The organism is Pseudobacter sp., from assembly GCF_051955275.1.
In the GTDB taxonomy this organism is placed as follows: Bacteria; Bacteroidota; Bacteroidia; order Chitinophagales; family Chitinophagaceae; genus Pseudobacter.
Map to the genome: position 1 here is coordinate 1 of NZ_JBQCGW010000322.1, position 57,671 is coordinate 57,671.

General features: G+C 45.7%; 53 protein-coding genes and 2 pseudogenes (1 of these 55 running past the window's edge). 19 read left to right on the top strand and 36 right to left on the bottom strand.

Features of this window, described 5'->3' with window-relative positions; all coding sequences use genetic code 11:
- Positions 1-143: 143 nt before the first annotated feature.
- The gene (locus ACTHMC_RS28855; RefSeq protein WP_440418548.1) at positions 144-383 is read left to right on the top strand and encodes a transposase; all 240 of its coding nucleotides are present in this window, start codon (positions 144-146) and stop codon (positions 381-383) included.
- A 20-nt stretch (positions 384-403) separates the two neighbouring features.
- Here the strand turns inward: ACTHMC_RS28855 and ACTHMC_RS28860 are convergent, their stop codons facing one another.
- From ACTHMC_RS28860 to tnpA, 7 genes and pseudogenes are all read right to left on the bottom strand, one after another.
- Positions 404-682 carry a transposase domain-containing protein gene (locus tag ACTHMC_RS28860; RefSeq protein WP_440418609.1) on the bottom strand — a complete coding sequence of 93 codons (279 nt, stop codon included), beginning with the start codon at positions 680-682 and terminating at the stop codon, positions 404-406.
- Positions 683-783: 101 nt separating this feature from the next.
- Positions 784-1,056 (bottom strand): annotated as a pseudogene (locus ACTHMC_RS28865) (IS66 family transposase); the annotation flags it as partial.
- A gap of 131 nt (positions 1,057-1,187) precedes the next feature.
- Positions 1,188-1,775, bottom strand: coding sequence for a group II intron maturase-specific domain-containing protein (locus ACTHMC_RS28870; RefSeq protein ID WP_440418549.1), 588 nt, complete (start codon positions 1,773-1,775; stop codon positions 1,188-1,190).
- Positions 1,772-2,830, bottom strand: a complete 1,059-nt coding sequence (locus ACTHMC_RS28875) for a reverse transcriptase domain-containing protein (RefSeq protein ID WP_440418550.1) — start codon at positions 2,828-2,830, stop codon at positions 1,772-1,774. Before ACTHMC_RS28875 ends, ACTHMC_RS28870 begins: the two co-directional genes overlap by 4 nt.
- A 595-nt stretch (positions 2,831-3,425) precedes the next feature.
- A complete protein-coding gene (locus ACTHMC_RS28880; RefSeq protein ID WP_440418551.1) occupies positions 3,426-4,193 on the bottom strand; it encodes a transposase in 768 nt (255 codons plus the stop codon).
- A 45-nt stretch (positions 4,194-4,238) separates the two neighbouring features.
- Positions 4,239-4,502: an IS66 family insertion sequence element accessory protein TnpB gene (gene tnpB, locus ACTHMC_RS28885; RefSeq protein ID WP_440418610.1), complete on the bottom strand. Its 264-nt coding sequence runs from the start codon at positions 4,500-4,502 to the stop codon at positions 4,239-4,241.
- On the bottom strand, positions 4,423-4,773 hold the full coding sequence (tnpA, locus tag ACTHMC_RS28890) for an IS66 family insertion sequence element accessory protein TnpA (RefSeq protein WP_440418552.1): 351 nt from the start codon (positions 4,771-4,773) through the stop codon (positions 4,423-4,425). Before tnpA ends, tnpB begins: the two co-directional genes overlap by 80 nt.
- 78 nt (positions 4,774-4,851) lie before the next feature.
- Between tnpA and ACTHMC_RS28895 the strand changes: the two are divergent.
- The 4 genes and pseudogenes from ACTHMC_RS28895 to ACTHMC_RS28910 all read left to right on the top strand — a co-directional run.
- A pseudogene (locus tag ACTHMC_RS28895) lies at positions 4,852-4,977 on the top strand (transposase); the annotation flags it as partial.
- Positions 4,978-5,362: 385 nt separating this feature from the next.
- Positions 5,363-5,743 carry a hypothetical protein gene (locus ACTHMC_RS28900; RefSeq protein WP_440418553.1) on the top strand — a complete coding sequence of 127 codons (381 nt, stop codon included), beginning with the start codon at positions 5,363-5,365 and terminating at the stop codon, positions 5,741-5,743.
- A 186-nt stretch (positions 5,744-5,929) separates the two neighbouring features.
- Positions 5,930-6,415: a MauE/DoxX family redox-associated membrane protein gene (locus ACTHMC_RS28905; protein ID WP_440418554.1), complete on the top strand. Its 486-nt coding sequence runs from the start codon at positions 5,930-5,932 to the stop codon at positions 6,413-6,415.
- A 390-nt stretch (positions 6,416-6,805) separates the two neighbouring features.
- Positions 6,806-7,195 (top strand): hypothetical protein, encoded by a 390-nt coding sequence (locus tag ACTHMC_RS28910; RefSeq protein ID WP_440418555.1) that lies wholly within the window; start codon positions 6,806-6,808, stop codon positions 7,193-7,195.
- An 84-nt stretch (positions 7,196-7,279) separates the two neighbouring features.
- Here the strand turns inward: ACTHMC_RS28910 and ACTHMC_RS28915 are convergent, their stop codons facing one another.
- The 10 genes from ACTHMC_RS28915 to ACTHMC_RS28960 form a co-directional block, all read right to left on the bottom strand.
- A complete protein-coding gene (locus ACTHMC_RS28915) occupies positions 7,280-8,641 on the bottom strand; it encodes a TlpA family protein disulfide reductase (protein WP_440418556.1) in 1,362 nt (453 codons plus the stop codon).
- A 36-nt stretch (positions 8,642-8,677) separates the two neighbouring features.
- Positions 8,678-10,060: a RagB/SusD family nutrient uptake outer membrane protein gene (locus ACTHMC_RS28920; RefSeq protein ID WP_440418557.1), complete on the bottom strand. Its 1,383-nt coding sequence runs from the start codon at positions 10,058-10,060 to the stop codon at positions 8,678-8,680.
- Positions 10,061-10,127: 67 nt separating this feature from the next.
- The gene (locus ACTHMC_RS28925; RefSeq protein ID WP_440418558.1) at positions 10,128-10,412 is read right to left on the bottom strand and encodes a hypothetical protein; all 285 of its coding nucleotides are present in this window, start codon (positions 10,410-10,412) and stop codon (positions 10,128-10,130) included.
- A gap of 189 nt (positions 10,413-10,601) precedes the next feature.
- Positions 10,602-14,087 (bottom strand): SusC/RagA family TonB-linked outer membrane protein, encoded by a 3,486-nt coding sequence (locus ACTHMC_RS28930; RefSeq protein WP_440418559.1) that lies wholly within the window; start codon positions 14,085-14,087, stop codon positions 10,602-10,604.
- A gap of 714 nt (positions 14,088-14,801) precedes the next feature.
- On the bottom strand, positions 14,802-16,001 hold the full coding sequence (locus tag ACTHMC_RS28935) for a FecR family protein (protein WP_440418560.1): 1,200 nt from the start codon (positions 15,999-16,001) through the stop codon (positions 14,802-14,804).
- A 163-nt stretch (positions 16,002-16,164) separates the two neighbouring features.
- The gene (locus ACTHMC_RS28940; protein WP_440418561.1) at positions 16,165-16,803 is read right to left on the bottom strand and encodes an RNA polymerase sigma factor; all 639 of its coding nucleotides are present in this window, start codon (positions 16,801-16,803) and stop codon (positions 16,165-16,167) included.
- A gap of 493 nt (positions 16,804-17,296) precedes the next feature.
- Positions 17,297-18,115, bottom strand: coding sequence for an arylamine N-acetyltransferase family protein (locus tag ACTHMC_RS28945; RefSeq protein WP_440418562.1), 819 nt, complete (start codon positions 18,113-18,115; stop codon positions 17,297-17,299).
- A gap of 91 nt (positions 18,116-18,206) precedes the next feature.
- Positions 18,207-18,722, bottom strand: coding sequence for a hypothetical protein (locus ACTHMC_RS28950; protein WP_440418563.1), 516 nt, complete (start codon positions 18,720-18,722; stop codon positions 18,207-18,209).
- The gene (locus tag ACTHMC_RS28955; protein ID WP_440418564.1) at positions 18,719-19,063 is read right to left on the bottom strand and encodes a hypothetical protein; all 345 of its coding nucleotides are present in this window, start codon (positions 19,061-19,063) and stop codon (positions 18,719-18,721) included. The genes ACTHMC_RS28950 and ACTHMC_RS28955 overlap by 4 nt, the downstream gene beginning before the upstream one ends.
- 57 nt (positions 19,064-19,120) lie before the next feature.
- Complete coding sequence (locus tag ACTHMC_RS28960) at positions 19,121-19,696, bottom strand: RNA polymerase sigma factor (RefSeq protein ID WP_440418565.1); 576 nt, start codon at positions 19,694-19,696, stop codon at positions 19,121-19,123.
- A 219-nt stretch (positions 19,697-19,915) separates the two neighbouring features.
- Here ACTHMC_RS28960 and ACTHMC_RS28965 point away from each other — a divergent pair, with 219 nt between their 5' ends.
- A complete protein-coding gene (locus ACTHMC_RS28965) occupies positions 19,916-20,302 on the top strand; it encodes a LytR/AlgR family response regulator transcription factor (RefSeq protein ID WP_440418566.1) in 387 nt (128 codons plus the stop codon).
- A 1-nt stretch (position 20,303) separates the two neighbouring features.
- On the opposite strand, the gene ACTHMC_RS28970 is transcribed toward ACTHMC_RS28965, so the two are convergent.
- From ACTHMC_RS28970 to ACTHMC_RS29020, 11 genes are all read right to left on the bottom strand, one after another.
- Entirely contained in the window at positions 20,304-21,656 is a 1,353-nt protein-coding gene (locus ACTHMC_RS28970; RefSeq protein WP_440418567.1) for a hypothetical protein, read from the bottom strand.
- A gap of 231 nt (positions 21,657-21,887) precedes the next feature.
- Positions 21,888-23,261: a hypothetical protein gene (locus ACTHMC_RS28975; protein WP_440418568.1), complete on the bottom strand. Its 1,374-nt coding sequence runs from the start codon at positions 23,259-23,261 to the stop codon at positions 21,888-21,890.
- A 199-nt stretch (positions 23,262-23,460) separates the two neighbouring features.
- Positions 23,461-23,886, bottom strand: coding sequence for a VOC family protein (locus tag ACTHMC_RS28980; protein WP_440418569.1), 426 nt, complete (start codon positions 23,884-23,886; stop codon positions 23,461-23,463).
- A 641-nt stretch (positions 23,887-24,527) separates the two neighbouring features.
- Entirely contained in the window at positions 24,528-25,745 is a 1,218-nt protein-coding gene (locus tag ACTHMC_RS28985; protein ID WP_440418570.1) for a glycosyltransferase, read from the bottom strand.
- A gap of 1 nt (position 25,746) precedes the next feature.
- Entirely contained in the window at positions 25,747-26,613 is an 867-nt protein-coding gene (gene rfbD / locus ACTHMC_RS28990) for a dTDP-4-dehydrorhamnose reductase (protein WP_440418571.1), read from the bottom strand.
- Positions 26,614-26,619: 6 nt separating this feature from the next.
- Positions 26,620-27,177, bottom strand: coding sequence for a dTDP-4-dehydrorhamnose 3,5-epimerase (gene rfbC, locus ACTHMC_RS28995; RefSeq protein WP_440418572.1), 558 nt, complete (start codon positions 27,175-27,177; stop codon positions 26,620-26,622).
- 26 nt (positions 27,178-27,203) lie between these two features.
- Entirely contained in the window at positions 27,204-28,268 is a 1,065-nt protein-coding gene (gene rfbB, locus ACTHMC_RS29000; RefSeq protein WP_440418573.1) for a dTDP-glucose 4,6-dehydratase, read from the bottom strand.
- Entirely contained in the window at positions 28,268-29,548 is a 1,281-nt protein-coding gene (locus ACTHMC_RS29005) for a nucleotide sugar dehydrogenase (RefSeq protein ID WP_440418574.1), read from the bottom strand. The genes rfbB and ACTHMC_RS29005 overlap by 1 nt, the downstream gene beginning before the upstream one ends.
- A 121-nt stretch (positions 29,549-29,669) precedes the next feature.
- Positions 29,670-30,653: a UDP-glucuronic acid decarboxylase family protein gene (locus ACTHMC_RS29010; protein WP_440418575.1), complete on the bottom strand. Its 984-nt coding sequence runs from the start codon at positions 30,651-30,653 to the stop codon at positions 29,670-29,672.
- A 6-nt stretch (positions 30,654-30,659) separates the two neighbouring features.
- The gene (locus ACTHMC_RS29015) at positions 30,660-31,994 is read right to left on the bottom strand and encodes a UDP-glucose dehydrogenase family protein (protein ID WP_440418576.1); all 1,335 of its coding nucleotides are present in this window, start codon (positions 31,992-31,994) and stop codon (positions 30,660-30,662) included.
- Between the two features lie 150 nt (positions 31,995-32,144).
- Positions 32,145-33,278 carry a DegT/DnrJ/EryC1/StrS family aminotransferase gene (locus ACTHMC_RS29020; protein ID WP_440418577.1) on the bottom strand — a complete coding sequence of 378 codons (1,134 nt, stop codon included), beginning with the start codon at positions 33,276-33,278 and terminating at the stop codon, positions 32,145-32,147.
- A gap of 97 nt (positions 33,279-33,375) precedes the next feature.
- On the opposite strand from ACTHMC_RS29020, the gene ACTHMC_RS29025 reads away from it, so the two are divergent.
- Positions 33,376-34,632, top strand: coding sequence for a 3-deoxy-D-manno-octulosonic acid transferase (locus tag ACTHMC_RS29025; RefSeq protein WP_440418578.1), 1,257 nt, complete (start codon positions 33,376-33,378; stop codon positions 34,630-34,632).
- Here ACTHMC_RS29025 and ACTHMC_RS29030 read toward each other — a convergent pair.
- Entirely contained in the window at positions 34,605-35,330 is a 726-nt protein-coding gene (locus ACTHMC_RS29030) for a hypothetical protein (protein WP_440418579.1), read from the bottom strand. The genes ACTHMC_RS29025 and ACTHMC_RS29030 overlap by 28 nt on opposite strands.
- Before the next feature lie 73 nt (positions 35,331-35,403).
- Between ACTHMC_RS29030 and ACTHMC_RS29035 the strand changes: the two genes are divergently transcribed.
- Positions 35,404-35,970, top strand: a complete 567-nt coding sequence (locus tag ACTHMC_RS29035) for a thymidine kinase (protein WP_440418580.1) — start codon at positions 35,404-35,406, stop codon at positions 35,968-35,970.
- A 56-nt stretch (positions 35,971-36,026) separates the two neighbouring features.
- On the opposite strand, the gene ACTHMC_RS29040 is transcribed toward ACTHMC_RS29035, so the two are convergent.
- Positions 36,027-36,890, bottom strand: coding sequence for a DUF6263 family protein (locus tag ACTHMC_RS29040; protein ID WP_440418581.1), 864 nt, complete (start codon positions 36,888-36,890; stop codon positions 36,027-36,029).
- 89 nt (positions 36,891-36,979) lie between these two features.
- On the opposite strand from ACTHMC_RS29040, the gene ACTHMC_RS29045 reads away from it, so the two are divergent.
- The 6 genes from ACTHMC_RS29045 to ACTHMC_RS29070 all read left to right on the top strand — a co-directional run bounded on the left by ACTHMC_RS29045 (position 36,980) and on the right by ACTHMC_RS29070 (position 41,379).
- Positions 36,980-37,672 carry a heme exporter protein CcmB gene (locus ACTHMC_RS29045; protein ID WP_440418582.1) on the top strand — a complete coding sequence of 231 codons (693 nt, stop codon included), beginning with the start codon at positions 36,980-36,982 and terminating at the stop codon, positions 37,670-37,672.
- A gap of 253 nt (positions 37,673-37,925) precedes the next feature.
- Positions 37,926-38,597 (top strand): cytochrome c biogenesis protein CcsA, encoded by a 672-nt coding sequence (gene ccsA / locus ACTHMC_RS29050; RefSeq protein ID WP_440418583.1) that lies wholly within the window; start codon positions 37,926-37,928, stop codon positions 38,595-38,597.
- A 7-nt stretch (positions 38,598-38,604) separates the two neighbouring features.
- Positions 38,605-38,823, top strand: coding sequence for a CcmD family protein (locus ACTHMC_RS29055; protein ID WP_440418584.1), 219 nt, complete (start codon positions 38,605-38,607; stop codon positions 38,821-38,823).
- 47 nt (positions 38,824-38,870) lie between these two features.
- Positions 38,871-40,280 (top strand): Glu/Leu/Phe/Val family dehydrogenase, encoded by a 1,410-nt coding sequence (locus ACTHMC_RS29060; protein ID WP_440418585.1) that lies wholly within the window; start codon positions 38,871-38,873, stop codon positions 40,278-40,280.
- A 182-nt stretch (positions 40,281-40,462) separates the two neighbouring features.
- Complete coding sequence (locus tag ACTHMC_RS29065) at positions 40,463-40,885, top strand: GNAT family N-acetyltransferase (RefSeq protein ID WP_440418586.1); 423 nt, start codon at positions 40,463-40,465, stop codon at positions 40,883-40,885.
- A gap of 2 nt (positions 40,886-40,887) precedes the next feature.
- Positions 40,888-41,379: an N-acetyltransferase family protein gene (locus ACTHMC_RS29070; RefSeq protein ID WP_440418587.1), complete on the top strand. Its 492-nt coding sequence runs from the start codon at positions 40,888-40,890 to the stop codon at positions 41,377-41,379.
- On the opposite strand, the gene ACTHMC_RS29075 is transcribed toward ACTHMC_RS29070, so the two are convergent.
- Both ACTHMC_RS29075 and ACTHMC_RS29080 read right to left on the bottom strand, forming a co-directional pair.
- Positions 41,376-43,793, bottom strand: coding sequence for a DUF2339 domain-containing protein (locus tag ACTHMC_RS29075; RefSeq protein ID WP_440418588.1), 2,418 nt, complete (start codon positions 43,791-43,793; stop codon positions 41,376-41,378). The genes ACTHMC_RS29070 and ACTHMC_RS29075 overlap by 4 nt on opposite strands.
- Positions 43,794-43,853: 60 nt before the next feature.
- Positions 43,854-44,291 (bottom strand): type I restriction enzyme HsdR N-terminal domain-containing protein, encoded by a 438-nt coding sequence (locus ACTHMC_RS29080; protein WP_440418589.1) that lies wholly within the window; start codon positions 44,289-44,291, stop codon positions 43,854-43,856.
- Positions 44,292-44,477: 186 nt separating this feature from the next.
- On the opposite strand from ACTHMC_RS29080, the gene ACTHMC_RS29085 reads away from it, so the two are divergent.
- Positions 44,478-45,248 carry an AMP nucleosidase gene (locus ACTHMC_RS29085; protein ID WP_440418590.1) on the top strand — a complete coding sequence of 257 codons (771 nt, stop codon included), beginning with the start codon at positions 44,478-44,480 and terminating at the stop codon, positions 45,246-45,248.
- Positions 45,249-45,256: 8 nt separating this feature from the next.
- Positions 45,257-46,957: an ABC transporter ATP-binding protein gene (locus ACTHMC_RS29090; RefSeq protein WP_440418591.1), complete on the top strand. Its 1,701-nt coding sequence runs from the start codon at positions 45,257-45,259 to the stop codon at positions 46,955-46,957.
- A gap of 42 nt (positions 46,958-46,999) precedes the next feature.
- On the opposite strand, the gene ACTHMC_RS29095 is transcribed toward ACTHMC_RS29090, so the two are convergent.
- Complete coding sequence (locus ACTHMC_RS29095; protein ID WP_440418592.1) at positions 47,000-50,887, bottom strand: TraB/GumN family protein; 3,888 nt, start codon at positions 50,885-50,887, stop codon at positions 47,000-47,002.
- Positions 50,888-51,173: 286 nt separating this feature from the next.
- Here ACTHMC_RS29095 and queA point away from each other — a divergent pair, with 286 nt between their 5' ends.
- Both queA and ACTHMC_RS29105 read left to right on the top strand, forming a co-directional pair.
- Positions 51,174-52,223, top strand: coding sequence for a tRNA preQ1(34) S-adenosylmethionine ribosyltransferase-isomerase QueA (queA, locus tag ACTHMC_RS29100; RefSeq protein WP_440418593.1), 1,050 nt, complete (start codon positions 51,174-51,176; stop codon positions 52,221-52,223).
- Positions 52,224-52,316: 93 nt separating this feature from the next.
- On the top strand, positions 52,317-53,462 hold the full coding sequence (locus ACTHMC_RS29105) for a glycosyltransferase family 4 protein (RefSeq protein WP_440418594.1): 1,146 nt from the start codon (positions 52,317-52,319) through the stop codon (positions 53,460-53,462).
- A gap of 835 nt (positions 53,463-54,297) precedes the next feature.
- On the opposite strand, the gene ACTHMC_RS29110 is transcribed toward ACTHMC_RS29105, so the two are convergent.
- Positions 54,298-54,723 carry a hypothetical protein gene (locus ACTHMC_RS29110; protein ID WP_440418595.1) on the bottom strand — a complete coding sequence of 142 codons (426 nt, stop codon included), beginning with the start codon at positions 54,721-54,723 and terminating at the stop codon, positions 54,298-54,300.
- 182 nt (positions 54,724-54,905) lie between these two features.
- On the opposite strand from ACTHMC_RS29110, the gene ACTHMC_RS29115 reads away from it, so the two are divergent.
- Positions 54,906-55,817 (top strand): alpha/beta hydrolase, encoded by a 912-nt coding sequence (locus tag ACTHMC_RS29115; RefSeq protein ID WP_440418596.1) that lies wholly within the window; start codon positions 54,906-54,908, stop codon positions 55,815-55,817.
- Positions 55,818-55,830: 13 nt separating this feature from the next.
- On the opposite strand, the gene ACTHMC_RS29120 is transcribed toward ACTHMC_RS29115, so the two are convergent.
- The gene (locus ACTHMC_RS29120; protein ID WP_440418597.1) at positions 55,831-56,613 is read right to left on the bottom strand and encodes a hypothetical protein; all 783 of its coding nucleotides are present in this window, start codon (positions 56,611-56,613) and stop codon (positions 55,831-55,833) included.
- A gap of 42 nt (positions 56,614-56,655) precedes the next feature.
- Positions 56,656-57,671 carry the 3' portion of a carboxypeptidase-like regulatory domain-containing protein gene (locus tag ACTHMC_RS29125; RefSeq protein ID WP_440418598.1) on the bottom strand. 220 nt of this gene lie beyond the right edge of the window, so only the last 1,016 of its 1,236 coding nucleotides appear in the window; its start codon lies off the right edge, out of view; the stop codon is at positions 56,656-56,658.

Genomic DNA, 57,671 nt, shown 5'->3' on the forward strand with positions numbered 1-57,671 from the left:
AAATTTCATTCAATAAGAGAGTATTGAAAAAGTGTGTCAGTAAAAAGTTTAAATGACTCCGCGCATGTAGGAAAGCCGCCTACACATATAGCTTAATTGATATATTCTTCATAAATTAGCTACGTCAGCAGAAATAGCTAATTGTGAACATTTTAGAAATCAACAAACAGTTTCCAAGCGAAGAAGCTTGTGTTATATATTTAAAAGATTTACGTCTCCAGAAAGGTATTCTTTGTAAGAATTGTAATCAACAAACCAAACACTGGTGGTTAGACAAAGTAGAGAAATTTCAGTGTTCTCAATGTGATCCCAGAACGAATTTAAAGTCTGGAACTATGATGTATAAAAGTAAAGTCCCTTTACATACGTATGCCTACGGCTAAGTACACCTTTGTCTGGAAGATTATTTTCCGTATAAGTGCGGGAGAAGTTCATGAACTTTATTGACCGGATGGTCAGCGATTTTATGCAGCACTTCTTTGAGCCAGGTGTAAGGTTCAATGCCATGCATTTTACAAGTACCGAGTAAAGAATAGAGCATGCCGCTACGTTCGGCAGCTTCATGGCTTCCGGCAAACAAATAATTCCTTCTATCGAGTGCCACTGGTCGGATACTGTTCTCCACCGCGTTATTGTCTATGTTTAACCTGCTATCCATTACGTATATCGATAGCCGTTCCAGCGTTGCAGGCTATAGGCGATGGCTTTGCCAATCTCACTTTTCGGTGATACCTGCAGATATTTTTGCTGTAGCCATAAGCCTAGGTCCCGCAGGGCCGGAACTTATTTTTGCTGGCGCATTTCTTTAAGCTCTGCAAAGTTCAGCTGATTCTCTTTGCAGATCCGTTCAATGATATAGAGTTTCTTGATCTCTTCCAACGCATAATTGGCGCGCTGTTCATCATTGTCCAGTGCTTCATGGAACTTACGGCGGGCATAGGCCATGCAATGTAACAGGGTGATGCCTTCTGCCACAGCAAAATCTTCATACGCTGCATACCCATCGGTCTGAAGGTAGCCCTTAAAGTTATTGAGCATTTCTTTCGGCCCCTGCCACGGCCTTCCCGGTAATCAAACAAGACCAGTTTACTTAAACTGTCCTGGTAGTTATGGTAAGTGGGATAATCGCTCATCCCACTTCCACTTCAGAACCGGGCATAAAAGTTTCCCTTTACCCGGCTCCTCAGTTAATTAGCTTCTTTCATAAGCACCTCTTTGCGTCGGTATATTTCATCGTGGCAATAGTTGTGAACAGCCTTTACATTTTCGCTTGTTTCAGTTCCCCTCTTTTGAAGAGATACAGGATGGTATATTTCTATAATATCATTTGGCATGAACATATGCATACAGTGGTCAGATTTTCCGTTTTGCCTTTTTAACGCTCTCGATTTGCTACGGGGAAGTGATGGGCTTTTTCCCTGTCTCGTACTCCAATAGGTAATATCACCATCGAAGGGAGATCGGTTGCCTTTCACTTTTATGTGCCTTATTATCTTTTTGTCTGTATGCCAGTTAAGCCGGTAACCTCCCTTTGTACAGAACTTCCAGTTCTTCCAGTATTTAGCAACCACTCTTCTTCTTGACGTTTTTGGATGTTTCTTTATTGCCCAACGGTATAGTTTCCAAAACATGAGTTGATCCATTTTTGAATACGTTTCCTTTGAGCAAACACTGCTAAAGTAATTTGACCAGCCACTGATTTTGGGATTCAGTTCTTTGATCAACGTTTCCTGATCGCAGTGTTTTCTTGATCGAGTAACTTCTTTTAATGTCAATTTGTGCTTATCGATGGATTCCGGCTTGGGGAGATAATAGTCTTAATGCCGTTTGCATTCTTGATCGTTTTATGCTGCCTTACGGTAAAGCCTAAGAAGTCAAAACCTGGTTTGTATCCTTCATGTTTATTAAAGGAGTGTTTAATACTGGTTTTTGCATCGTTGATCTCCTGACCAATTTCACTAAGCCAGTCGCGGGCAATAGATTCCGCTTGCTGTAGCGCCACCAAATCTGGATGGAATATTAGAAAGTCGTCAGCATATCTTACCACAATCGGCTTCCATTTCATCTTCTTACCATTTGGCATTGTCTTTCTATCCACGAAGGAATTTGTGATAGCAGTTTCCATACCATGTAGAGCGATTTTAGCTAAGAGTGGGGATATAATTGAGCCTTGTGGCGCTCCCTCTTTACTTGGAAAGAGCGTATCGCCATCTAATACTCCTGCCCTTAACCAGTCTTTGATTGCCCGTTTGATGCGGCAATCAGTTTTGATCTTGTTAAGTAAGGCTGCGTGGTCGATTTTATCAAAACATGCTTTAATGTCTGCATTGAAAACAAATTTGGGCATTCTTCCAACACCTGTAAATATTGCTTCGACTGCATCATGTGCTGATCTTCCGGATCTGAAGCCATAGCTGTTTCCTTCAAAACGTGCTTCCCATTCAGGTTCAAGCTTTACAAGGGCTTGTCTCGCTCTATCCCGGAGGCTAGGGATACCAAGCGGTCGCTTTTCCTGTTTCCCGGATTTAGGTATCCAGATTCGGCGTACTGCTTTTGCTTCTTCATTTACCCGGAAATCATTAACCATTATCATCCTGCGTTCTACAGTGAGATTTTTTACACCATCAATTCCAGCTGTTCTTTTACCACGATTGTCTTGGGTTACCTTTCTAACTGCAATTGCTTTTGCTTGCCATGACGACACCATTAGCTTTTGCAGTCTTCTTACCTTAACGGTATCGTTTTGCAAAGAGGCTTGATAAATACGCTTTTGAAGCTTAAACACATTCTTTTGGATTTGCTTCCATGGGATTGGGTTCCATTCATACATCGGTTGATCCGTGTTCCTAACATGTTTACTTCTACTGGTGTCCTTATCTTCTAATTAACCGCGGGCAAGTCTGCATATCCCTTGGCTTTCCCAAAGGCTTTGGCTTTTTGCCCGATCCTTCTTTTATCAGCATACGGTTGACTAACCTGCTTCTTGGAAGAGCATGATAAAAGTTACCTCGTTCCCAATTTCCGTTTTACGTAGCCTTAGGATTGTGCTTACCGCCGGAACCATTAAGAGTGATTGATAATGGCTGGATCAACCATTATCCTTTAGTTCAACTTGATCCACTTAGTTCGTATAAGATCTCCATTCTTGACGACAGTTCAGATACACATTCACTTTAGTTATCCATAGCTACCCGCTTGCAGGAGTTTGTTCTTCCGAACTTGAACATTACCCGCTTTATATCCTCGTTTCTACCTGCAGGGAAGTCATGCCTGCAAATACAGGATATTGCATTCTATTCAATCACCGGAATGACAGGAGTTGTTACAAGTAACGCACCTGTTCGAAAATTGAGTTATAACTCTTTTAAAAAGAGTTACCGTCTTTCCCGTTTTTATTAAAAAAAACGGTTCCAAGAACGAACGAGTCACACGACCCAGTAAAACCTGCGATGGGGCTCACCTTTTTTGTCTTTGTCCATCACTTTGATCGGGGGCTCATCGGCGTGAAGGTAACCGCTTTGTAGGACAACTGTCTTCAGCGCTTCAACCAACGGCGTTATCAGTTGACAGGTACCACTTACCCAATCTGTAATGGTAGAATAGGGAAGCATCAGCCCGGTTCTTTCAAAGCGTTGCATCTGGCGACACAGCGGCAAGTGGTCGACATACTTGTCGATGACGATCTGTGCCAGCAGTCCTTCACCAGCCATCGCTTTCGGTAAAGGACGGGAAGACAACTGACCGATCACCACACCTTCGCCACCGGGCTTTGCATATTTGGGGCGACGATATTGCTTTACATACAGTTCTCCGGGTTCATACTCCAACACCTCCGTGACCTCTTCCTGGATCTTTTTACAACCACTGGTATCCTCTGCAGGCTCGATTAGGAACACTTCCCGACGCAGACTTTCCGGCAACTTCATACGACCAGGGTGGATCAGTGGTTCCGGGGTGATCACCACTGTTTGACGTTTGTAGGTGATCTGTTGGGTATTGACCACTGTAGAAGCCGCTACAGGAGCAGCGTTCAGGTCAAAGGCTAATTGCGGATGCGAAGGATCAGCGGGAACAAAACGTTCCTGCCTGGAGCCGAAGATCATTTTCTGCAACTGCAACAGTTGTTGTTCCAGGGCAATGATGCGTACCTGGCTTTGTTCGTAGAGTGTTTTATAATCTGTTGCAGTGGACATCACGATTAAGATGCCCAATAATCAGCCATGCCAATAATTTTCTTTTCAACGGCTAACAGACTTTTGTTGATATCTTTTGCGATAGCGGACTGTTTGCAAAGAAATGTCCTGCAAGATGAAGTGAAGTTGATCGCTGGTGAGGACCTGGCTTTTGGCATCCAGGTCAAAGGCCGGCACTTCAAAAGCGCCCTGCTCCAATCGGCGGTAGAAGATCGTGAAGCCGCCGTGTTCATAGACCAGCAGCTTCAGACGGGTGCGGGTGCGATTGATGAAGATAAACGCATCCCCTTGCGTTACCTGACGGCCCAGTTCGTTGCTTGATGCCTTTCACTTCTGCAAACAAGGCGGTTGCAGTCGGCTGTTCAATTTGCAGATTACTGAAGCCTGCAACAACCGATTGACCTGCGATATCCTCCTGGCTATACCGCTTCTTCCAGCGGCGAAAATTGCCGGTTGCAATATTTTGCTCAACACAGAACGCTTGTATGCTCAGGCCACTTTCCTCATGAGCTTTTAGCAAATCGAGGATGGTTGTTTTGCTGCGAAAAAGGCGGGGATCAGAAGAGCGATTTCTTTCCATGGCTTTTGCTTTCGAAAGTAATCAGCGTATGCGTATTGGAAAAGACGTACTTGGCCGTTTGCTTACGACTTACTTAAGTATGGCTTTAAAGAAGTACTGGGTATGTGGCTGGGCCAGAATGAGTCTGCTGCCTATTGGATGACTGTATTGATTGATATGAACGCTCGGGGCATGGAGGGATATCCTAATCACCGCTACCGATAACCTCAATAGCTTCACGCAAACGATCTGGATTGTATTCCCTCAATTAGCTATCCAAATTTGTGTTGTCCATCATTATTATTAATTGCACAATTAAGTATGTTTTTTATCCCGATTTCGAAAAGCAATAACTAAATATTAAACGAGCTTTACAATGATAATTGAAAAATGAAAAATCTCTCATCGAAAATTTTCAGAAACTATTTTTAATCCCTATCAAAGTACAGAAATAATTGTACGCACAACAACAAAAAGTATTCGGTACTTAGGAATAAAAACGTTTAAAGGAAAATAAAACATTTAAGAATTTACTTCTTTTTTTTATTATCTAAATGCCTATCTATAAATAATTGATGCTGATTGATAAAAATGCTTAAATATTATCAGAATGAAGCGTTTCACAATACAAACTGTGGCAATCATAATTGCAATTTCTTTATCATCATTTTCGCATACAAAGTCTCTTTCAAAACATAAAAAGAAGTATTTTGAAGGAACATGGTTTAAATATGTTGGCCCTTGTTTTCCTGGAACAGCAAGTTTAACAGATATTAGAAACCCAATAAACTATGTTAAAGCCACGATTCCAGATGTCTTGCTATGCGATGATCTAAATTATTTATGTGCTATTCATGCAATAGAGAACAGTAACACAAATAGACCATTTATAAGAATAATTGATCAGATTTATACAGACTTGGCTAGCTATTATTCAAGTCCAAGCACCAATTTCGCCGGAATAATCGAAAAGACAGAATGTTCAGATTGAACATAGTAGCTGAATTTAAAATCTCATGTTCTAAAGTGGCACTTCAAATAATTGTAAACTTTCAGAATTAAGATGAGAGTTCAATATCCACTATAAAATCTATACCGATCTCACAAATTTCTGGAACCTTACACAAAAAGAAGTCTATCAATTCTTGAATTATTCTTTTATATTAAAAACAGCAATATGTCAGCCCAAATTGTTATGTCTAAGCAACACTCAAAAATATATGCCAGGGCTTTAGTAATAGAAATTATTTCAGGACTGCTTATCATACTTTTTATGTACACAGGAATCATGAAACTTCGAGATCATTTTAATTTTACAGCTGCCCTTAACGCATCTCCGCTTTTAAAAAACTTTGCATCCCTTTTATCTTATGGAATCCCGATTTCTGAAATTATTATCTCAGTGATGTTATTTATACCAAAGGCAAGAAAGTTTGGTTTATATAGTGCAACAGTTTTTATGATAATGTTTACTCTATACGTTGCATATATGATAGTCTTTATTCCCAATAAACCTTGTAGTTGTGGAGGTGTCTTAAAATATTTAAGTTGGCCTCAACACCTTCTTTTCAATATCTGTTTTACATTTTTGGCAGCAACTGGAATTCTTCTAAATAGAAAATCTACCTTCAAAAGAGCTCTATCAAAATCATCAATTAGTTAAGTTAGAGATTAAGTAGCCATTAATTCTTAGGATTAGGTACAATTAGATAACGAAAACTATCGAACGGATTTTAAGATAGAACAGTATTATTTTCGGACGAAATTATAAAGTATTTGCAAATAAATATCACAAGACTATGTGGCTAATTCAATATATCAAATCCCTGTTAAGTCTTTTGTCATTAAGAGGGCTGTAAGATTCACATCTATAATTAAACAATTGTAGGTCTCCAATTTATATTTTGTAAACTAAGAAATATCAAATTTTCTAATTCGGTCTGCGCAATATCGATAGAAATGGGTGTTCATTCCCAAACAAATGAACAAAGGGGATGCTGAAAACCTTAACCCAAAAGAGTAAGCAAAATCTTATCATTAAACTTTAAATTTTATGAAAAAGCATTTGTTCGGCCTTCTGGCTATTGTATGTGCAATTACAAGTGTTGCCTTTACAACTGTAACTTTGCCTAACTGTGAGGCACCCAAAAAATGGTTTAAATATGTTGGTACACCATTTATTAGTCAAGCATCAACTCCTAGCGTTACTTTAGCGCATCTCCGTACTCCTTCTAATTATGTTGAATTGGATGCTACTGAGCTTGATCAAATAGCAAATTGCGAAAGCACTGTTTACCTTTGTGCAATATGTGCAGTTCCAGATGGATCTGGATTGCCAATTATTGATCAAACCACAAATGGGTTAGCAATTTACAATGGACTGGCTACATATTTTAACAATGCTGTGAACACAACAAGCATTATTGAAAAGCCTTCACTTTAATGTGGTGAATAAGAATTGGAGAGCCCGATAATGGCCCTCCAATTCCTTTTGGTTAAAATCCTGCTTTTGTAAACAATCTTTGACTTACTTTCCAACTACGGAGTAAAATAGCAGTTCTTTACTTGCAACTTTTAACCTATAGTTGTTTTGATATAAAACTTGTTTAATCTCCTCAAGATTTTTCTTTTCTACTAAATACAAAGGCAATTGAAGAATCATTTTATCATTGGTCTCATCAAAAATTATTGGTGTATTCCCAAAAATATTATTAAACATTGTAATAAAGCTACTGCTTTCAGTTATTTTAATATTACTAGAGTTTATTTTTTTACTTTCTACATTTTCTCTTACTTCATTTGCTCTCTTTTCATTTTCAGACAAAAGTTGCAAAGTAAACCCAATCACATTTTTTTTATTCAGACTACCTGTTAAATTGAATTGCTTATTAAGCTCATTAAGAACATCAAAGTAAAATTCAAGCTTCTCAATTTCTTTAGGCTTAGAATATTCAAATGTATAAGAATGTTTGCTTCTCCATTCGTTTTCATATTCATCTTCGGGCTTATAATATAGTGTAGAATCAGGCGCAAAAATTTGAAAATTGATAGGCACAAATTTAGATGGCGAAATCATACCCGAAAGCTCCGATAGAATGCTATTATAAATCTCAGGAATCGAGCAATTCACTGCATAAAACCTTAAAGAGTTTCCGCTACTATCAATACCTAAAGCAGTCTGCACATTCGCTAAATACCTTGTCATTGTAGAATACCCTGAACCAAGAGCAGATGCTTTAGGCTGCGCGGGATTAATAGTAAAAATAGCTTCTTCGGTATCAAGAAATATTTTTCTTTTATCTTGCCAATTAGGCAAGTTTCCTTCCAATATTTTATCAATTTCTTTCTTATTCACATACTCAGAACTTGTAATGGCAAGTATCTTGCTCTTATTACTGATCCAAACTTCTGTTGGAACACCTGAAATGCCTAACCGTTTGTACCATAACGTATCGATAGCAGTCGGTAATTTAACATTGCGTAAATGAGGATTAGTATTCCAAAAAGCCCGAATATCATCCTTGGTTTTATTGGTCAAAGATTTAACGGGTACAACAGGGATTATTCTAACTCTACCTTTATATTGATTTTGAAGGGAGTCCAAGCTTGACATGTTTGTTATACAAGCACTGCATGTTTTTGACCAAAAGCTTAAGATAATAAGTTCACTATTTTCTAAAGGTTCACTTATTTTTTCTCCGTTTACATTGATAACATCACCAAGCCTAAAATTGTCAATTACATCACCAGGATTTAAATTTGCATATTGGGATTGGGCAATTTTGCTACTGAGCAATAATAAAAACAGTAATTTTCGCTTACTACTTTTTTTAATTCTTAAGAACATTAATAATGCTCTCTGAAAATAAATTATTTGAAAGTTGCTCATTATGTATTTTTTAGAATAGATATTATGGTAGCACAATTAAGGGTTCTGCGTTATTCCTGTTTTTGCAATTACATAGTATGGAATCTGGAATGCATATTTTGTACTATTGGGATGCAAAACAATTTCTTGGTCATTAATTAACCTTTTAGGAGAAATAGCCCTCTGTGGATCTCCTCTCAATCTTCTTAAATCACTCCATCTTGTACCCCTAAACAACAACTCCTTCCTTCTTTCATTTAATACTATTGTCAACAATTCTTCTTCGTCTGTAGTAGCAACTGGAATAAATTGGTTTGGCAGCCACCTGGTTTCCAATAAACTATTCAAGGCAGCTAGAGATTCGGCAAGTTGGCCTTTTCTAGCATGACACTCAGCTTTGATAAGAAAAATTTCGTCCGCTGCAATACCAGTGAATAAATTTCCTCCCCCAAATAAGCCTCCGCCACTATAATCACCTTTAAAAGCCATTGTCCCATCCCAGTTTGTTTGAAATAAAACTTTTTTTCTTAAATCCTTTTCATCATATAACAAAATTAAGGTAGAGTCAACTTTTGCATAAGTACTACTTAGAATTTCAGTCTGAGGGGACTTGGCATAAAAGATAACCTCTTTATTAAAAATGGGTAAGGGATTGTCCGAATTTGCATCAAGAGAATTGTAGGAGATTAAGCTATCATGAAGAAGCAACGTCTTATCAGCATAAAAAAGTGAACTATCATATTCTCCCATTACCAGATATGTTCGAGCAAGCAACGCATAGGAACTAGCTTTACTTGGCCGGGTAAATACTCTTGATTTAAGTGGAAGTAAATTACTTGCTACATGTAAATCCTGTATAATTTGTTCAAATGTTTCTTTTACACTTGAACGAGAGGTTGTTCCACTAAAATCCGATGATAACCTTAGAGGGATTCCTAAATCTTTAGCAGAAGAACTTTTATTAAAGGGTTGTGAAAATATTTCAGCAATCGATGCAAAATAAAAAGCACGAAAAAAATGAGCACTACCCTTTACATTATTAAATTGTGATTGTTCCTCAGAAGTAAACTTAATATTCTCTATTTCATCTAAAACGGTGTTACAATAAAGAATAGGTTTATATGGCCACTCAGTAACTTCAACACCCAAATCAGCCTTTTCCCATAAATAAACTTTCCTTTCTAAATCAAACGATAAACCATTAAAATCTGTCGTAGTTATATAGTAATCATCACTTGCTATGCCTGGAATTTTGGGGCAAAATTGGTTCATCACTCTATTATCATCAAGAAAAGATTGCATATCAGCAATTTTCTCCAAAGTTGATAGTGTTTCATCAGGCTTTTGGTCCAAATATTTTTTACAAGATCCTAAAAGAGTAATCGCTAATACTGCCCACACCCACACAGATCGCCAGTTGTTATTTCCTTCGTATTTCATTTTGCAGTGTTTATAATTAAGTGGATAAATTTTCCCTTCTTTATTCAATGATGAAATCAAAATGCATTTAAACAACCGATCCTTCGCATAATTTCTTTAGAAGATTCCAGTAATAAAAATTTAAATCTATTTTAAGATCATGAACTTGTGATAAACTATTTAAACTTTCTAATTGACCACTTTTTGTATTATGCGTACTGTCATTCTGATTTCTTTCTTTGGTTTTTATAATAACCTCCTCGGTTTCACCATCGACTTTAACTCTTATTTCATTAAACTGTTTTAGCGTTTCTTTACTGATAATACAGTAAGGATCGCATATATAAGATTTGTTTGCTTTAAATTTGATCATGGCTATACTGCATTACATTTTATAATTTTCTATAGGCAACATTAAAGATTCTCATTTTATTACTAAGAGACTCACTTTTCAGGCCCGGTAACAAAATTCGTTTAGAAGACAATAATTTAATTGGCACTTTCAATAATCTTCTCAATTCCTCCATTAAGTAATTGAAATCTTTACCAAACACTTGCACATTTAAAATGTAGCAGAAATTCCGAACGAAAAAGCCTTAGGAGGCTTGAAGCCGTTGGGAAATTCTGGGTCTGTACCTTCCGAATTAGCCTTCCATAACAATGCGTTAAGATTACTCATATAAGAATAAATTTGTAAACTTTGAAATGGAAGTTTCGAGTATACGCTCTTATTAAAAACATATCCTATTCGTATATCTTCTAGCCTAACATGATCCCCCATGTTAACAACGACACTTGACTGATTATATATTGCATCACGTGAAAAGTTTGCTGGATAAACGAGAGACGGAACATTGGTTTTAAGTTCATCACCTGGTTTTTGCCAACGCTTTACATACTCATTATGAACTTCATATCGACTAAAAAGAGAAGAGTAATTAAGCGCTGGCCGCATAAAATAATAACCTAAGCGGTAAGTTAGATTGGCAGAAATCGTGAAGCCTTTAAAATGAAAAGTGTTAAGTAAGTTCCCGAAAAATTTAGGCAGATTGGGGCCATGATAATCTAGGTCTGTTGTCGTAGTGTATCTTAAGACACTGTCATAATCTTTGACAAGTTTACCTCCCACCACTCCCATTGGATTACCATTCTCTGGATCCAATCCACCCCATTTTCTAGTAATTAAAACATATGGATTGTATCCTTCGATTGCAGTTAATGTACCATCGGTTATAATGACGTTTGTTGGCAGCTCAAGTAAATATTTTGTTACTTTATAATTGACGAAGCTAAAAGAAAATGAAGATTGCCATTGAAATAGACGGCTCGATACATTTGTAGAATTTATTGATAAATCAAGCCCATTACCTTTCATATCTGCCGAGTTTGCAGGCATACTTACAACACCTGTTGTTGGATCGAGACTAGTTTGGTAAATGACATCAGTTGATTTTTTTAAATAATATTCAATACTACCATTAACTTTGTTGCCTTTTAACGAAAAATCAAGACCCATATTTAATGTCCCGACCCTTTCCCATTTCAAATTGGGATTAGGTGGAGTTTGAAGTGAAGCACTTGGTAAGTTTGTAAGAGGGTTGGTATATGCAGGTTCATATGTAACAATGGTTAGAGCAGTAACTGAAGGATCTATGTTACCACTATATCCATAAGTTACTCTAAATTTCAGATTAGGCACTGCATCGACTTTCCAAAACTTCTCATCAGAAATTTTCCAACTTGCTCCAGCTGACCAGAAGGGCCTCCCTTTTTCATTAGTTTTTAATCCAAATATGTTTGATGCATCCTTCCTGGCGCTTGCAGAAATTGTATACTTACCGTCCAAGGTATAAGAAGCGTTAGCAAACCATGAAACAAAACGATTGTTTGTTTGAGTAAAAGGCCGATTTGGAGAAACTGGTATTTGACTTGTCCCTCTAGGAAGAACTGGATAATATGTTACGTAGTCCACATTTGAAGAACTTAGATAATCAGTAACACCATAATATCTCTGGGCATTTGAAGTGTTTTTTGATTGCCGAGTTTCCCCTCCTGCAATTGAGGTAATTTGGTGTCTATCATTGATATTATAGTTAAAATTCAACTGATATCTAAAATCAGACGCTTCTAAAATTGAATTATTAAGATCAAGAATGCCCCCTATTGGAATTGGATTCCTTTTCAAAGGATCATTTACACTTAAGTTAGTAAATCTATTGATTAAATCGCGAGTGTAAAATGATTCGATACTTTGAAAATTTCTATTGGAATTATTTGTTCTTAAAAATTGATATGTCGCTTCAGCGGTTAAGTACTTAGTCAATGAATATCGAAAATTAAAATTCCCTATAATAGTGTGCGTATTATCAGTTTTATCATTGTTTTCAAGTTCATCTAGCGGGCGAAATTTCCAATCCATAAGTTGACCTTTACCAGCTGTATCAATATACCCGTTTCTGTATCTCGTACTTATGGGAAGGTGATTTCCAGTTTCATCAGATAATTGAACATATGAAGGCAATGACCTATTGTTAATGTTATATATACTGTTTCTATAAATGCCTGGATTATTGTAATTCGAATTTGATTTAGTATAACCTAAAGTTAACTGCAGCAATAAACTTTTTGTAGGTTGAAATGAGCTACCTGTTCTTATTGTAATTCGATTTACATCATTTCCTCTTAAATTTGAAATATTCTTATCATAGCCTGTTGAAAAATAATATGTCATATTCTTGCTTCCACCGCTAACATTCACAGAATATTGCTGATTTAGCTGATTTCTATATAATGAACGCGTAAAATTATTTCTATTATCGATTTTCCTTAATGAATCAAGTTTTGCATCCGCTATTGCTTGAGAAATAGTATTGTTCCGCTTCCTCAATAATATTTCAACCGCTGGTGTAAGAGCTGGCCTCCTATTATTATTGATTTCAGCGTTGTAAAACCCTTTATCAAATAAAAAAATTTCAAGATCAACAAAGTCTGAAGTAGGTATAAAAGGCAAGCTAAACAAATCTGGTTCGTTAGAGAAAGTAATATTTGTGTTGATTGAAACATTACTTTTTTGGTTAAATTTTCCTTTTTTTGTTGTTATAACAATAACTCCATTTCCCGCTCTTGCTCCCCATATACTTGCCGCAGCAGCATCGCGTAGAATTGTTATATCTTGAACATCATTTGGATTAATATCATACAAAGAACCTTCATAAGGTAAATTATCAATTACAATAAGTGGTTGTGAAACTTCTGGTTTAGTGGAAAGAGTGTATAATCCCCTGATCATTAACTTAGTCATATTGGGATTCCTCTTATCGAAGAGTAACCCAGGTGTAATACCATCCAATCGACTTATGATATCACTTCCTACCTTTCTATTAAAAAGTTCATTATCAATCTTAACAAATGACCCGGTTGCACGCTCTTTAGGAAGTGTTTCTAAACCGGTATTAACTATAACCTCTTTCATTTGCTGAGCCTCAATAATGAGAAGAATAGAGATTTTTGAACTTCCAGCTACTCGAACAATTTTTGGTATATAGCCAACAGAACTAACTAATAGAGTTGCATTTGACTTCACTTTATTTAACACAAAGCTACCATCAATAATGCTTGCCGTTACTTGGTCACTTCCTTTAACAACGATGGTTGCACCAGATACAGCTTCATTCTTTTCATTTAAAATTTTCCCTTGAATATTAATCAATGAATCTGGCAAATTACTATCACTATCAAGAGCAATTGATTGTTTCTTTGAAACGACAATACGGTTGTCATTTATGTAATATGTAAATGGAAGTCCGGCCAAACATTTATCTAGGACTTCTTTAATTTTGGCATTTACAACCGATATAGAAATGTGTTTTGAATGCAAATCGGAAGAAGGGTATATAAAATCATAATTTGTTTGTTTCTCAATTTCTTTGAACACCGTAGACAACGGGGCTGATTTAAAAGAAAGCGTGATTCCCTGGCTATAGGCATTCGCGGCGGTTTGATTCAGTAGCACCCAAATGAAGAGCAAGAGTAAAGTTGTTTTTTTCATAGCCTTCTTAATTTGGAAAGTTGACCGACAAACCCGCCCGCGCGGAGCTATGCCGAATAAAGTTGTTTTTAGTTTTGGTTTTGCAGTTTTTTGTAGAAAGTCCACTACGGTCAGGTTTAGGTTAATTAGTAAGGGGCTACCTGCTGCCTATTCAGCCTGCCGTGTCTCCTGCAGTAAGTTGGGAGCTCGGACAGACCGAATAGACAACCGGTACCTTTCACTGGTTCTTCAGGATGGTTGTTTCGGGCCGAAATGTCTTGAAATATATAGACTCGCAGATAAGCGAACCAATTCAATCGATCTTTGCTGCTGGGTGTCAACAATATGATTGCATTACGCAAGAGAGGCAAGCGCAATCGGATAGAATAAGATGAAATGGTTGCTGGTAAGAATGCATTTATTAATGCAGGAGATGATGTGAGGAGGTGTGCGAATTGTATTCGCTTTGCTACCGTGCCTTCGCTCAAAGCTTTCAAGGATACTTCACATGTCTACACTAAAAAGATCTTAACCAAATGATATATATCGAAATAATTGTTGTTTTAAGGAAAGAGGAAGTATGCAATCTCTCCCTCTTCTTCCAGTTGAACCTGGTTTTCAATAGAATTAATGGAAAATAACTTTTTAAAGGACCAGGATGTAGACACATCCTGGATTAAATTGGGAATAACTATTCGTTCAATTCGTTACAATAGGTGTTAATGATCACGCAAATTATTTCTTCTTAATGATCACTTCTTTGCCCGATACCTCGATGTCCACATCACAGCTTTCTTCGATGGCCTGGAACACACTGTTGGCAGTATTGCTTCGCGTCATCATAGCTGTTACTCGCTTGCCTTTCAGATCCGTTTCATACACCACCTTGAAATCATACCAGCGCGCAAGAATCTGGATTGCCTGGCTAAGGGGCATATTTTCAAAGTAAAACTTGTTTCTCACCCAGCTGGTAACCGCATAGGTATCTGCGTTACTCACTGTTGTGATCTTACCTTCCTCTGATACGTTGGCTTGCTGGCCCGGTTTCAGAAGGGTGGCCTGCCCGTTCTTTGAAACCTGTACAGCGCCTTCTACAAGGGTTGTTGTGTTAATGGAAGGATTGTCGCTATAGGTATTTACATTGAAACTTGTTCCGAGTACTTTTATATCTACTCCATTGGCAGATACGATAAATGGCTGTTCCTGGTTCTTCACCACATCGATAAAGGCTTCCCCACTCAACTCTATCTTGCGCTCCTTCCCGGTGAACCTGTTCGGGAATTTCAGCCGCGTGGCGCTGTTCAACCAGATCTTCGTTCCATCAGCCAGCACCAGTTTATAATTACTGCCATTGGGTATCGAAATCTCATTGATCATCACTTCTTCATTCGCACCACTCCCTTTGTACACCAGCTCATCTGCTGTTTTGGTAATGGCACTGCTTCCCTGCATGGCTACAACTCCGTTTTTGGCAGTATCGAGGATCAATTGCTCACCGCTTGCCAGGATGAGCAGTGCCTTATTACCTGTTGGTGGATAAAGTATAGTGTCAGCTATCTGCGAACTATTATCTTTCTTTGCCAGTTTCTCATGCTTCGTGTTAAAGAAGAAGAGATAAGCACATACGAGTAAGGTTACCAACACAGCCGCAGCTGCCATTCTCTTCAACATCACAAACACGCCGCTTTTCTTTTCTTCCTGTCCCGAGAGACTCAGGAATCTTTTATATTCTTCAGCAGTGTTGATTGCTTCTTTTACTGATATTCCTTTTTCTAAATAATCAGGATCCAGCAATTTCTTTTCTATATGCTCTTTCAAGCCGGCATACTTTTTTTCGTACTGCTCCAACTCCATAGTTTCCTCAGGAGTGATCTCTTGCTTCCGGATCTTCTGAACAAGCTCAGCAATCCTATCTACAATAGCTTCAAAACTCATTAGTGATTGTTTACTATTCTATCTCCCGGCACGTTAAAAAAAATACTGCTTTAGTATATAACCGGCGTTAATAAAAAAATGCCCAAAAAATAATAGAAAAATAATTGACTATTTTATTAACGTTCGTTAGCAATACCAGGGAGATAAAAAATGAGGGAATAAATTATAAACTGAAGGAAAGGAATATGAAAAAGAGGATGGAAATAATATCCTTATTTAAGGAACTTTTCAGCGGAGAGGTCCTCAGCTTGATAACTGCATTATTGAACTGGTTTCGTATGGTCTTTACCGAGAGGTCCATCAGCCCGGCCAGCTCATTGTTATCTTTATCCTTGAATACACGCGCATAGAATATTTTGCGCGCCTGGGGAGGTAAATTTCCTATTTCATCGAAGATCTTATTAAAGACCGCCGCATCCAGCAATGCCAGGTCAAATTCAGGCTGGTCAACAGTTTCCTTTAACTGAACCTTCATCTTTGTTTGCGTGTTCTCGGACTTCCAGTAATCGAAACAACGGTTCCTGGTAGCTACCCGCAGGTAAGCACGCAGGTTCTCAAAAGTCTGGAACATCACCTTGCCACGTTGCAAAGTCTCAAATAACTTCAGGAAGACATCCATTACGATATCCTCCGCGTCTTTTCTGGCAACATCATCATTGTTGCCTTTTCCATCTATTACGGTATAAGCATAAAAAACAAGATCGTTGTGGAAATGATTAAATACCACCTCGAACGCTTTTTTATCGCCCGTGCAAAGGGCAGCTAACAGTTCAGAATTTTGATCGTTGCAATCCAACCGCATGAGCGAGCCTTTAATTTTTGCCAATTCGGTTTTTCATCGGCGGTATTTACCGGCAAGGATCAGGTTTAATTTAAGGTTTGATATTGTTGAAAGGATACTGGTATATATTACCCGGAACGAAAAGTACAACATAAATCAATCCCTTGCATCAATATTCAGCTACAAAAACAGTTGCATATAAAATGGCTTGTCTACTATTCTTTAATTCATATAAAAATAGTGCCAAGTGAAACAAATCATGATTTTGCTTCATTCATCTGCATCACAGACAGATCAAATGAACTTTCATTGAAGATAAAGTATAATGCCAGTTAAGAACCTGGCGGGAAGAACTCCGCATAGGAGTTGAAGTGCTAATGGAAATGAACACCTATGCTTAGCATAGTTTAATGATTGATGTAAATTACAATATTATTATATACAGAAAAAATATTATTCAGCACAGCAAATGCACAAATCTTTCTTCCTCTATCCACTCATTGAACATATTCAACTATGAATACCTCAAATCAATCCCGAACTCCTTCTTCAACAACTGGCTCACTTCCTCCTCCGTTTCTATCTCCACCTCTATCTCCCCCTTCCCATACGTGATCATGAACGTATTCCCTACTAAGCTTTTCTTCCCATTGATCGTTGGCATCATCGCCATACGCCCCTGCTTGAACCTGCTATTGGGATGTGTTTGGTGATACTTGCACATCTGCTCGAACTCTTTTAATTTTCGTGGCGTCTGCGTAAATATGTATAAAGGTTTGGCCGTGTAATTCTGCACCTTGCACAGAATGATATCATCCAGCTCTCCCAGTTTCATCCGGTACTGGCCGTTCTCATCTTCCAGGTTCACATCAAAGTCCAGCTCCAGCGGACCGAACGCACATTCTCCCCAGCCTACATCCACCAGGTAGAGCAGGCGGTTGACCAATACCATCACCACCATATGATCGTATTCCGGACCGAAGGTGTTCCGCTCATAATTGTAAGACCGGGCCGAAGCCATCTCCGTCTCATAGCCCAGTTTGTCCAGCAACTGGTAGAACAAACTGTTCAGTTCATAACAGAACCCACCCCTTTTACGCCGCACGATCTTCTCGAACTGCGCTGTCGGGTCCATATAAATGGGAATATTACGATAGATATCCAGGTTCTCAAACGGAACAGACAGCAACTGAGCACGCATCAGCGCTTTCAGGTTGCCCAGTGTCGGCTCAATACCGCCGTCATATCCGATCCTTGCGAGATACGCATTTACGTCCATCATGCCAGTAATATAATAGCTTTTTGTATTGTAATACGTAGAAAAATCCCGCATGCAAGATTTTACTACAAGGTTGTTTAACCAACCAAATAGCAGAACTGAACAAGATCAAACAGCTTGTTCCGGAATATGGAAGAACAGAAAATTATTTCTTAACGGAAGTGGAATCTTTAGCCGGCTTCTTGCCCCAGGTCATGCGGTTCACGATCTCCGCAATCACGGTATCGAATTTCACCAGCTGGTCCTGCGTGCAGAGCGCGCGCACTTTCTCAAAGTGGTGGATAGTGATCAGGTCGAGCTGACGCTGATAAGTGGATATTTCATTGCCGCGGAGGTCCAGCAGGCTGTCGTTCTGCGCGCCATGCGGTACTTTGAGCAGGTCGAAGAAACGTTTTTTGGTACTGCGGATGGAGTCCAGCACCGGCTTTTGCTCCGCTACCAGGGTATCGCGCAATTTCCAGTAGATTGTTTCCTGGTCGGGGGTAAGACTGAGCTCGTTCACCATGAACTGCCCCATGCGCTTTTCGCGGTCTGCAGCGGTAGGAGGCGGAGGCGTTGACGGTTTATCGCGCAGCCAGTAAAAAGAGAGGGTGAGGATGTTGGTTACAAGAAGAATGACCACTAGCCAGGTGAGCCTTTTCTGATTCGGGTTCTTGTTCATGGTTCATTCGGGGTTTCGTCATACACCGGGTAGGTGTCAATGGAAGAGTAATCGGCCACTACAAAGGGAGCGGAAGTTTCAGGCGCTGAGGAGAGGCTGGGCTGCTGCACCATCTTCATAATGGTGGTGAAGTTGAGCAATAACACAATCACCGCCAGTCCCAGGGAGAGGGACGGCCTGGTAAGGAGCTTACCGATCCAGCCCAGGGGGGCGGTTTCTGCCTCCTGTTCCATCCTGGCCCGGAGCCTGGTATAAAAGAACTCCGGCGCCGCGGCCCGCTTCATGCCCTGGAGGCTGTCCAGGATCCCGTCTTGTTCTTTATGGTTCATCTCAGGTGACATACTGATGTGTTTTTCAAAACTATGTAGTTTGACGTTATTATTATACAAAACCTGCGACTATTTCCTTTTCTGACCGCCCTGCCCCTCCAGCAGCTTGCGAAGGTTCTGGCGGGCCCTGAACAGCAGGGATTCCACCGCTGAAACGCTCAATTCCATCACCTGAGCGATCTCCTGGTAGCTCAGTTCTTCGGTTTTCAGTAAAATAAATGCTGTTTTCTGGTTCTCGGGCAGCTGATCGATCAGCCTGAAAAGGATGGCGGCCTGCTCTTTCTGGTCCAGCGCCACCCCGGGATGGTGAAAATTCACGGGGTCGTGGAGCACCTCATTGTCGGGCCCGAACAGGCTGGTCACAAAGGCAAAGCGTTTTTTCCGCTTGCGGCTCCGGATAAGGTCAAGGCTCTTGGTCACCGTGATCCGGTAGATCCAGGTGCTCAAGCGGCTGTCTCCCTTAAACTGGTCGATCGAACGGTAAACCTGGATGAACACCTCCTGGGCCACATCCTCCGCATCGGAAGCGTCGTGCACCATGCTGAGGGCCGTGTTGAACACCATATCCTGGCAGTCGTCAACCACCTGTTTAAAAGCCAGCTCATCGCCGTTCCGTAGACGTTGTATCAGTTCCTGTTCTGTCAAGCAAACGGCCGTTTAGATTTAGGGCTACAACTTACGAAAACCTTCTGGTATCCCAACAACGTACCGGTAACACAATAAATTTTATCCAACAAGGAAGGTGTTTTGCAGATGAAATAGAGGCGTTCGCCACAATTTGTCAAATAAAATAAAAAAATAGTGGGAGGAGTAGTCCTAAATTCTTTGTTGTGTGTCTATATATAATTCCACAACCCTATTGCCATGCAAACATTTTTTTTCGTAAAAGAACAGGGGCGTTATGTACGCGTTGACTTTGCTTCCATCCTCTTCATCGAGGCAAGGAGTAATTATGTGCAGATCGTTACCCCAACACGTGTGTTTATGTGCCTGGTGAGTATGCGCCAGATCGAGAAATTATTACCGGCCGAAGGCTTCTGCCGTGTTCACCGCTCTTATATCGTTGGGATCTCCAATATTCAGAGCTTCGACAAAGAGAGGATCTATATGGAGGAACGCATGATTCCCATCGGCGACCGTTACAGAAGTGCCTTGCACCGCTCCGTTACCATGGTGCGATGCAAGAACACTGAAAGTATGTTGCTGGATGAGGAAAATTCGATGGTCCTGATGGAAGAAGAGGAAGATTAAACTACTTCCCCTTCATCCAGCGTTCCGGCCCGATGCTGTAGCGGTTTCCTACAAACTTCACAGTATAGAGGCCGGACGCCAGTCCCTGAGTAGGGATGAATATGTCCTGTTGCCCCGCTTCCAACTTCACTGTTACCTGGTTCAGCACCTGTCCTGCAAAATTCGTAATGATCAGCCTGCCCTGCTGTGCTTCGCGGGCGATCATCCTTACAGCCAGTTGATCTCCATAACAAGGGCTGCACAATAATTTTATCTGGTCAGTTCCCAGCTCTTCCGATTTCACATAAATGATTTTGGAATGAGCATACTTACCGTCTCTATCCTGCATGCGTAAGCGAAGATATACGGTCTGCTTAGGCAGATTATACTGATACGTAGAAGGCATATTCCTGGCCGGGATCACTGCAGCCTGTTTGAAGTTGCTGCCATCATTGCTTTGCTCGATGATGTATGATTCCACATTCTCTTCCATGCTGCTCTTCCACATCACCCTGATGTCTTTGCCATATACTGCCGCTGTGAAATTCTCCAGCACAACGGGCAGGATGGTAACACATGTACTGCTATTACTTACTACGTCCGCAGAACCGAAGTTGGAGGACCCACTTGTAGTAGCACCGGGTGCTTTGCCTACACCAAGGCCGGGGCCTGTGGTCAGCGGATTATTCAGCAACGCATTGGCCGTGTAACGGAAACAGGCTCTTGCATTGGAAGGAGAAACAGCCATACCATTGCTTACGTTATTGGTAAGACCGCGTGAAGAGATCTCGCTGTTAGGTCCCAGGCAGATTGCCCCACCACTGTTGATGGTCATATCGCGGTTGTAAATTCTGCCAAGGTTCACCAGCTTGCCATTCACCTGGAAGTCTGCATTGTTTGCATTCACCACTGCTTTGTTGGATGCATTCACAAAGTAGGCTGCGGAATTGTTGATGGCCAGCTGTGAGCTCATGTTAACAGTACCATAGTTGATAATGTTACCATTCATGTTCACACTTCCTTTGAAGGTAACTGTACCATGGTTGGTGATAGTCTGACTGCTGAGGTTCATGTTCACGCCATTCTCGAAAGTGAGTGAACCACCTTCCATGATCACGATATTACCACCGTTCCAGTTCAGGTTCTGAATAGTGAGTGTGCCACAAACCTGCAGCGTGCCACCATTGATATTAAGGTTGAAAGTTTTTGCGTTTCCCGAGTGAGACAAAGTCTGGCCGGAATTGATATTATCATTGTTCTTAACAGCAGGGCTGTTGCAATTACCATTTGCGATACCGGTGGGAAAAGAGCATTGAGCAAATGAATGTGCGAAAGTAACGCACAGGAGTACGGGTACGAGTAAAAATGTCCTCATAACTACGGATAAATTGACGAAATAGGGTGTACGATCAAGTGATCTCCTTGCGGAATCACAACGGGCTAATCAAGCGATTAAATGGAAGGTGGAAGGTTAATTCTTCGATGGGATAATTGAAGTCAGAGGTAATTGGTCACTGGTAAATTGGTAACACAAAATTAGACATTTAAAAATGCCCTGCAAGCTTTTGCAAGGCATTTTTACTTTTTTAACAATAACGGTTAAATTTTACCATCGCATTTTTCTGATGAAGCGAAACGGTCCGATGCGGTTCCGGTTTCCAATAAACACAACCGTGTACAACCCGCTCTGGAGGCCGGTTACAGCCACATTAACATCCTGCTGTCCCGACTGTAACTTCATTGCTACATCCTTCACCACCTGCCCTGAAACATTGCGAAATATCAATCTTCCCTGCTGTTCTTCCGTACTTATGATACGCAAGAATACCTGATCACCCTGAGCAGGATTATTCAACACCAGGAGGTTATTTTCACCTGCATCATCTGTTTTTACATAAATGATCTTTGAGTACGAAGAACTGCCATCTCTATCCTCCATGCGTAAACGAAGATAGATCTCCGGCACTGCAGGAATATCATACAGGTACTTCGATGGTTCATTCCTGGCTTCCACATAGGCCAGTTTCGAAAAACTGTTCCCATCCCCGCTCCCTTCCAGCACATATCCATCCACATTATCCTCCGAACTGCTCTCCCACTCCACGTTGATCCTGCTGCCGGCAACCAGCGCCCGGAAATACTCCAGCACCACCGGCAGCGCAACCGCACAGCTGCCGCAGTTAGCAGTAACCGTAGCGGCCCCGAATCCCCCTGCCCCGCTCACCGTGGAGCCCGTTGCCTGGCAAACCTGTAAAGTGGCATCACTGCTCAGGAAACTGTTCAGCAAAGCATTGCCGGTATACCGTACGCATGCCATGCTGCCCGTGGGCCTTACCACTATCCCATTCGGGTCATTATTATTCAGCGTTCCGGTATTCACCTGGCTTCCCGGCCCAAGGCATACGTCCGAGCCCCCATTCACCGTAATGGTACCCACATTCATCACACCCAGGTTCTTCATCTCACCCGATAAGTTCACCGTCTGCCCTGGCGCATTGAATACCGCCGTCGGCGCCCCATTCACCAGGTCTGCTGTTGTGGACCCCAGCGAAAACTGTCCATTTACATTTGCCACCCCGTAATTGATAAAAGCACCATCCGTTCCACCCACATTCAATGAACCATTTACTGTAATGGTGCCATGATTGGTGACCAAACTCCCCGTATTCAGATTGATGCCCGTATTCAACGTGAGCGATCCACCCGACATAACCACAATTGCGCCACCATTAAAATTGATGTTTGAAATGGTCAGCGTTCCGCAGACCTGTAAAGTCCCGCCATTAAGATTGACCCCGGAGAAAGTCGTGGCCGTACCCGTGTAAGAATATGTCTGCCCTGCATTGATGTTAACGCCATCCGTTGCCGGGGTTCCTGTACAAGCCCCGTTGGGCGTTCCTGCCGGAAAGGTGCATTGCGCCTTGGTTTGGTGAGATAGTACGCACATAGCTCCAGCTACGAGGATTAAAATTCTTCGCATAGTTACTGATTAGATTGATAATTAAATTGAGTTGAAAACCTGACGGTTTCTGGTGGGGCTGATCAGTAAAGGGAGGGGAGGAAGGATTACAGTGCGTAATGGAATGATTGTAGTGAAATTACTAAAATGCAAAATGCCTGCCAAAGAAATCCGGCAGGCACTCACTGATGTATTACCTATATTCGGTTAAAGATAACCGTTATTTGTCTTCAAAGTTGACCATCCATTTGATGCCATATTTATCATTGAACATGCCAAACCAGGCTCCCCAGGGTGCCTTATCCCAGGGCACTTCCACGGATCCCCCTGCCGACAATGCCTTGAACAGGCGCTCGCCATCCTCCTTTGAATCCGGCGTGATGGCCAGGGAAATGGCCGTGCCCACCGTGGCGGTATGCCCCATGCTTTCCAGCGCATCCGTACCCATCAGCATTACTTTATCATTGATGGGAAGCGCCATATGCATGATCTTGTTTTTGTCGCCCTCCGGCATGTTATCCGCCATGCCGGGCATATCACTGAAACGGGTCACATTTAAGAACTCGCCGCCAAATACTGATTTGTAGAAATTGAAAACCTCTTCTGTATTACCCAGAAAATTGAGATAGGGATGAATAGTTGCCATTGTATGTTGTTTTAAAGTGAATGCACAATCAGATAACGAAACAAATGTAGAATAAGACGGTAAGATGGATGCGGTGTGATCCCGCCAATTTAAGGGCTAACCCCGGCAGGGGTTGGCTTGTTTTATCTCTTATGGTTTAGGGCTTTGTGCTTCGGGCGGGGTGGACGCCGGGGCTGTAAAACATACCCACACCTTTTTGAGCTTTGATGGGCTGTGGTGGGGGATGTTAGGGAGGTGGTGCTGAGCCGGGCTATGGGATCGTATGTTTTGAAGGCCCCTCTGCCCACCCCCGCCCGAAGCATAGCCCCCCTGATATGGCGAGAGATAAAAAAGCAGACCCCTGCCCACCCCGAAGGGAATCGCTTTATGATGATAAAGCCTCGGGAAGTTTTTATGAATGGCGGCAGGGGGTGCGTGATTTAATGGATTACTTACTTTATAGAATTTGGACCTGCCGTTTTATTGCCGCACCTCCACGCAGCCCATGCCGGCGCGGAATGTAAAAAGAGGGTCTTGAAAACATACCATTTCCTGGCCAGGCATTGCACCACAGCCCTGACACTCCCCCCAACGCACAATAGTACCCCAACTGGTGTGGGTATGTTTTCCAACCCGGCTTTTTATATTCCAAGTCCGGCAATTTATATTCCAAGTCCGACAATCTTCCAGAACTGATCCACACGGGCAGTCCAGGTGTTCTGGCGGGCAACAGCCATGCGTTTGGATTGCAGGTCAGGATTGTTTTCGGAAATGGCTTTGTCGATGAGCTGAAGGAATTCATTGTGGTCTTCGGCAATATAGGCCACGTCGCGGAAAGTGTAGATGTCTTCGGAGAAATGCGTGGCGATAACGGGTTTACCTGCGGCAAGATATTCATTGATCTTGAGCGGATAAATGCTTTTGGTGAGCGTGGTCTTGCGGAAAGGAATAAGCACGCAGTCGAAGTACTGCAGGAAGTTCGGTAACTCGGTGATCTTGCGGGGACCAGCGAATATCACGTTCGGCAGTTTGTCCAGGCCGATGTCCTGCACTTCGGTGCCCTGGATGGGGCCGACGAAGAAAAGGATCTTGTCGGAGTGATGTTCAGCAATCTTTTTGAGCAACTCGAAGTCGGAACGGTACTCGATGCTGCCGGTGTAACCGATGATCTTTTTGCCTGCAGGGATCTGCTGCAGCGCTTCGGGTTTGGGAAGCAGTTCCGTGGCAGCCCTCTCGAAGATATCGATATCGGCAGCATTGGGATGGAAGAATACGTTCTTGTTGAACGGGCTCTTCAGACGGGTCAGCTCCTTGGAGGTGCAGAGTGTGTAATCGAAATTACGGACGGTCTCTTCCTCGAGGCGGGTGCCGTGACGATGCGAATAAGCCACCTGGGAGATATCATCCATGGATTGATACACGGATACGGCAGTGAGCTTTTTGATATCCTCGGGGAGCTTCTGAACGAAGTATGGATCGAAGAAGTTCAGGTAAACGAAATCCTTCAGGTTATAGTCTTTGATGAGTTGGCGGATGGTGCGGAGAACGATGCGGTCGTTCAAGGCGGCCAGCTTGTTGTAAATGGCGCCGGGTGGCAGGAAGTTGATGGGCCAGGTCAGCCTGGTGGTTACTACCGTGAGGTTGGCTGGCAGTCCCGGCGGATTGCTGTAGGGATCCTTGCCATGCAGCAGGGCTGGCTTGCGGCGTTTGATCTGTTCAGTGTTCTTCAGCTGGTAGTAGTCCTTGTAGCTGAAGGGATGGTCGATGTAGAAGACGCGGTGATTACGCGCGAATTCCTTGGCCAGTGAAAGCGCCGGGGATGAGATCTCGGAATCCCAACGGCTGAGACTGAAACAAATGATGTCGCGCTGCCTGCTCATATCAACCCTGATTTAATTGATGAAGACAAACTTTCAGGCTGCTTTCCCATTGGGGAATGGACAGGTTGAAAGTATTCCTGATTTTGTTGGTGTCCAGCAGGGAAAAAGAAGGCCTGCGGGCAGGAGTTGGATATTGAGCGGAAGGGATAGGATTCACTGCGCAGGGGAGACCGCTGAGGTCGCGGATGGCAACAGCGAAATCGTACCAGCTGATACGTCCCTGGTTACTGTAATGATAGATGCCTGCCTGCCATTTACCACCGTCGATGATCTGCATGATGGCAGCGGCGAGGTCGGCTGCATAGGTAGGTGCTCCCACCTGGTCGCTCACCACGTTGAGGGACTCACGTTCCTTCATGAGGCGGAGCATGGTCTTCACGAAGTTGTTACCGAATTCAGAATATACCCAGGCAGTGCGGATGATGATGCTGTCTGCATGCTGTTGAATGGCCAGCTCCTCTCCTTTCAGCTTACTCGCCCCATACACATTGATGGGATCGGTGGGCTGGTCTTCCGTGTAGGGATCAGCTGAGCTGCCATTGAACACATAGTCCGTGGATACATGAATGAACTTCGCGCCATGTGCGGCGCAGGCGGCAGCGAGAATGCCGGTTGCGCTGGCATTGATATCGTAAGCGTCCGCTTCGTTCGTTTCAGCCTTATCAACGGCGGTGTAGGCAGCGGCATTGATGCAGAAAGCAGGCTTGTGTTCAGCAAACCAGCGCTGCACGGCGGCTGCGTCCTGGATCGGCAACTCGTTCCTGTCTGTACCTATAAAATGGTAGGCAGGGTATTTCAACTGCAGGGCACGGAGCTCGCTGCCCAGTTGTCCGTTTGCACCGGTGATAAGGATAACGGGGGTGGACATACGCAATTATGAATTGAATTCGAAATTGTTGCGGCACTCGGCGAACGAAGGATTGATCAGGTCTTTTTTAGACACGATCACTTTGTCTGCAGGGATCTTCCAGTCGATGTTCAGCTGCGCATCATTGTAAACGATCCCGCCTTCGGATTCTTTGGCGTAGAACGCATCGCATTTGTACAGTACATCGGCATTTTCGCTGAGCACGGAGAAACCATGTGCAAAGCCACCGGGAATATAGAGTTGCTTCTTGTTGTCAGCAGAAAGCTCGATGGAAAATGTTTTACCGAAAGTGGGGGAACCCTTACGGATATCCACCACCACATCCCAGATGCTGCCGGAGAGCACACGTACCAGTTTGGCCTGAGCGTTGGGATCCAGCTGATAGTGGAGACCGCGGATCACTCCGTATCTGGAATGAGATTGATTGTCTTGTACGAAGGGGCCGATATTCATGTCTTCAAACACCCTGTCGTTATAGGATTCAAAGAAATAACCACGGTCATCTTCAAATACGGCTGGTTCAAAAATGATCAGCCCTGGAAAATCAGTGTCAATGAAAGGCATCAGTTGATTGTTTTAATGATTCGGGGTTATTTTTTGTATTGTTCTTCGTAATAATGCTGGTATTCTCCGGAGGTCACGTTTTTGATCCAGGCTTCGTTGGCAAGATACCAGTCCACTGTTTTTTCCAGGCCTTCCTCAAACTGGAGGCTCGGCTTCCAGCCCAGTTCCTTATTGAGTTTGGTGGCATCTATCGCGTAGCGGTGATCATGGCCGGGGCGGTCTGTAACAAATGTGATCAGTTTGGCTGATTCGCCTGCGGGGCGGTTCAGCTTCCTGTCCATAATGCCGCAGAGCAGGTGCACGATATCGATATTCTTCCATTCATTGAATCCGCCCACATTGTAGCTGTCGCCATTCACTCCCTTGTGGAAGATGGTGTCGATAGCGGTGGCATGATCTTCCACAAAGAGCCAGTCGCGCACATTATCCCCCTTGCCATAAACAGGCAGTGGTTTGTTGTTCACGATATTGTTGATCATCAGCGGGATCAGCTTCTCGGGGAAGTGATGTGAGCCGTAGTTGTTGGAGCAGTTGCTCATTACAACGGGCAGCCCGTAGGTATGATGATAGGCATTTACAAAATGGTCGGAAGACGCTTTGGAAGCGGAGTATGGAGAGCGTGGATCATAAGGGGTGGTTTCGGTAAAGAAGCCGGTCTCCCCGAGTGAGCCATACACTTCGTCTGTGGATACATGGTAGAAGCGTTTGCCTTCCATGCCTTTATTCTTCCAGTGCTGTTTACTGGCGTTGAGCAGGTTCACCGTACCCAGTACATTGGTGCGTACAAAGGCCAACGGGTCCTTGATGGAACGGTCTACATGGCTTTCTGCGGCGAGATGGATCACGCCATCAAAATCATACTTCTCAAACAGCGCAACAATTCTGGCTTCATCCAGGATATCTGCTTTCTCGAATACGTAGTTCTCTTTCTTCTCTACATCGCGGAGATTTTCCAGGTTGCCTGCATACGTGAGGGCATCCACATTAACGATGAGGTATGAAGGGTACTTGTTCACGAAAAGGCGCACAACATGTGAGCCGATAAAACCGGCGCCGCCGGTGATCATGATTTTGTTGGAATAGTTTGCCATTATAAACTCCAGTAGTTTCTGCTGGTGATTTTGTTTTTAAATATGCCTTTCAGGTCGGCCACAATTGCGTGGGGCCTTGTGATGGCAGCGAAATCATGGTCAGTCATAGAGATATATGGAGCATGAGGTACAGTAACGATGACGGCGTCATAATCATTCCTCACTTTACGGGTGAGGTGCAGGCCGTATTCCTCATGTACTTCATCTGTTTCTGCATATGGGTCTTCCACATCCACCTGGAAGTTGAAGGCCAGCAGTTCTTTTACCGTATCGATGATCTTCGAGTTGCGGATATCGCTCACGTTCTCTTTGAATGTAACACCTTTCACCAGCACTTTGGGCTCGTTGGAATTACGGAGAACATGCGTGATGATCTTCCTGGCCACGTACTTGGCCATATCATCGTTGATGAAACGGCTGGCAGTGATCACCTTGCTTTCATAGCCCAGTGATGCCGCTTTGTACGTGAGATAGTATGGGTCCACACCAATACAGTGACCACCTACCAGTCCGGGCTGGAATTTCAGGAAATTCCATTTGGTGCCGGCAGCTTCTATCACTTCAAAAGTGTTGATGCCCATGCGGTCAAAGATCAGGCTCAGTTCATTCATCAGTGCGATGTTGAGATCGCGCTGTGTATTTTCAACGATCTTGGAGGCTTCCGCCACTTTGATGGAGGAAGCGCGGTGTACACCTGCATCTACCACCAGTTCATAGATCTTTGCAATTTCTTCGAGTGATTCCGCATCGTTACCGGATACTACTTTCACCACGGTTTTCAGCGTGTTCTTCTTATCGCCCGGGTTGATCCTTTCGGGTGAGTAACCGAGTTTGAAATCGGTGCCCATTTTCAGGCCACTGATCTTTTCCAGGATAGGAAGACAATCCTCTTCCGTACAACCGGGATAGGTAGTGGACTCGAAAACAACATAATCACCTTTCTTCAATACGCGGCCTACCGTAGCAGAAGCGCTTTCCAGCGGTTTCAGATCGGGTACATTGTATTTATCAACCGGTGTAGGCACCGCAACGATGAATACATTGGCTGTTTTCAATACTTCTTCATCATCCGTAAAGGTGATATCGCAATCGTTGAAATGCGATCCTTCCACTTCCTTGCTGGGATCGATGCCTTTGCGCATCATCTCCACGCGCCTGCTGTTGATATCGAAACCGATCACCGGGATCTTTTTGGCGAACTCCAGTGCAATGGGTAATCCTACATAACCTAATCCAACTACTGCCAGTCTAGCGTTTTTATCTAATAACTGCTGGTACATGTCAACAAAATTGTTTTGTAAATAAATGAAAGGGAATCAATAGCTCCGTTCTTTATCTACAGGCAAGGGAAATTGGGTTTATTAAAAGCAGCAAAAGGAACCTGGTGGTTCCTATTGGATGCTATTTGATGCTGTTGAACTCTTTTGGTTGTTTGTACCATTCTTCGGAGGGCAGGGCTTTGAAGTAGTCGTAGGTGATCTTCAGGCCTTCTGCCCTTTTCACTTTCGGGCTCCATCCCAGCACTTCTTTGGCGCGGGTGATATCCGGCTGCCGTTGTTTGGGATCATCTACCGGTAATGGTTTGTAAACGATCTTCTGGTTGGTGCCGGTGAGTTTGATGATCTCTTCCGCAAAGTCTTTAAGCGAGATCTCATCAGGGTTACCCACATTCACTGGTTGTGTGTAATCGCTCATGAGCAGCCGGTAGATACCTTCCACCAGGTCGTCCACATAACAGAAGCTGCGGGTTTGTGATCCGTCTCCGAAAACGGTGAGGTCTTCGCCACGGAGTGCCTGGCCGATGAATGCGGGCAATGCACGGCCGTCGTTGAGGCGCATGCGTGGTCCGTAGGTGTTGAAGATGCGGATGATCCTGGTCTCCACACCATGGAAATTATGGTAGGCCATGGTCATGGCTTCCTGGAAACGTTTGGCTTCGTCGTACACACCACGCGGGCCTACGGGGTTTACATTGCCCCAGTATTCCTCGTTCTGCGGGTGTACCAGCGGATCACCGTAGATCTCAGAAGTAGAGGCTACGAGGATTCGTGCTTTTTTCGCTTTGGCCAGACCCAGGCAGTTATGCGTACCCAGGGAACCCACTTTCAGTGTCTGAATGGGGATCTTCAGGTAATCGATAGGGCTGGCTGGTGAAGCGAAGTGCAGGATATAATGCAGTTCACCGGGAACGTGGATGAACTTTGAAACGTCATGATGATAGAACTCGAACTGTTCCAGTTTGAACAGGTGTTCGATATTGCGGAGGTCGCCGGTGATGAGATTGTCCATCCCGATCACATGGAATCCTTCTTTGATAAAACGGTCGCAGAGATGAGAACCGAGAAATCCTGCTGCACCGGTGATGAGTACCCGTTTTTTTGACATGCTGTATTATTTGTGAGTAGTGCCGTTTGTTGGGATAGCAGTTGCCCTGCCCACGCTTTCGTAATAGAAACCTAATTCCTTCACTGCGCTTCCTTCGAAGAGGTTACGGCCGTCGAAGATCACTTTGTTCTTCATTACGGTAACGATCTTGAGGAAGTTGGGTGTGCGGAACTCATTCCATTCAGTGGCAATGATGAGTGCTTCTGCGCCTTCCAGGCAATCGTACTGGTTTTCCGCGTACTGGATCTTATCGCCCACCACACCTTTTACATTGGCCATGGCTTCAGGATCAAATACACTTACGGTAGCGCCTGCTTTCAGCAGTTCATCGATCATATAGAGGGCCGGAGCCTCACGGATATCATCTGTATTGGGTTTGAATGCAAGCCCCCAGATAGCGAACTTCTTTCCTTTCAGATCATTGTTGAAGAACTTGTTGATCTTGGGGATAAGATGCAGTTTCTGGCGTTCGTTCACATCCATAACGGCGTTCAATATGCGAAAATCGTATTCAACTTCATTGGATGATTTCACCAGGGCCTGCACGTCTTTGGGGAAGCAGCTTCCGCCGTATCCGATGCCCGGGAAGAGGAAGCGTTTGCCGATACGGTCATCGGAACCGATGCCACGGCGCACCATATCCACGTCGGCGCCGAGCCTTTCGCAGAGTTGTGCCACTTCGTTCATGAAGGAGATCTTGGTAGCGAGGAAGGAGTTGGCGGCATACTTGGTGAGCTCTGCAGAGCGGACGTCCATGTAGATCACGGGGTTGCCGGAGCGCACGAAGGGTGAATAGAGATCGCCCATGAGCTTGCGGGCCCTTTCGGAGCCTGCGCCGATCACAACGCGGTCTGGTTTCATGAAATCATCAACAGCCACGCCTTCGCGGAGGAATTCGGGGTTGGATACCACATCGAATTCGCCTTTGTAGTTTTTGGCTATTGCAGCATGTACTTTTTCGGCAGTGCCTACAGGTACAGTGCTTTTATCAACAATCACTTTGTAGTCTTTCAGGATCTTACCCAGGTGATCAGCCACGCCGAGAATGTATTTCAGGTCGGCTGAGCCGTCTTCTCCGGGAGGAGTTGGCAGGGCCAGGAAGATGATCTCGGCATCTTTGATGCCTTCTTCCAGGCTGGTGGTGAAGCGGAGTCTTTCTTCCTTTACATTGCGGAGGAAGAGTTTCTCCAGGCCTGGTTCATAAATAGTGATCTGTCCGTTAGACAGCTTTTCAACTTTTCCCTTGTCAATGTCCACGCAGGTAACATCATTGCCGGTTTCGGCGAAACATGTACCGGTAACAAGTCCTACGTATCCGGTACCTACAACAGCGATTTTCATTTTGAATTGTTTTTTTAGGGTGTCTGATTTACTGGAAGTTTTACAACAGGGTCATGACCTCGCAATTGCGCTCACCCCGAAGTAGTGAATGCAACGCTGGCGCAATCTTTCTTAAAAAAATAACCTGTGCTTCTTCTTTCAACCTGGCGTTTACCCTTTATTAATAAACTCCAAAACTTTCTTGGTGATCAAACTGAGTTGTTCATCGGCCAATTCGGTATGCATAGGCAGCGAGATCACCCGTTCTGTAAGCCAGTCGGTTATTTTAAGATCGAAAGCTGCGCCGCCAAAAGCGTCAAACATCTTCTGACGATGGGCGGGTACTGGATAATAAATCATGGAAGGGATTCCGTTCTCAGCCAGAAATGCATTCAGTCCGTCACGGTCTACGCCTTCAAGTACAAGGGTGTATTGGTGGAAAACATGGTTGCAATCCGGGGAACGGTAAGGGGTCTTGATCTTAGGATGGTTGGCAAAAGCCTTATCATAATAATCAGCCGCTTTCCGGCGGGCTGCCGCGTACTCATCCAGGTGAGGCAGTTTGCAGTTAAGCACTGCCGCCTGCATAGAGTCCAGACGGCTGTTACACCCCACCAGATCGTGGTAGTACCGTTTGCTCTGCCCGTGATTGGCAATCATTTTTAACCGGGTAGCTAACGCATCGTCATTGGTGAATATTGCACCACCATCTCCGTAACAGCCCAGATTTTTGGACGGAAAGAAGGATGTAGTGCCGATTGTACCAATAGTTCCCGCCTTTTTGGTGGTACCATTGCTGAACGTATAGTCTGCCCCGATTGCCTGGGCGGTATCTTCAATTACATAGAGATTGTGGCGTTTGGCGATGTCCTGGATGGCTTCCATATCAGCCACCTGGCCAAACATGTGCACGGGAACGATTGCCTTTGTTTTAGGCGTGATGGCCTTTTCGATGGCAGCAGGATCCACGCAGAACGTCCTGGGATCCACTTCCACGAATACCGGCTGCAGGCGCAGCAGGGCAATCACCTCGGTGGTAGCCACATAAGTGAAGCTGGGCGTGATCACTTCGTCGCCAGGCTGCAGGTCCAGCGCCATCATGGCTATCTGAAGCGCATCCGTGCCGTTGGCGCAGGGGATCACATGCTTTGCGCCCATGTATGCAGTAAGGCTGGCGGTAAAATCAGTGACCGCTTTGCCATTGATGAAGGCAGTATTATCAATCACATCCTGGATAGCTGCATCAACTTCCGTCTTGATCCTGGCATATTGCGCTTTCAAATCAACCATTTGTATAGCCCGCATACTTGTAATATTTCTTTTTAAACGGGCACAAACCTAGTACAAAAAAACGGATTCAGCAATTGCATTCCCCTTACATTTGTTCATAATTAAGTTACCCGTGCACCTTTTTTTCTATAATATTTTCTGTTGGTTATACCGGTCCGCCATACGGATCGCTGCACTCTGGAACCCAAAAGCCCGGTTATGGGTCAGGGGCAGGAAGGATTGGTACAATACTATTAAACCACAATTTGATAATAATCAGGGGCCCTGGATCTGGATGCATTGCGCCTCTCTCGGGGAGTTTGAGCAGGGCCGCCCCGTTCTGGAGGCCCTCCGCAGCCAGTATCCCGGCTACCGCCTCCTCCTCACCTTCTTCTCCCCCTCCGGTTATGAAGTGCGGAAAGATTACAAGGGGGCCGACCTGGTCACCTACCTGCCCATGGATAACAAGATCAGTGCCGTTAAATTCATCAACCTGGTGAATCCCAGCCTGGTACTATGGGTAAAATATGAATACTGGTACTATTATCTTACCGGTCTGCGCAAAAAACAGGTGCCTGTGCTGCTTATTTCCGGCATTTTCCGGAAAGACCAGCCCTTTTTCAAGTGGTACGGCCGCCTGCATCAGTATATCCTGGAGAGTTTTTCGCAGTTATTCGTGCAGAATGAAGCTTCCCGCGAATTGCTGAATGGCATCGGGTTCAAACAGGTGACCGTGAACGGGGATACGCGGTTCGACAGGGTGGCGGAGATCGCCGGCCAGTTCAAGCCCATCCCGGCCATTGAAGCTTTCTGTGGCAACCATCCGGTGATAGTGGCCGGCAGCACCTGGGATGCAGATGAAGAGGAACTGGATCATTACGCCAATACACATCCGGAGATCCGTTTTATCATTGCGCCGCATGAAATAGAGGCACCGCACCTTCATGATATAGAAAAACTTTTCAAACATACGATCCGCTATTCCGAATGGAGCAAAACATTACAGGCAGCCCCGTCAGTGAATACGCTCATTATCGATAATATCGGGATGCTGAGCAAGCTCTATCATTACGCTACCATCACCTACATAGGCGGAGGCTTTGGCAAAGATGGCGTTCACAATGTGCTGGAAGCCGCGGTATACGGTAAACCGGTGGTATTCGGGCCCGTGTATGATAAATTCATTGAAGCGGATGAACTGGTGGAAAGCGGCGGCGGCATCAGTATTGAAACAGCGCTGGAGCTGGAAGAGGTGTTCAATGAATTGCTGCAGGATGAAACTGAATATAAAAAAGCCGCTTCAGCAGCGGCTCAGTATGTTGTTTCCAAAACCGGGGCCACCAAAGCGGTGACCAGTTATATTCAGGAGAACCGTCTTTTGACCAACTGATAGAAATGGCGGGTAACGGGTTTGGTTTCATCCCATCCCAGTTTCACTTTCAATTCCCTTTCAATCCAGTACTCGGCTTCGGGCAGGATGCGGAAACCATTGATGGTTTTTATGCTGCGTTCGTACATCACTTCATCTCCACGGAAAAGTTCACTGATGAATACAAAGCGATCGTTCACACCGATGGCGCGTTTGAGATCACGAACAGGAGAATCGTTGAGCCGGTGACCTACTTCCACCACCTCTTCTTTTAACTTATCATTAAGAGAGGATTGGGTGGCAAAAGCGATGGAATCATTGATTTCACGACCTGATGACTGGTGTGCGAGCGTGGGTATCTCACGGATAGGATCGTAATGATACCCGTTGCTCTGTCCGTGCATCACAGGAACTTCCTCTACTTCCGGAATGGTTTCTTCCTGAACAGGCTCTTCAAAAACCGGTAGTTCAGGCTCCTGCACGGGCTCCGGTTCAGGTTGCTTCTGCACCGGGGCAGGTGGTGTAATAACAGGGAATGAAGAACGGCTGGAAGGCATAACCACGGCCACTTTGGAGGTACCCGGCACTTTCCGCGACACGGCAGACAATTGCACCAGCTCCGACTCAATCAATTGAGCCGTCACTAATAGTTGCGAGGGATCAGCATTTTGTTCGAATTGTTCGTTTAATTTGCTGATCAATTGTGCTAAACGCTCCATAATCAGTGGGTACTTTTGTGGGTTATGTGTTTGTACCATAAAGTTAACAATTATTATACCTATTTCCGTTAACATGTTCATAGAACCTAACATATCCGGTGAGCGGCGTGGAAGTATAGAAGTGATCTGCGGCTCCATGTTTTCGGGAAAAACGGAAGAGTTGATCAGACGACTGAAACGCGCGCGCATCGCCAATCTCCGGGTAGAGATCTTCAAACCCAAAATAGATACGCGATATCACGAACAACAGATTGTTTCACATGATGAAAACGCCATTCTCTCTACTCCTATCGAAAGCGCACAGACCATCCTTTTACTGGCCAGTGATGTGGATGTAGTAGGTATCGATGAGGCCCAGTTCTTTGATGACCAGTTACCGGATGTATGTGATCAGCTGGCATACCGCGGTGTACGGGTGATCATTGCGGGCCTGGATATGGATTACTCCGGTAAGCCCTTCGGACAGATGCCCTTCCTCCTTGCCAAAGCAGATTATATCACCAAGCTTCATGCCATCTGCATGAAATGTGGAAATATAGCCAACTACTCTTATCGCAAAGTGGCAAGTCCCACCCAACTGCTATTGGGTGAAAAAGACCTCTATGAACCGCGTTGCCGCAAATGTTATTACGAAAGATAAAAGATAATTATGCAGTGCCCAGTCGCTCGCTTCTGGCGAGCGACTGCTCTCCGATATTACAATTTCTTACAACTCGCCCTGATCACGGAGCTTTGTTTATAGGGCTCATTTTCCACCTTGCCTTCCATCACTGCTTCAATGTAAACAGACTCGATCATACCTGTGTGCCTGTTTATTTTAAAACTTCCTTCCTGCCCCACTTTCAGTGAAGTGGACGTTGTATTGTCCGTAAACCCTGAACCGCCCAGGATCAGTGTCACCTGGTCTCCTTTGATCTCAGACACCTTATATACCTGTAAAACAGTCAGCGGGATGGCGCCCGGAACCTGGTACACACGATTGAGCGTGTCTCCTTTTTTGATCATATAGCCGGGAAATTCGGGGAAGATGGACGAGAGCATGGCCGACGCGGCAGCCGGAGAGAATTGTCCGGCAGCTATATCCCATACCTTGCTGAATTCCGCAGAATTGGCGGCAGTGGAATCAGGCAGTACTTTTTTAGTGATGGCATGAAGCAGTGGTGTAAAGGAGCCAATATTTTCGAGTTTCCCGAGATTATTCATCCCGTAGCTGAATGACTGCCCCTGCACTCCCTGCCAAACAGCGGGAACAAGTGTGCGTGGGTCATCACTGCGGTAGGGAACGGGATGGTCTGTGTCAACATTCAGGCTGTCCGTTGCATTGATGACCTTTACCCAAAAGCGTTTATACGTGGCATTTATATTCAGTCCTGTATCCTGCACAGGCTTCAATATAAGGGAGCTGCCCAGGCTATGGGTCTGTTTTGCCCCTTTATAATCAGCTGTCAGGTCTTCCTGGTAAGCGAGCTCATACGGCTGGTTCTTCTCCGGCACAAAGCGGAGATCAATCGTTTCTTCTTTACAGGAAGACATCATTACAACACCGCATAAAAGCGGCAAACAGACTGCTATACAGGATCTTAAAGTCATACCGGGTGGAGTGGAATTATTGAATAAAGTACGGAAATTATCAGCAGTTGACCGCTTAAATGTTAATTTCGCGCAACAATAACGCTGATTCCATCAATTCATTTCAATCCATACTGGCACTTGTAAAAAAAGACCTGCTCCTGGAAGTCAGGCAGCAGTATACTTTTTATGGCGTGATATTGTATGTGGCCAGTACCATTTTTGTATTGTACCTGGCCATGAATCATCCGGAGGACAATGTCTGGAATGGATTGTTCTGGATGATCCAGCTTTTTATCTGTGTGAATGCGGTGGCCAAGAGCTTCCTGGCCGAGAGCCGGGGGCGGATGCTGTACTTCTATACTATTGCCGGCGCCCGGGATTTTGTACTGAGCAAGTTGCTTTTCAATGCCATGCTGATGGTAGTGATGAGCCTGGTGAGCATGCTGCTTTTCTTCCTGCTGATGGGCAATCCCATCAACAACCCCTGGACTTTCACAGGTATCGTATGCCTGGGGGGCTGCAGTCTCAGCCTTGTTTTCACTTTCCTGGCGGCCATTGCGGCCAGGGCACAGCAGAATGCGGCGCTGATGGCCATTATGGGTTTTCCGCTGATCATTCCGCAGCTGATGCTGCTGATGAAGATCTCCACGGTGGCTTTTGCAGATGTGATACAGGCCGGCCTCGGACAGCTGGTAATGCTGCTGGCGGGGCTGGATATACTGGTAGTACTGCTGGCGGTGATCCTGTTTCCCTTTCTGTGGAAGGATTAAATTCCCGGTTTCATTCAATATTTCCTGAAATTCAGGATTGAAAATTCAGGAAAACCCTGGTTTCCTGCCGATTCAATCAAACAACTGCGTAAAAACGACAGGTTTTTTCATTTTTCTTGTTTTAGCATTCATTATTTCGCTTTTACTATCCCTTCCCCTAATTTTGCCCCACCTAATCAGGTAGTTGGCGATTACCCTAAACGCTGTGCTGAAGCAAAATGGCCAACGTCCGATCATCTAATCGAACCGGAATATGCGCCAGTATTGGTGGAAAATACTAAGTATCGTTTTACTGCTCTACACTTTTATTGCAGGTTTCCTCATCAAAGTACCAATCATCGGTAATTTGTATGAAACTATCCGCAACCTGTTCTTCCATGTTCCGATGTGGTTTGGTCAGCTGATCCTTATAACTGTATCCCTGGTCTATTCGATCAGGTATCTCCGTAAGCCTACGCTGCACAATGATTTCATGGCCACTGAATTTGCCAGAACCGGATCTGTGATGGGCATCCTGGGATTGCTGACGGGTATGATCTGGGCCAACTATACCTGGGGGGCTCCCTGGAACAATGATCCCAAGCAACTGGGAGCAGCCATCGCCCTGCTGATCTATCTCGCCTATTTTGTGCTGCGCAATTCCATGACGGATATCGACAAGAGAGGAAGAGTGGCAGCCGTGTACAATATTTTCGCTTATTTCATTTATATACCCATGATCATGGTACTGCCGCGTATGGTGGAAAGCCTGCATCCCGGCGGTCAGGGCGTGGAGGGCAATCCCGGATTCGGGGGTGGTTCTCTGGACCCTACCATGCGATTGGTATTCTGGCCGGCTGTATTAGGCTGGACCCTTCTCGGCGTTTGGATCAGCACACTTAATGTGCGCCTGCGTACGTTAGAAGAAAAAAAACATTTCAGTTAAATCGATCATGAAAAAATTCATCATAACCTTCTTATCAATGCTGCTGGTGTTCATCGCCACGGCACAGGATAGTACTAACGATGTCGCCTCCGCTCAATCAACCGGATTGCGGGCCGATGGAAAAATATACGTGGTTGTGGCTGTAATAGTAACCATCCTTCTGGGGCTGTACGTGTACGTTATACGGCTCGACAGAAAGATCTCAAGGCTGGAAAAGCAATCCTAGCCTTTATTGCAGACACATTCACCATTTCACATTTAAATAGCTTAATCATGTCAGAGTACAGTTTTTTTGGAGCGGTGGAGAAAAGTTTTGACAAAGCCGCTAAGTTTACTAAATGGGATCCAGGTATCCTTGAACAGATCAAACAGTGTAATGCCGTTTACCGCATGCACTTCCCCGTGAAGATCGGTGAGAAGATCGAGGTGGTGAAAGCATACCGGGTTCAGCACTCCCATCACAAACTGCCTTGTAAAGGTGGTATCCGTTTTGCCATGAGCGTTAACCTCGATGAGGTAATGGCCCTTGCAGCATTGATGACCTACAAATGCGCTATCGTGAACGTACCATTCGCCGGCGCAAAAGGTGGAATCACAATCGATCCTAAAAAATACACTCCATACGAACTGGAAAAGATCACGCGCCGTTACACGTCGGAGCTGATCAAGAAGAACTTCATCGGACCTGGCATAGACGTTCCGGCTCCCGACTACGGAACCGGCGAACGTGAAATGGCCTGGATCGTGGATACTTACCAGAGCATGCGCCCTGGCGAGATCGATGCACTCGGTTGCGTTACCGGTAAACCCGTTACACAGGGTGGTGTTCGTGGCCGCCGCGAAGCTACCGGCCTCGGCGTTTTCTACGGTCTGCGCGAAGTGTGCAATATGCCCGATGTAATGCAGAAACTCGGAATGACCACCGGCGTTGCAGGAAAGAGAGTAGTAGTACAGGGCCTCGGTAACGTAGGCTACCACTCTGCCAAATTCTTTGCAGAAGCTGGTTCCAAAGTAGTAGCCCTCGCGGAATACGAAGGTGCTATCTACAATAACGATGGTCTGGATATCGATGCCGTTTTCGAGCACCGCAAGAAAACCGGTTCTATCCTCAACTTCCCCGGCGCTACCAACTTTGCGAAAAATACAGATGCTCTGGAATTCGAGTGCGATATCCTCATCCCTGCCGCTCTGGAGAACGTGATCAACGGAGAGAACGCTCCCCGCATCAAGGCAAAAGTGATCGGTGAAGCCGCTAACGGACCACTGACCCCCGAAGCTGATGAGATCCTGGCTAAGAAAGGCGCACTGGTTGTTCCCGACATGTACCTGAACGCAGGTGGTGTAACCGTTTCTTACTTCGAATGGTTGAAAAACCTCAGCCACGTAAGATATGGCCGGATGGAAAAACGCTTCACAGAGAACCTGAACAATCATATCCTGGGCCAGATCGAAGACCTGACCGGAAAAACTGTAAACCAGCGTGAAAAAGACTTCATCCTGCACGGACCTGAAGAAGTTGACCTGGTACGCAGCGGTCTGGAAGAAACGATGATCACCGCTACCCGCGAGATCATGGACGCCTGGAAATCCAACCCCGAGATCCCCGATATGCGCACAGCCGCATATGTGGTGGCCATCAACAAGGTAGGTACCAGCTATGCTGAGCTCGGCATCTTCCCATAAAGAGCAATGCTTGTTTTACGATATAGTCCCGCCTGCGAAAGCAGGTGGGATTTTTTTTGTAATTTGAGAACATAGCACCATGAAGTCACCATCCTACTCTCGAATACCCCAAAGCATTGTTATTCCTGATGATGCTGCCGCAGTCCCTGACACAGCCTGCAAATGATTAATTACAAAATTTTATGTACGATATCAGATTCATACCACCTGAAGAATGGACCGCTATCCTGCCCCTGCTGCAGGTGCTCAACAACTACACCATTTCAGAAGAGATCCTGGAAGAACGGCTGGCGGAAATGAAGAACCATCGCTACAAATGCGTGGGCGTTTATGATAATGATAAACTCATCGGCATCACCGGGGTTTGGATCCTGAATAAATTCTATAACGGCAAACATATCGAGCCGGACAATGTAATGGTTCTGCCGGAATACCGCAATCAGCAGATCGGTGAAAAGATGATGGACTTCGTGCACAATTACGGCCGTGAAGAAGGTTGCATCGTATCTGAGCTCAACGCTTATGTGACCAATGAAAAAGGAATCCGCTTCTGGATCAACCAGGGGTACAGGATCCTTGGCTTCCATTTCCAGAAAAAATTATGAGTATGAACATCAGGAACGCTACGCTGCAGGACCTTCCCACAATTGTGGCCATCTATAATTCAACCATCCCCGGACGAATGGTAACGGCAGACCTGGAGCCTGTCAGCACAGAGAACAGGCTGATCTGGTTCGATGATCATGATCCGGCACGCCGTCCATTATGGGTGGTGGAGAACGAACAGCATAAAGTGATCGCCTGGATGAGCTTCTCTGATTTTTCCGAACGCGCCGCCTATAATATCACTGCCGAGATCAGTATCTACCTCGATCCTGCAGCCAGAGGCAAGGGGCTGGGCGGACAATTACTGCAATACGCCATCGATCAGTCGCCCGCACTGGGCGTGCAAAAACTGCTCGGCAAGATCTTTGCCCACAATGAGCCCAGCATCAGGCTCTTTCAGAAATACGGCTTTGAACAATGGGGCAATCTCCCCGATGTATGCCTGCTGGATGGCATTCTGCGCAGCGTGCTCATCCTGGGCAGAACGGTTTAACCCGCCGCATCCGGCTCATCATTTCCGAAGAGCAGTTCCTTATAACGGTTATACAGATACGAAATCAGCAACAGAATTCCTCCCAACGCAATATAAGTGATGGTGCGCGTCAGCGTATTGGCATGACTGAGATCGAAGAAGGTCAGCTTGATCAGCGTGATCACCAGCATGGCCATGGCAGACAGCCGCAGTCCGCGGTGTTTCTTCCAGATGCCATAGACGATCAGCGCCAGTGCAAACAATCCCCAGAGCACACTCAGTCCGTATTTGTATTGATTGTTGGCACCGCTCACGCGGGTCCAGAGCAGGTATTCGAAACTGAGGAATACGATCAGCACCAGCACCAGTAGCTGGGGCCAGAGCTGCTTTATCCGCTTCCTGCTCTCTTCGGTGCCGGATGCAGTTTTGAAATAGTAGAACAGGCCAGCTATGGGCAGCAGAAAGACATACCTGCTCAGCAGGTTCCAGGCCCCGAAATACAAACCCGATTGTTGCTTCTGGTAATAGTTGGCCGCCACATCATTCAGTTTGGGAAGGCCGGCCAAGCCCCAGATCCACAGCAGCAAAATAAACAATACCGCCCCCACAATCCGTAAAGCCTGACTTTTGAACCAGTATTGATTGGCAGCTGCAATCGCGCAAACAAAAAAGAAGGAATATAACAGGAGCGCAACCGGAAGGTGATTGGCAACTTCTGTTGACCATGGTCCGAAACTGCCATCGGCACCACTCAGTGTATTCTCGATATTGGTAAAGAACAAATTGATCTCTGCGAGAAACAATATATAAACAAAGAGTATAGTAAATATGGGGATGATAAAAGTATAAAAGACCTGCGTCAGGCCTGTGCCTTTGATACCATCATTTTTCAGATCATGACGTTTATTCCATCCGGTCAGTAGGATGAATGTTATATACACCAATAAACCTGTGTAGAAAGCCGGATGGGCAAATGCTTTATGATTCATTATGCTTCCCGCAGATTCATCATATTCAAAAAGCCTGAAGAAATACATCGCATTGGCTGCAAACAAAGCCAGCATTGAAGCTGCCAGGCTGAAATTCAGGTACAGCGCAGATTTCCATTTTCTACCCAGAAAATACAGGCTCAATGCCTGGGCCGTCCAGGTAAGTGGTATCCAGTTTCCTTTTAAGGCTACCGGAACTGAGATGCCAATAAAAGTAATAAGAAGTGAGATGAGCATCTGATATGCCGCATCTTCTTTCCCAGTCCTTCTTTTAAGCAATATAGCCACGGCAAAATGCACCAGCCCATTCAGCAAAGTGAAACCGCCCTTGGTCCATCCGGAGACATGCGCATCCCGCAACAGCTCCATGCCCACGAAATAAATGATGAATGCATTTACAGGCAGAATGATGATGTCGCCCGCATTGAAAGCCTGCTTCCGGATCAGTTTGTACCCGAGTATACTTGCATAGAACAATATGAAATAAATGATAACGAAAGACCAGGATATACCGGTGAACTTACTCCCCTGCCCTACAAAACAGAACCAGAAGATATAAATAAGCCATGTAGTACCGAAGGCCGCATACACCAGGCTGCTCCAGTTCTTTTTGAAAGAAACTATCAGCATGCCCGCATTGATGATGGCGATATACGTGAAGAGCGCCCCGTAATTCCCGGAATTATTGCTCAGCAGGAACGGGATGGCATACGCACCTACCTGCGCCAGGTGCGCAATAATCACCCGGTTGTATAACGCAGATGCATATACGGTAGCGGCAGTTACCGCAACCATGATACCGAATGCCGCCATCCTGGGGAACAGCTGGTAATACGTGAATGCTATATAGGTTATAAAATAAGCCACACATAATCCGCCACCCATCAGCACCGCACTGTATCCGGGGTATTTGTTACGAAGACGGTATCCCAGTCCTGCCAGTACTATCCCGGCCAGGTACCCCAGGATGATGCGCAGCTGCACACTGATCAGATCATGCTCGATGGCATATTTTGCACCGATGAAGATCCCTATAACGGTAACCAGTATCCCCACTTTGCTGGCGAGGTTTTTACCGAGGAACTCTTCAACATTCTTGTTTTTTGCTTCCTGAACCGGAGAATGAGCAACAGCCGTTTCTGTACGCTGAACCGGCACCCTTACCGGAGGTTTGCCTTTATGAGCAGGATGCACTGGCTGAACGGGCCTTTTCACCGGCGGCAGCAGGTCTGCCGCAGTGAGCACTGGCGCCTGTTTGTCTTCCGTTTCAACAGGTGTATTTTCAACCCCGGTTTGAATAGTATTTGCTTCAAGACCTGCCTGAGTTTTCAACAGTTCCAGCTCCTTCTTCAGCTCCATCAGCTGAGCATTGAATACATGCTGTTGCGCAGCCAGTTCCTGGATGCGTACAGTGATCAGCGCAATTTTTTCTTCAATACTATTCATAGGCGCAGTTAATGCAAATAAAGAAACAACAAAAAAGGGGAAATAACCAACTGTAAAGGTTCAATTGTAAGCGGGCAGGGTATCAATGGCCTGTAAGTCAGTACCAGTTTTAACAAATCCTGCACAAAACTCACCGTTGGTGATGATGAGGTAACTAACGGGAACGGCAATATTATAACGAAGCACCTGCATCAGTACAGACTCTTCCAGCGGGATGCCCATGGCCTTGCATTCCACCATCAGCCAGGGTTGGTGCTGCTGATTGTATACCAGGATATCGAATCTTTTTTTGAGCTCACCCAGTCTGAGCTCCCGCTCCACCGCTATCAGCGATGCCGGGTATTTCATTACTTTCAGCAGGTACTGTAAAAAGTTTTGTCGCACCCATTCTTCCGGGGTAAGCCGCACCCAGCTCTTCCGGAACTCATCGAAAATGAATTCCTTCCCGTCGGTTTTTTTGAACCTGAATGGATGTTCCGGGTAATTGATGCGAAGCATAGCGCCAAAACTAAGGAAAATTCAGAGTGTGCCCAGTCGCTCTCGTCCCCGCGAGTAACTTTTATTTATTCGCCTCCCGGCGAACACAGCGTCGCCGGAGGCGACGGAACATAAGCCACTCGGGGGACGCGAGCGGCTGGCTGCACGCTGCCTTGTTATATCAATTAAATACACGAAATTTAGACTATGAAGACCAAAGAGGAAATCGTCAAAAACTGGCTGCCCCGCTACACCGGCGAAAAGCTGGAGAACTTCGGTAAATATATCCTGCTCACCAATTTCAGTAATTATGTAAGTCTTTTTGCTGAATGGAACAAGGTACCGGTGGTTGGCGCCGACAGGCCGATGCAATGCGCCACCGCCGACAATATCACCATCATCAATTTCGGTATGGGCAGCCCCGGGGCCGCTACCGTGATGGATCTCCTCACAGCCATCGAACCCAGCGCCGTTCTCTTCCTCGGCAAATGCGGAGGATTGAAGAAACGTAACAATATCGGCGACCTCATCCTTCCCATTGCAGCCATCCGCGGAGAAGGTACTTCCAATGACTACTTCCCGCCCGAAGTGCCGGCACTGCCAGCCTTCGCACTGCAGAAAGCGGTGTCCACCACCATCCGCGACTATGGCGTGGATTACTGGACGGGCCCCGTGTATACCACCAACCGCCGTGTATGGGAACACGATGAAGTGTTCAAAGAATACCTGCAACGCGTTCGTGCATACGCCATCGATATGGAAACCGCCACTATCTTTTCTGTAGGCTTCTACAACAAAATACCCACCGGCGCCCTGCTGCTGGTGAGTGATCAGCCCATGGTACCGGAAGGCGTTAAAACTGAAGAGAGCGATAAAAAAGTGACTTCCACTTTCGTGGAGCGGCATGTACATATCGGCATCGATTCCCTCAAGCAACTCATCAACGACGGACTTACTGTAAAGCACCTGAAATTCTGATCCAGCACATGCCCTACCCTCTTTTACAGATCAAGGACCTGCAGGTGGATTTTGTGAACGAAACCGGAACCACCACCGCCGTAAAGAATATATCTATCGAAGTCAACCGCGGAGAGATCGTGGCCATTGTAGGCGAATCCGGCTCCGGCAAATCAGTGACCTCCCTTTCCATATTACAGCTACTACCCGCTCCCCCTGCACGTTATGCAGCAGGCAGCATCCTGTTCTCGGAAGATGGACAGCAACAGGTGGAAATGCTTCACCAATCCGCCTCTGCACTCAGCAAGATCCGAGGCCATAAGATCGCCATGATCTTCCAGGAGCCCATGACCTCCCTCAACCCCGTATTCACCTGCGGGCAGCAGGTGATGGAAGCGATAAAACAGCACCAACGGATATCTGCAACCGAAGCTAAAGCCAGAACACTTGAACTTTTTGAAAAGGTAAAACTGCCCAACCCATCCTTACTGATGGACCGCTATCCGCATCAGCTGAGCGGTGGACAGAAACAAAGAGTTATGATCGCCATGGCCATGAGCTGCAACCCCAGCCTGCTCATCTGCGATGAGCCTACCACCGCACTGGATGTGACCGTTCAGAAAACCATATTGCAACTGATCCGCGGATTACAGGAAACGGAAAAGATGGGCGTGATCTTCATCACCCATGATCTGGGCGTGGTGGCAGAAGTGGCGGACCGCGCAGTAGTGATGTACAAAGGAGCGATCGTTGAACAGGGCAGCACCAGCCAGCTGTTCCATGCCCCGCAACATCCTTATACCAAAGGACTGCTGGCCTGTCGCCCCATCCTCCACCGCAAAGGCGAACGCCTGCCGGTGGTAAGTGATTTCCTGGAAGGCAAAACAACTATCGTTTCTCCCAAAACCGCAGCCGTACCGCAAGCACCTTCAACTGAAGACATTTTACTCAAAGTTGAAAATCTCAACGTCTGGTTTCCCGCCAGAAAAACTTTCTTCGGCAAACCACTCGATTATATAAAAGCCGTGAACGATGTCAGCTTCACCGTCCGCAAAGGAGAAACCCTGGGCCTGGTGGGAGAATCCGGCTGTGGCAAAACCACACTGGGCAGGACTCTGCTCCGGCTCATCGCCCCTACCAGCGGAGCCATCTGGTACAACGGTCAGCATATTACAGCCATCAAAAAAGATGCGCTGAAAGACCTGCGCAGGAATATCCAGATCATTTTCCAGGATCCCTACTCCAGTCTCAATCCCCGTATGACCATCGGTGATGCTATCGTGGAACCGATGAAAGTGCATGGGATCCTGAACCGCGCATCTCAACGGAAAGACCGCGCCATGGAGATGTTGCAGAAAGTTGACCTGAAGCCGGAACATTTCAACCGCTATCCGCATGAGTTCTCAGGCGGGCAAAGGCAGCGGATCGTGATCGCACGTGCCCTCAGCCTGGGCCCCACTTTTGTGGTGTGCGACGAATCCGTTTCCGCACTCGATGTGAGCGTGCAGGCGCAGATCCTGAACCTGCTCAATGATCTGAAACAGGAATTCGATCTCACTACTATTTTTATATCACATGATCTTTCTGTTGTGCGGTATATATCTGACCGGATTATGGTAATGAACAAAGGGATGATAGAAGAGATGGGAGATGCGGAAGAAGTATACCTGCATCCCAAGCAGGAGTACACGAAACAGTTGATTGCATCTATTCCGAAAGCAGCAATTTAGCAGGATGCGGCCTGAAAAGACAGGGTGCGGCCAGTACGTTTATTAGTCCTGGTATCGCCGGCCTTTTACCATTTCGGATAACATGCTTTTGTAGCGCGCATAACGCCTGGCTTCGTAGTATTCTTCGGCACAGGGGTGGAGGGTATTAAGCATTTCTTTCAGTACTTTCCTGATCTGCTCTTTCTCGGGCTGATCGTTTTCCAGCGTGCGGCCGCTCACCTGCATGAACTCATTCACTTCAACATCGATGCTGTCTTTGTTGGCAGGTTGCATACCCGCTACCGCCAGCTGCCAGGTATTATCGTCACGCATTTTCCTGTACTTGTAGAAGTACACCAGGCCGTCTTTCCCTTTGTAAGTAACCGGCAAAGCCTCGATGAACACCAGGGTATCCGGCTTTTTATAATCCCCCATTTCATCCATCATCATGCTTTTCACAATCGCCAGCTGGTTCTTTTCAGCTTTGGGGAAATTATCGAGCTTATTCAGTTTTTTAAGGTCTGCGTACAGTTCAGCACGGTAATTATCCAGGGCTGCAAATTTGGTGTACAAAGAATCAGGGACCGGCTGCCCGTTGCGCAGCAGCAGGATGAAGCTATTGTAAAGCAGCCTGCGATCACCTGTGGTCATCAGCTGGGCGAAATAATTCTGAATACCCTGGTGCTTGCTGCGGAAAGGCAGTAACAGCACAGAATACTGATCCACCGCGGCATTTCCTTCATCCCAGAAGTCTTCATCATCTTCCTCTTCATCATCCTCGTCCTTATTGTAAAGGTTGCTCACATCCTTGCGTGATACCTTCTCCATCCGTTTCCTGTTTTCCAGCGCAATCTGTTTTTTAAGGAGCTGCCTGCCATCGAGGTAGAGTTTGCTGAGATAAGATTCATAATCGGATCCTTTCAGGTAACCGCTATCCGTAAGCACATGCATCAGATCCAGTGTTTCATGCTTGAAGTCATCGATATTGAGGAACTGCAGCATATCCGGGAAGAGCGTACGGGTAAGCGCCAGCGAGTCATACAGCTGACGCCAGTTGGAATTATTATACTGATAGTTCTTTCCCGCGGCAGCAACCGTGATAATGTCAACATCCCTGCGAACGGAGAAATCACTCCTGTAATCATTATCGTCCGATTCTATGATCGGAGGCTCCTGAAGCATAAGCTCCTTGAATGCCTGGAACCCTTCTTTATTACGCTGGCTCAGCAGGGCTTTCAGGATGGCCTGCTGCAGATCCGACGTGTCTTTTATCTTCCAGTATAACTGGGTAAGATAAGGCACTACCGAACGGTCTTTCAGGTAACCAAGCTCTTTGATGAAGAATCCTTTTGCAGCCATATAATTCCTGACACTCCAGTTGAGGGAATCGATGGCCCCCTTCAGCAGCGGAACATCCGTACTGTCGAAGTCCATCCGGAAGATCTGCTTTGCGGCCCTTTTGGAAGCAGCACTGTCCTTACTGAACAGGTCACGGATATATTCACTGTTCTGCTTATTAAGCAGTTCACTGCCTTTTGCAGAACTGTTAGGTGTGTAGCTGGTGTAAAACGCATCCAGAAAAGCACTTTTTCGTGTGACGGTATCCGTGAGTGCGCTGAAAGAGAACACATGCCCGTCTTTATAATAAACCCTGCTGAGCAGCAGGCGGCTGCTGCCGGTGTCGGATACAGAGAAGTCGTACTGACGTGTACCATCGGCCAGGCGTTGGGTGGAATTGGTTCTGAAGATCAGTGAGCTGTCTTCATTCCAGCTATCTCCGAACATGCCTTTCCAGAAACCAAGACTATCCTTATTATATGCTTTCTTCGACAACTGTGAGTAAGTCACCCAGATCTTTTCTCCCAGCGTATCATTTCCGAGCAGCAATGTTTTGTAGTTGGCATCGTAATTCTCATCTTCCTCATTCTCGTCTTTATTGAGATTGACCATGAACTGGAACATCTCAGCTTCTTTGGGATCCAGCGTGCTTAGGGGAACAGGGCTTTTCACAGAAAAGCGCATAAGGGTATCCGTTTGCAGGGTGGCCACGGGATATACCAGCGGCGTAAGATTGAAAGATTCCATGAATTTCTTTACAGAAGAGCCCTCTTTCCTGTACCTGGCAACCACTGCATAATAGTTCGGTCCCTGAATGATGTATTTCACGGTACTGAAACTGCCATCCTTGTGTTGGTAAGTACAGTTGAGTGATGGATATCCTTTGAAGGACGCGAAATTCCTGGTCAACGGCTTATCCATATATCCTGAATACTGGTAGCTTTCATCCATCAGGTTCAGCTCAAAACTATCTTCTTCGATATAGGAATAGTTATGGATGTTCAGTTTTAAAACGGCGTAGCTGTTTCCATCTTTCCTGTCTACAGCAGCATATTCAAGGCGGTTATTGCCCCACATCTTATCCGCCAGCATGCTGGGCGTATGCGGCATCAGCACGCTGAAACCGCCGGTGGCAGGCTGCCAGCTGGTCCATTCAGGAACCGGAATATATTCTTTGAGTGAGATGGAATTGAAGAATTTACTGGCTTCGGTACCTGCGTTCACAAACTCAGCGTTGCCACTCATTTTGAAGAAGATCATTTCAAACGGCGTGAAGAAGATCTGGTATCGCTGCATATCCCCGCGCCGTGTGCGGTTCAGGATATCGAAGCCGGGATAACCATTCTTAGTGATGGCTGTTTTCTTTATGATCTTACCGGGAATATTTTCATACAATGCGGCATCGATCTTGTCGGCCACTTTGGAAACATCATCACCCCAGAGGGAGCTATTGGTCTTTACACGTGTAACGATATAATAGGCGCCATTCACCAGGTCTGCAAACTGCACTACATCGATGCCTCCCATATCCGTGAAATGGTAGAATTTCTTTCCGGGGATAGACACTTTATAAAAACCATCGTCGGCGGTCTGCTGCTGGAAGCTGTGCTCCACGCGCAGTTTTTCGATCTGTTCTTTCTGCACACTGTTGCGGCTCCCCATCACTACCGGACGGACATGGTATCCCATGGCGCGCAGCATTTCTATCACTCCCCGTTTACCGGGCAGGTGGGCAGCTCCCACGCCTACAAAGAGACTTGCCTTACGAATGATACTGTCGATGGAATTGGCCTGTATCTCGTTCCTTTTGAACATGAATTTTTCCTGGAAAGCATCGGACTCCACAGCCAGGGCTTCCAGTGAATCCAGCAGATCGAGGTCCCCGCTGCGATAGGCATCTTCCACCTTTTTAGGGCTGTTCATCATGCCTTCGTAGCTATAACTTTTCTTTTTCTTGTTTTTGTCTCTGCTGGCATCGCGGTAGGCTTCTGCCACCAGTTTTTCGCTCTCTTCAAAATTCTCCACCCCGCTCACGCGCTTACCCAGCTTACGACCTACCTGGAAGATATGCATGTCGAGGAAGGTATTCTCTTCAAAATCGTTTGAATTGCCCCCATAACTGCGATAGAGCATGCCATTGATCATGGAGGGCTCCAGTGCCAGCGAGGCTTTGGCGAGCTCTTCATAACTGTCTATAGCAAACGAAGTGATGCTCATGCTTTCGGAGGGAACATTCCAGTTGCTGCGTCGCATCCTGAGATTGCGTCCGTTTCCGCCCCGTACCATCATGCTCCTGCTGTAATCATCCTGCCAGGTTTCGGGATTGGTTTCCAGGGCTACCACCTCCACACTGCGGATGGCATTGTAGAAGCTGTCGCCCAGGTTAAAAGCCAGTTTATTACTTACGTGCATGGTACCGAAGAGGTAGGATGGCTTTTTGAGGCCCTTACCGGTGATCTCCCAGAGGAGACTCGGGTATTTTTTTCCTGCGGGAAGTGCGGTAGAAGCCGCCGCAGCTGGCTTTTTCGGTTGAACTTTTGGCTTACCTGGCTGGGCCGGGAGAGGAAGGGAAGCGGTACAGATCAAAAGAAGCAGGAACAGGATTCGTTTCATAATAAAGTGCTAGATGGGGTTTATACTTCAAATATACGCCAGCAATACAGCATTCAAGCGCAATTCAACCCTATGGATGCCCTAAAACGCTCCAATCCATGCCATATTATTTTTTTCTTTTTTTGAATTATTTTGTACCTTCGCCCGCTTGAAAATGAAGCTTTACATGTTATCAAACCTGGTGCCGTAAGACCTCGTTTGTACCGGCTCCCCCCGATGTACCCGTCGTTTCTTACCCTAGTTCTGGTATCATGTGTCGCGCTTTACACACAATTTAATAAGCTGCATGAAACTTTCACAGTTCAGATTTGATCTACCGCTCAATCTTATTGCTCAACATCCTACCAAGAAACGTGAAGACGCCCGCCTGATGGTAGTTCACCGGAAGACTGGCCAGATTGAAAACAGGTATTTCCGTGACATCATGGAGTACTTTGATGATAAGGACGTGTTTGTAGTGAATAACACAAAAGTGTTCCCTGCGCGTATGTATGGCCGCAAGGAGAAGACTGGCGCCAAGATCGAGGTTTTCCTCCTCCGTGAACTGAACAAGCCCAACCGCCTCTGGGACGTGATCGTTGATCCCGCCCGTAAGATCCGCGTAGGCAATAAACTCTATTTCGGAGAAAATGATGAACTGGTAGCAGAAGTGATCGACAATACCACTTCCCGCGGCCGTACTATCCGCTTCCTCTGGGATGGCACCGATGAAGAGTTCCGTCAGATGCTCGAATTCCTGGGAGAAACTCCCCTCCCCAAATATATCAAACGCAAGCCCGAAGCTGAAGACAAAGAAAGATACCAGACAGTTTACGCCAAGCACGAAGGTGCGGTGGCCGCTCCCACTGCCGGTCTCCACTTCAGCATCGAGCTGATCAAACGTCTCGAGATCAAAGGCATCCGCTTTGCCGAAGTTACCCTCCACACCGGTCTGGGCACATTCCGTCCCATTGAAGTGGAAGACCTCAGCAAACACAAAATGGACGCCGAGTATTACAAGATCGAAGACGGCGCCTGCAAGATCGTGAACAAAGCCATCGAAACAGGTCACCGTATCTGCTCCGTAGGCACCACCACCATGCGCGCCCTGGAATCTTCCTACACCGCAGAGAAACTGTTGAAACCTTCAGAAGGCTGGACCAATATCTTCATCCACCCTCCTTACCAGTTCAACATTGCAGACTCCCTGGTGACCAACCTGCACCTGCCAAAAACCAGCCTCCTGATCATGACCTGCGCTTTTGCCGGTTATGAACTGGCCATGGAAGCTTACAAGAAAGCCATCAAGGACAAGTACCGCTTCTTCAGCTACGGAGACGCCATGCTGGTGATCTGACCTGTACTATTTACTATCTCAATACAAACTCCGCTTCTACGCGGAGTTTTTTATTTATGATCAAATCCCTCACACTACCTGCTCTGCGCAATTATGAGTACTTTCGCTGCCATGAGCTCAAAAAAGATCAGGATACTGGAAACCATCCGCCAGGGACAGATCGGCGGCGGAGAATCACACCTGTTAAGCCTCGTAGAAAACCTGGACCGCACCCGCTTTGAACCGGTAGTGCTCTCCTTCACCGATGGCCCCATGGTTGACCGTCTCAAACAAATGGGCGTTCAGACAGAAGTGATCTTTACCGAAAAGCCCTTCGATATCAGCAAGTGGAAAAAAGTAAAACAGTTCATCCAGCAGAACGATATCAACCTGGTGCATGCTCATGGCACCCGCGCCAACTCCAACGTGTTCTGGGCTACCCGTAAACTGAAACTTCCCCTGGTTTACACCATCCACGGCTGGTCATTCCACGACGATCAACAACCCCTCATCCGCAAGATCCGCGTGATGGGAGAACAACTGCTCACCAACAAATCAGACGTGAACATCTCCGTGTCCGCCTCCAACCAGCAGACCGGCAAGAAATATTTCTCCCGCTTCGATTCGGTAGTGATCAATAATGGCATCGACCAAAATAAATTCGATCCCTCCCGTAACTTCAAAAATATCCGGAAGGAGCTCAATATTGCGGAAGACGCCACCCTCCTGCTCTTCGTGGCCCGCTTCATCCACCAGAAACAGCCACTCAAGCTGATCGAAGCATTTGCCAAAGCACAGCAACAGGACCCCAAACTGCAACTCCTTATGGTTGGCGACGGCGATCAGAAAGCCACCGCCCTTCAAATGGTGAAAGAGCTTAATATTGAAAACAAAGTGATCTTTCAACCATTCCGTCAGGATGTACCGGACGTGCTCAAAGCGGCAGACATCTTTATCCTCCCTTCATTATGGGAAGGCCTGCCTATCGGGCTGCTCGAAGCAATGGCGATGGGGAAGGCGATCATCGGCACGCAGGTTGACGGAACCTCAGAAGTGATCAGGCATAATGAGAATGGAGTTTTGATTTCAACGGATGGGTTGGCGGATAATCTGGCGGAGGCGGTGGTTTTGATGGCAGCGGATCCTTTGATGAGGAGTAGATTGGGAGAGGCGGCGAGGAAAACTATCAGCTCAACTTATTCGGCGGCGAATATGACGAGGGAGATAGAAGCGATCTATTATCGTTTGCTGGGGGTTTAATTTTTTAGTCGCTGGAGGAGTGGTTTCTGTGGGCTGTAAAACATACCCACACCTTTTCGTTTATTAATTGGGCTGTGATGGGGTGAGTTGGGGCTGTAGTGCAGAGCCGGGCTTTGGGATCGTATGTTTTGAAGGCCCACATCCACCACCCCTCAGCTCCAGCACGATAAAGGTGCGGCAGATCATCAACCCGTATTTCTTCTCTCTCCTTTGTATAGCGAAGATGATGTTTTACATATGTTCCGCCGCATATTTCTTTAAACTACACAACACAAGTCTCCTTCCCAACTTAAAACAGCGCTAATCCAAACAGTCTCTAACGCAATCGCATATTCGAAAATCAAACAACCATTCAAATCATGCCGGATCATTCCTGATTTGCTATCAACCTGCATGACCATGATCGTGGAAGGGGGAAGATGGGGTACGAGTGCATCATTCATTATTGATAGCAACAAAGAAATCAGACCTTGTGCGCGGGCATGAAGATGAATAGAAGCAACCACTATTGATGCAGTAAATAATGTGATGATCAAAGAAAACCTCCTGCTGAAGCAATTCAAATACAAATTCACAATAGCGAGGCTCAATGGTGCCGCACTCTGAGCGGGCCCATGGCGAAGGGTTTAAGTAATCCGGCCTTAAAACCTGTTGCCCAACCGTTGAATAAAGATATACACCCCCATCCCTCAAATCCCACGTCCATCTATATTCCAGGCTGTTCGGCAGGTTTTGCAGCCGGATTAATTAAAACCCGGCGCCGATTTTTGCAGCCGGATTAATTAAAACCCGGAGCCGGTTTTTGCAGCCGGATTAATTAAAACCCGGAGCCAATTTAGCGTCGGCGGAATTTGAATGTATAGGTACGGGGACCATCATAAATATATGCTTCGAACCTGTTGGTACCAGTGAAGATCATTTCGTCGAAATACTCGCCCAGCACGTCACCGTTGCCGTGGTCAACACAGTACACTTTCAGGGTCTTGATCTGTCCGTCGTTGGTGTTGATGCGGCGGATATCCCAGTCGCCTTCGTAGTAACCGCCATAACCGTCATCATAACTCATGCGGCCGGAACCATAGAAGGTAAAGAGACCGCCATCAAATGCCAGGTCGGAATGCCCGATGCCAACTTTGTATACGTCTGTGAGTTCCCAGGAACCTTCGATCCTGTCGTCATACGGTTTGAGGATGTCTTTACTACAACTGGTGAAGAGGAAGGTTACAGCAACCAGTAAAGAGAAGGAGTATAAGTATTTCATAAATCAGCGTTTGATAGTATGACGTCCAAAGGGGATGCCTGTGTTACTTTTTGTTCACGCTTTAGAAAGCATTTAACTTAAGGATCTGTGAAAGCCGGCTGTTGGTTTAATGAACGCGAAAGTTTACATTTGAATACGATGCTGCCGGACGGCTCATTCTGTAACGCAACACATTACCCGAAATGATCAGAAAACTAGCACTTACACTGCTTTGCAGCGCTTCACTGGCTGCTATGGCACAAACTGAAATTCCTTTGTACCAGCAAATCCCCAATTCCATTGCTACGCCCAACCGGGAAAGTTCTGCAACCGATCAGAAGGGCATAGTGCGGATCTCAAAAGTAAGCCAGCCTACCCTCAAAGTTTACCTGCCTTCCAAAGAGAAGGCAACGGGTACCGGCATCATTGTAGTTCCGGGTGGAGGCTATTCCATTCTGGCCATCAAACATGAAGGTGATGATGTGGCAAAAGCCCTGAATGAAATGGGCATTGCAGCCTTTGTGCTGAAATACAGGCTACCGGATGATTCAACCATGGTGGATCCGTCCATAGGGCCGGTGCAGGACGCGCAGCGGGCCATTCAGATGGTAAGGGAGAAGGCAAAAGAATATGGCGTGAAGGCCGGTCACCTGGGCATCCTGGGCTTTTCCGCAGGAGGACATCTGGCATCCACGGCAGGTACTCATTTCGATACGCATTATATAGAGGTCGATCGCAAAACCAACCTGCGGCCGGATTTCCAGGTGCTGATCTATCCGGTGATCAGTTTTACGGACAGCCTGATGCATAAAGGCTCGCGGACCAGATTGCTGGGAGAAAAACCTTCTGAAGAAAAGATCAAAGCCTTCTCAAATGATCAGCGTGTGACGGCTAAGACTCCGCCGGCATTCCTGGTGCATGCAAAAAATGATAAAACGGTACTGATACAGAACAGCCGGCAATTCTATGCTGCCTGTCTGCAACACAAAGTGCCGGCCGAATTATATGAGTTTGAGCAGGGAGGCCATGGTTTTGGAATGATCAATCCAACTTCCGCTGTGAAATGGATGGACCTGTTACAAGAATGGCTGAAGAAGAATAAGTTCCTGAAATAGTTTCAGAAGTTGATTACTCTGCGTAACGGATATTCTCCTGCATCTGGGAGAAGGCAGAAACAAACTGTTTGAACTTGTGGCCGGTCTCGGGCCATTTGACAGACTTGTTCCTGAGCGTCCAGCGGATCTTATCGAATGCGATTTGCCTGTCGGCATCATCAAAGAAATTACGGCTCCATTCTTCGGGCCACTGATCGATGGGCATCAAAGCAAAACCGTTGCCGTACATTTTGAGCGGACTGGGATGACTTCTCACATCCAGGCTCTTCTTATCGGACTCAAGTCCCCACCTGAAGTACTGTTCCCAATACCTGAAATGATTGACCAGGCGGTCTGTGATCTGCTGTGGGCTTTCTTTATGCGAGGCTTTGATACGCCATTTGTTGTTGGTGTAGGAGAAGGGACTCTCCGCCTCATTTTTGAGCGGATTCTTTGTTCCTTCAAAGGATGATGACGACTGGAATTGATTGGTAGGATCCATATCCACCACCAGTTCATTGTCGGTGAGTGTTTTCATCAGCACTTTACGGGTCTTGCCTGTATGAGGTTTCAGCACCAGCAGTTTATCTTCAACCGACCAGGTACCATATTCAAAATCACCGAGATTGGCGGTGTATTTGCCTTTGGGCTGAAGATTGATAAAACAAACAGGATTGAGTTCGGGGTCTGTACTGCCGGTTGTACGGCCTTTCACTTCATAGGTGTAGAACCACACTTTGGTAAGCAGGCCTTCGCGGCCACCACATCCGCTCAGGATGAGGGAACATGCAAGGATAGCGGTTAACAGTAAACGCATAGTGAGGGGTTTGAGACAGCAAAATACAAAAAAGCATCACTCTCAGTGGCCAGCAGGCTGATAATCCCAGGGAAGCATATGGGAAACCTTTTCGCTCCATCCCCAGTAATCCAGTGAAAAAATATTCTGCGGCGGAAAGAAAAGTCCGTTGCGCTGGATCACTATCGGTGCAGCAGGCATCAGTGTGATAAGGGATTTCTGGTAAGTGGCAGGTCTGAAGATGCGATAAGAATAGAGATATTCTTTTTCCTCGATGGCCTTTTTGAAGATCACCTGCAGGTAATTGGGGAAGAAAAATGTTTTCGTGGCGTCGATACCGGTAGTAACGATACTGTCGGCATTGAGGAGGTAGCGGCCGATGACGGCCAGGGAATCATCCTGCTGAAGGATCTGCTGGAAATAGTTGAGCGTGTCCTTGTTTCTGCCATTTGTAGGGAAACTGATCCGGCCGCCCTGTACGATCTTCTTCTGGGTTTCCAGTTCGTACAGTTTTTTGATGCGCATCTTTTCCACGTTGAGCACTTTGCGGAGGCGGCGTACTTCAAAACTATCCTGCGCAAGCCGGTTGGTATAAAGGCTTCGCATGAAATGCATGAGGGAACCGCTGTAAGCTATTTCCCTGTTCTTTTTCCATTCCTGCATTTCTTTGGGCTTGTCTGTATAAAGCTGCTCAAAGAGGGAGTAACCGGTAAAGATGACGGTGCGTTTTTTCCAGTTATGAACAAAATGCTCCAACTGGTAGGTGATCTTGTAGCCGAGTGCTTTGTTTTCTATGATGAGCGGTTCGTCTGCAAACACTTCCAGCACCCTGCTATTGGGGGAATAGCGGAAGCGCAGCACTTTTCGATTTTTGATCTCGCAGTCCTGCGCTGCCGCTGAAGTGCCGATAAATCCTTCTGTGAATACCCTTCCATATTTCTTCCATCCATTCTTTTCCCAGGGCATGATGGTGACAGAATCCAGCTCCGCTGCTTTGGGTTCCAGCTTCACCGTAAGAATCAGTGGCAATGTATCGGACGACAATGAATATACGGCGGTTTGAAAGCCTACGGAAGACA

Bases quoted from the DNA above. Each gene is read 5' to 3' on its own strand.
- ACTHMC_RS29115 (WP_440418596.1), top strand. From the start codon at position 54,906: ATGATCAGAAAACTAGCACTTACACTGCTTTGCAGCGCTTCACTGGCT.
- ACTHMC_RS29105 (WP_440418594.1), top strand. From the start codon at position 52,317: ATGAGTACTTTCGCTGCCATGAGCTCAAAAAAGATCAGGATACTGGAA.
- ACTHMC_RS29090 (WP_440418591.1), top strand. From the start codon at position 45,257: ATGCCCTACCCTCTTTTACAGATCAAGGACCTGCAGGTGGATTTTGTG.
- ACTHMC_RS29055 (WP_440418584.1), top strand. From the start codon at position 38,605: ATGAAAAAATTCATCATAACCTTCTTATCAATGCTGCTGGTGTTCATC.
- ACTHMC_RS29095 (WP_440418592.1), bottom strand. From the start codon at position 50,887: ATGAAACGAATCCTGTTCCTGCTTCTTTTGATCTGTACCGCTTCCCTT.
- ACTHMC_RS28965 (WP_440418566.1), top strand. From the start codon at position 19,916: ATGCAAACATTTTTTTTCGTAAAAGAACAGGGGCGTTATGTACGCGTT.
- ACTHMC_RS29005 (WP_440418574.1), bottom strand. From the start codon at position 29,548: ATGTACCAGCAGTTATTAGATAAAAACGCTAGACTGGCAGTAGTTGGA.
- ACTHMC_RS28940 (WP_440418561.1), bottom strand. From the start codon at position 16,803: ATGCGGTTGGATTGCAACGATCAAAATTCTGAACTGTTAGCTGCCCTT.
- ACTHMC_RS29035 (WP_440418580.1), top strand. From the start codon at position 35,404: ATGTTCATAGAACCTAACATATCCGGTGAGCGGCGTGGAAGTATAGAA.
- ACTHMC_RS29045 (WP_440418582.1), top strand. From the start codon at position 36,980: ATGTTAATTTCGCGCAACAATAACGCTGATTCCATCAATTCATTTCAA.
- ACTHMC_RS28935 (WP_440418560.1), bottom strand. From the start codon at position 16,001: ATGAGTTTTGAAGCTATTGTAGATAGGATTGCTGAGCTTGTTCAGAAG.
- rfbD (WP_440418571.1), bottom strand. From the start codon at position 26,613: ATGTCCACCCCCGTTATCCTTATCACCGGTGCAAACGGACAACTGGGC.
- ACTHMC_RS28900 (WP_440418553.1), top strand. From the start codon at position 5,363: ATGAAGCGTTTCACAATACAAACTGTGGCAATCATAATTGCAATTTCT.
- rfbB (WP_440418573.1), bottom strand. From the start codon at position 28,268: ATGGCAAACTATTCCAACAAAATCATGATCACCGGCGGCGCCGGTTTT.
- ACTHMC_RS28915 (WP_440418556.1), bottom strand. From the start codon at position 8,641: ATGAGCAACTTTCAAATAATTTATTTTCAGAGAGCATTATTAATGTTC.
- ACTHMC_RS28955 (WP_440418564.1), bottom strand. From the start codon at position 19,063: ATGTCACCTGAGATGAACCATAAAGAACAAGACGGGATCCTGGACAGC.
- ACTHMC_RS28910 (WP_440418555.1), top strand. From the start codon at position 6,806: ATGAAAAAGCATTTGTTCGGCCTTCTGGCTATTGTATGTGCAATTACA.
- ACTHMC_RS28980 (WP_440418569.1), bottom strand. From the start codon at position 23,886: ATGGCAACTATTCATCCCTATCTCAATTTTCTGGGTAATACAGAAGAG.
- ACTHMC_RS29110 (WP_440418595.1), bottom strand. From the start codon at position 54,723: ATGAAATACTTATACTCCTTCTCTTTACTGGTTGCTGTAACCTTCCTC.
- ACTHMC_RS29085 (WP_440418590.1), top strand. From the start codon at position 44,478: ATGAAGACCAAAGAGGAAATCGTCAAAAACTGGCTGCCCCGCTACACC.
- ACTHMC_RS28920 (WP_440418557.1), bottom strand. From the start codon at position 10,060: ATGAAATACGAAGGAAATAACAACTGGCGATCTGTGTGGGTGTGGGCA.
- ACTHMC_RS28975 (WP_440418568.1), bottom strand. From the start codon at position 23,261: ATGCGAAGAATTTTAATCCTCGTAGCTGGAGCTATGTGCGTACTATCT.
- ACTHMC_RS29120 (WP_440418597.1), bottom strand. From the start codon at position 56,613: ATGCGTTTACTGTTAACCGCTATCCTTGCATGTTCCCTCATCCTGAGC.
- ACTHMC_RS29060 (WP_440418585.1), top strand. From the start codon at position 38,871: ATGTCAGAGTACAGTTTTTTTGGAGCGGTGGAGAAAAGTTTTGACAAA.
- ACTHMC_RS29080 (WP_440418589.1), bottom strand. From the start codon at position 44,291: ATGCTTCGCATCAATTACCCGGAACATCCATTCAGGTTCAAAAAAACC.
- ACTHMC_RS28945 (WP_440418562.1), bottom strand. From the start codon at position 18,115: ATGCGGGATTTTTCTACGTATTACAATACAAAAAGCTATTATATTACT.
- ACTHMC_RS29065 (WP_440418586.1), top strand. From the start codon at position 40,463: ATGTACGATATCAGATTCATACCACCTGAAGAATGGACCGCTATCCTG.
- ACTHMC_RS29015 (WP_440418576.1), bottom strand. From the start codon at position 31,994: ATGAAAATCGCTGTTGTAGGTACCGGATACGTAGGACTTGTTACCGGT.
- ccsA (WP_440418583.1), top strand. From the start codon at position 37,926: ATGCGCCAGTATTGGTGGAAAATACTAAGTATCGTTTTACTGCTCTAC.
- rfbC (WP_440418572.1), bottom strand. From the start codon at position 27,177: ATGCCTTTCATTGACACTGATTTTCCAGGGCTGATCATTTTTGAACCA.
- ACTHMC_RS28905 (WP_440418554.1), top strand. From the start codon at position 5,930: ATGTCAGCCCAAATTGTTATGTCTAAGCAACACTCAAAAATATATGCC.
- ACTHMC_RS29070 (WP_440418587.1), top strand. From the start codon at position 40,888: ATGAACATCAGGAACGCTACGCTGCAGGACCTTCCCACAATTGTGGCC.
- ACTHMC_RS29075 (WP_440418588.1), bottom strand. From the start codon at position 43,793: ATGAATAGTATTGAAGAAAAAATTGCGCTGATCACTGTACGCATCCAG.
- tnpA (WP_440418552.1), bottom strand. From the start codon at position 4,773: ATGGAAAGAAATCGCTCTTCTGATCCCCGCCTTTTTCGCAGCAAAACA.
- ACTHMC_RS28875 (WP_440418550.1), bottom strand. From the start codon at position 2,830: ATGTATGAATGGAACCCAATCCCATGGAAGCAAATCCAAAAGAATGTG.
- ACTHMC_RS28950 (WP_440418563.1), bottom strand. From the start codon at position 18,722: ATGAACAAGAACCCGAATCAGAAAAGGCTCACCTGGCTAGTGGTCATT.
- ACTHMC_RS29030 (WP_440418579.1), bottom strand. From the start codon at position 35,330: ATGGAGCGTTTAGCACAATTGATCAGCAAATTAAACGAACAATTCGAA.
- ACTHMC_RS28925 (WP_440418558.1), bottom strand. From the start codon at position 10,412: ATGATCAAATTTAAAGCAAACAAATCTTATATATGCGATCCTTACTGT.
- ACTHMC_RS28880 (WP_440418551.1), bottom strand. From the start codon at position 4,193: ATGTCCACTGCAACAGATTATAAAACACTCTACGAACAAAGCCAGGTA.
- queA (WP_440418593.1), top strand. From the start codon at position 51,174: ATGAAACTTTCACAGTTCAGATTTGATCTACCGCTCAATCTTATTGCT.
- ACTHMC_RS28930 (WP_440418559.1), bottom strand. From the start codon at position 14,087: ATGAAAAAAACAACTTTACTCTTGCTCTTCATTTGGGTGCTACTGAAT.
- ACTHMC_RS29020 (WP_440418577.1), bottom strand. From the start codon at position 33,278: ATGCGGGCTATACAAATGGTTGATTTGAAAGCGCAATATGCCAGGATC.
- ACTHMC_RS28970 (WP_440418567.1), bottom strand. From the start codon at position 21,656: ATGAGGACATTTTTACTCGTACCCGTACTCCTGTGCGTTACTTTCGCA.
- ACTHMC_RS29010 (WP_440418575.1), bottom strand. From the start codon at position 30,653: ATGTCAAAAAAACGGGTACTCATCACCGGTGCAGCAGGATTTCTCGGT.
- ACTHMC_RS28985 (WP_440418570.1), bottom strand. From the start codon at position 25,745: ATGAGCAGGCAGCGCGACATCATTTGTTTCAGTCTCAGCCGTTGGGAT.